This window comes from Actinomycetospora sp. 2LY8.5 (genome assembly GCF_057180585.1).
The window spans coordinates 57672-106504 of record NZ_JBXUHE010000023.1 but is presented as its reverse complement, the minus strand read 5'-3'; the positions used below and the strand labels follow the sequence as shown (position 1 = coordinate 106504).

Below are 48833 nucleotides of genomic sequence, written 5' to 3'. Positions count from 1 at the left end.
GGCGGCGTCGTCCAAGGCTGGAAACCAGCCCTCGGCGCCCTCGCGCTGGCCTACCCCGACCGCATCGGCCCCTACCTCACCTGACCACCGACAGATCAACTTACACAGACAGATTGACAGGCTCCCGACGGTGATCGCGGTCCAGCACCGAGCATCCAGCGCGGCCACGGCGTCGTCGATGCGACCTTCACCGCCGGTGACGGGGTGGACCCGCTGGTTCGAGGCGACGGCGAGCACGTAGGACATCCCGCGCTCGTCGAGCCTGCGGCGCAGGGCGCTGACCTGGCCGTAGGCCTCGTCGCCGGTCACCCACGCCGCGGGCACGCCCGCGTCCAGGGCGCGGTGCAGCATCGTCTCGGCCAGCTCGGGTTTGGTCGCGAACCCGACCTCGCCGCAGCGATCGTCGGGGATGCCGGCCTCGCGGCAGCGTTCGCGATCGTCGGTCCAGGACTTCGGTAGGTAGAGCTCGCGGTCGAGCAGCGTGCGCCCGGCCGGGGTGGCATAGGCCAGGAACACCCCGAGCTGGCAGTTCTCGATCCGACCGGCGGTGCCGGTGTACTGGCGCTGCACCCCCGCGGACTTGGTGCCCTTCTTCAGGAACCCCGTGTCATCGACCACCAGCACCCCACCCGGATCTCCGAGCTCCTCGGCGACCCAGCGCCGTAGATCGTCGCGCAGCAGCTCCGAGTCCCAGTCCGCGCCGGTGAGCAGCCACTGCACCGAGTCCGGCGAGCGCGCCCCGGTGGCCTCGGAGATCGTCCAGCCGTTCTTGCGCTCCAACGGCGCCATCAACGACTGGACATAGCCCACCGCTCGAGCTCGCGGTTCCCGGCGCCCGAATCGCGGCCACAGCAGCGCCTCGACCTGCGAGAACTGCCCGGCCCACGCCTCGACCTCGGCCACGCCGACATCATCGCTCACCCACCAGACAAGATCTCATCCAGAGGCTCACACCAAGCCGACACGCCGCACCTCAGCATCAAAATCCGGCTGTAGTACTACCGGGGCTTCGCCCCAGCCCGACCAGGCATGCCGTGGTTTGGGCTGGTCAGCGGGCTCCGGCCGGGCGGGCAGAACGTCCTGGGCAGGACGGTTATGGGCCGCGCTTCGGCGGTGGTTGGCTCGAGTGAGCCGCCCGCCTGACCGGAGCCCACGATGACGCTACCGCGCAGTGTCGCCGACGTCCTTGCTGATCATGTGCTGTTCGAACTGGAGTGCGTGGACCGGATGTACTGCAATGTCTACGTACCCCACCTGCAGCACGCCGGCGGGCTGCTGGGCTACATCCAACGCCAGCTTGAACTGCCGATCGCCTCGACCGCTCCGCTGTCGAAGGTCACTGATCGGTTCGTCGACGCGGTGCGCCGCTTCGCCCGCGACCAGCAGGTGCCGTGGGTGGACTTCGCCAAGGGGCAGCGCAAGGACGACGTCATGCACGAGCATCTTTCCCGGTTCAGCGGCGACGAGGGGGTGCTGTTCATCGGCCGGGCCCAGGAAAAGACCACGTTGTTCCGCACCGAGCGTCGCCGTGACGTCCACGGCGACGCCTACCCGTGGATCGTGAAGACCACCGGGGTGGTCAACCAGTTCTACGTCTACGCCGTGGACTCTGACTTCGGCCCGTTCTTCTTGAAGTTCTGCTCCTACTTCCCCTACAACGCCAAGCTGTGCCTCAACGGCCACGAGTGGGCCAAGCGCCAGGCCGCGAAGGCCGGGATCGCGTTCACCGCGCTGGACAACGGGTTCGCCACCTGCGCCGACCCGGCCGCGTTGCAGGCGATCTGCGATCGGTTCGGCCCCGCCCAGATCGATGCGCTGCTGCGCAAGTGGCTGGCGATCCTGCCCCACCCGTTCACCGCCGCCGATCGAGCCGCCGGCTACCGGTACGACATCGCGGTCTGGCAGGCCGAGTTCTCCCTGACCCAGGTGCTGGACCGCCCGGTGTCCGGGCGTGTGTTCTTCGAACAGGTCATCCGCGACAACCTCGACCTGGGCCGCCCGGACCACGTCTCGCTGGTGTTCGCCCGTCGCGTCCGCCGCGACACCCCAGGACGCTTCCGCACCCGAGTGATCACCGAGGGTGTCACGCCGAGCCTGCACATCGACTACAAGCACACCGCGATCAAGCAGTACCACAAGGAGGGACGCGCCCTACGGACCGAGACCACGATCAACGACCCCCGCGACTTCGGGATCGGGAAGCGACTGACCAACCTGCCCGCGCTGCGGGAGGTCGGCTTCTCCGCCAACCAGCGCCTGCTCGGCGCCCAACGACTCAGCCACAACCCGATCCGCGCCGCAGAAGCCTTCACCGCCGTCCACGACCCCGTCATCACCGAGCGCGGCCACCGCATCGCCGGGCTACGCCTCGGCGACCAGCGCGCCCAGGCCCTGCTGCAGGCGCTGCTGGTGTTCCGGCTCCTGCCGCGCGGGTTCCGCAACCGCGACCTGCGGACCTTGCTCGCCGAGCTCCTCGGCTGGGCCGAGGTCACCCCCGGCCAGATGACCTACGACCTCGGCCGGCTACGGGCCCACGGACTGATCACCCGCATCCCCGGCAGCCACCGCTACCGCGTCAGCGACACCGGCCTACACCACGCCACGCTGCTCACCCACATCCAGACCCGACTCCTCCAGCCCGGCCTGGCCCAGCTCACCGACCCCGACCCCCCGGTCGCCAGCAAGCTGCGCAGCGCCGCACGCCACTACCAGCACGCCCTCGAGCACTTCACCCAGGAGGCCGAACTCGCCGCATGACCACGAACTCAACTCGATCTTCACGGCTTTCGCCGTCATAGCCTGGCTAGAGGCTCGGTCGCACTGTCTCTGGCAGCGCCGCCGCCCTCTGGCACTCTGGCGATCGGTGCGAACCGCATGCCGTTCCACCGGGACTCGTGCTCGACCTTGATCACCTCGGCGCCGAGCGCGGCTACGAACCGACCAGCCCCACGCTCGCTAGCTGTCAGCTGAGGTCCACCACCCTGACAGCGGAGAACGCGAACGGAAGCCCGAATGGACTCATCGGCACCGCCGGCCCGACAGCCTGCTTCGCTTGCCGCCGCTCCAGGAATTGCACCCGGCCCATATGGCACCACGGTCGCGGACGAGGACGCAGTCACCGGCTTGACCCACTCCTCAATGACTTGGGCGGTGTGTTCGCCCCGGAGCCGGGGACGTGGCCGGGTACGCCATGACAGCTCGGGGGCATACCACTTGGCGCCTACGTAGGTGAAGGCCTGGTCCAGCTCGGCGTGGTAGACGTCAATAAAGGTCTCCCTGGCTCGCCAGTTCTCGTCGAAGGTGTTTTTTTCGGGACGGTGGACCGGCGCCCAGGGGAGTCCCTCGGCCTGGGCCTCCCGCCACAGATCACGGTCGAACATGATGGTGCCCACCAGTTTCGTCGATCGCATCCGCAATTCGCAGGCGACCAGTCTGCGTGGTGCGGAATGCCGCGCCGGTAGACCGGTCGTCCTCCGTCAGGTCGGCCTCCATCCCATACCGCCTCAACATGGGGATGGTTTCCACAGCGTCGGGGAATCCGATCGCTCCGACGAGCAGCCAGGGGTAGAGCCAGCGGCCGTCTTTGGTGTGGGAAATCGCAGGAGATTCAAATCGAGTCGGGTTAGTCGTAGAGTGACGAAAGGTGCGGCGATGTGGGTTGGCGGAGGAAGGTCCAGTCGGGCACGTCGGTTTCGGTGTTGACCGAGACGGCCTGGTGGACATTGGTGGAGACCTGCTGCCCTCGGCCACTGCGCGGCCGGTGGACCAAAGCGGCGATGATCGACATCACGGTCATCTCTCCGGTGATGTGGTGGGCGTGCCATATCTGCGGCGCGATTGGTGGAGCCGCGTAAGCCCGGCGGCGACCCTCCCGGTCCACCCCTGCGCCCCGAGGGACATCCCCGCCCCGGCCAGCCTCTGCGTGTTCGCCGAGCCGATCGTCACCGACGACCTCGAGGCCGGCTCCGGCCACATCGAGCCCACCACCGTCGCCTCCTCCGCCTCGCATCAGACTGCGCGGACGACGTCGTCCGCGTAGCGCCGGAGGGAGTCGCGGATCGCCACGATGCCCGGGTCGGACATCGACGGGCCCCGGGCCTGCCAGGGCGAGGCCCAGACGGCGGTCACACCGACCTCCTCCAGACGCTTGACGTCGTCGCGGGTCGGCGGGTGGTCTAAGCCGATCAGGATCTCGTAGTCGTCGCGCGCATCGGTCCCGGCCGCCCGGCGTGCCTCCTGCACTGCAGCGACCTTGATGAGCGCGGTGTCGAGGTCGTAGTAGTCGGCGCCGACGTAACCGTCCAGCCTCGCGGCGCGTCGAAGGGCCGCGGGCGCCTCGCCTCCTCCGAACAGCGGGATGGGGCCCTTCGGGGCAGGCGGCACGACGAACGGTGCGTAGTCGAAGAACTCACCACGGTGCTCCACCGACGCGCCGGACCAGATCTTCGGCAGGAGCTCGAGGATCTCGTCCATCCGCCGACCACGCGTGGCGAAGTCCTGCCCGGTGTAGTCGTGCTCCTCGGCCATCCACCCGGCGCCGACGCCGAGCTGGACTCGATAATCAGTGTAGATGGCCGCGCTGGCCACGGCCTTCGCCGTGATGACGGGCGGGCGCGCCGACAGCAGGTAGATCGCCGTGACGAACTGCAGGGTCGTGGTCGCTGCCCCCATCGCCGTGATTGTCACCATGGGGTCGGGAAACGGCGCCTCGGGGCCCCAGCTTCCCAGGTAGGGATACGTCGAGGCGAGATTCATCGGATACATGACGTGATCGGCGACGGTGCAGCCGTAATAGCCCTCCGCCTCGGCCACTCGGGCACATTCAACGTAATGCTCGGGTTCGAGAAACGTGGTGATGACGTAGACCTTCACCGGTCCTCCTCGGGCGAGCGACAGGCGCGTTCGATCTCGTCGTACACGGTGGCGGGCATTCTCGTGATCGGCGAGGGCCGCGTGACCTCGGTGCTCACGCCAGGCCTTCCTCGATCGCCTTGATCCTGAGTGCGAGGAATTTGGAGTAGAAGCGACTGAAGAGCACCCCAGAGGATGTGGCGAACCACAACCCGTCCTTCCCGGAGTGCCGCCATTCTCCAGCGATCTCCCGGTCGCTCCCGACCACGCCGATCTCGTCCAGCTCGTCCGCGACGTCTCCGATGAGCCGCCTGCTTGCTTCCCGGGGCGACTCGTAGCCGGTGGCGAACACGACGAGATCGGCTGGGAGCTCGCTGCCGTCCTCGAGTTCTACTTCCCCCTGCTTGAACCCAACGATGTTCCCTTTACGGATCGCGATCGATCCGTCGGCGATCAGGTCGCTCGCGCCGACGTTGTAGTAGTAGCTGAACTTGTTGAGCTTGAAGAGCAGGCCGAGAAGGCCTTGCTCGTCCGGACCCCACTCCAGCTCGAAGCCGACTGCCTGCAAGGACCGGTGGAGATCCTCGTCCATCTCCCTCATGCTCGCTGCCATCGCGGGCCCCAACAAATCGGGCTGCAACCCGAACGGGATCGCGGCCGACATCAGATCGGCATCCTCGGTGCGCTGTTTCTTCCACGGTGCGTGGAACGCCTTCTCGAGCGTCTTTATGTCGATGACCAGGGTTGCCGAGCGCTGCACCATCGTGACCTCGGCGCCGCTCTCCCACAGTTCCTGCGCCGCGTCGTGGCCGCTCGTACCGGCGCCGACCACGACTGCACGCCTGCCGCCCCAGCCGTCGCCACCGCGGAACTGACTGCTGTGCAGGACACTCCCACCGAAACCCTCGATCCCGGGGACGTCGGGCATCCGTGGCAGATCGTTGCGTCCGGTCGCGAGCACGACATGCCTGGGTCGCAGCTTGCGGACGGTGCCGTCGTTTCCTCGGACCTCGACCGTCCACGCCCCGTCCGAACCGTTGTCCTCCACGGATGTGACCTCGACACCGGTCCACACCGGGATCTCAAGCATCGTCGCGTAGGATTCGAGATAATTCGCGAAGTTGTCCTTAGTCTGCCACCGCGGCCACGAGTCCGGCAACGGCATGAACGGCAGGGAGTCGGTCTCCACGGGGTCGTGCAGGGCCAAGCCGCTGTATCGCTTGCGCCAGTTGTCACCCACGCGATCGTTTCGCTCAAGAATGAGTGTCGGCACGCCGAGACGCGTGAGCCGGGCCCCCATCAGCAACCCGCTGTGGCCGCCGCCGATCACCACGACAGTCGGGTCCTCGTCCTGGAACCGGTCTGCCGGAGACTCCGGGGACATGACGCGCTCCCGAGATGCCCCGTGCGTACGGCCGGAGCGCCGATGCGACCCGGCCGCTTCGGGGAAATCCCGTAGAGAGTTCAGCTGCAGCACGAGGGAGTCGGCGCTCAGTGCTCCGTCGTCGCCTTGCGAGAGCGTGAGGAAACCTTCCCCGGCGCCGATCTGGGTCTCGAACTTGATGAAGGCACTCACACGGCCGCCGTCGGGCGTCTCCTCGAATCCGACGACGCCGGGCGAACGAAGGCAGAAGTCTGTCGCCAGCTTCCGCCCGTGGTTCCGCGCGAGTTCCGCAGCGATCGAGGAGGCGCCGGTGAAGTTGCGGAACTCCCACGAGAGCACCAGCAGTTCTCTCAGGATCGCACCGTCGGAGAAGAGTCGCTCGATCTCCTCGGCGTCTCTGCGGCGAAAACCGGTGCTCAGGCGGTGCAGCCAGTGCTCCAGACCGGCCCGAATTCTCTCGTTCGAAGCGGCGTTGTTCGTGGCGCTCTCCGTCACGGCCGTCATGGTTGTCGACTCCTTCGACCATCGTGATTGTGGACGCACGAGCAGGTCACGCCCATGCGGAGAAGTCCGGCTCACGCTTCGCCGAGCGAGCGGTGACCGCCTCGACGTGCTCGGGGCTGCCGATCAGTGCGGAGATCTCGTTCTCCTCGGCCCGGAGCTGTTCGGCGTACGAGCGGTTCGCCGCGATGTCGAACAGCCGCTTGGAAGCCTTGACCGCCGAGGGGCTCAGCGCCGCGTAACGGGTCGCGAGCTCCATCGCCCGTGTGAGGGGGTCGAGGCTGGACTCCAGGGCCAATCCGAGCCCGACGGCCTGCTCACCGGAGACGATGCGAGCGCTCCACACCAGCTCCTTGGCGCGCTCGACACCGATCAGGCGAGGCAGCAGGTAGGTGCCGCCCATGTCGGGGACGACCCCCCAAGCGACTTCCAGGAGGCCGAGCTTGGCATCGGGGGTGACGATTCGGATGTCCGCCCCGAGGGCGACCTGCATCCCCCCGCCGAGCGCGGCTCCGTGCAGGGCGGCGAGGACCGGAACGTCCAGTTCGGACCACACCATCGCCGAATGCTGTACGCCGTTGTCGACTCGACCCTCCGGGCGATCGAACGCCGGGCCGTAGCCGCCGTCGAGCATCGTCTGGAAGCTCGACATGTCCAGCCCGGCGCAGAACGCGCGGCCCTCACCGGACAGGACGACCGCGCGCAGCCCGTTCCGCCCCTTCAGGGAGTCACCCACGTCCCGGAGGGCCGCGAACATGTCCGGGTCAATGGCGTTGAGGCTCTCGGGGCGGTTCAGGCGCACGTCCGCGATTCCGTGGTCGATGTGGCAGGTGACGCGTTCCACGGTGGTCACGCTCCCTTCGAATGGAGTGACTGGTGGTCATCAGCGCCGAGAGCGTGCGACTCGGTCGCCTCGATGTTGTGCGGGGCCGGCGGCATCCCGCGGGCGACCAGGAAACCCAGCACCATGAGACCGACGAGGTAGGCGGAGATCGACCATGACGATCCCGACCAGCCCAGCAGGGCCGTCGCGAGGAACGGCGCTGTCCCGCCACCGATCATCGCGCCGAGCTGGTAAGCGGTGGCCTGACCCGAGTAGCGGATGTTCGCGGGGAAGAGCTCGGCCAGCCAGGGCGCGAGCGCTCCGGAGATCAACGCCGTGGGTACGGCCGACAATGCCATCGCCAGGTACACCAGGCCCGTGACGCCGCTGCTCAGCAGAACGAAGAAGGGGCCGACACAGACGACGACAGCGACGAATCCCGCGAGTACCACCGGTCTGCGTCCGATGCGGTCCGCGAGCACACCGGCGAGCAGAATCAACGGCAGTTGGAGCAGGGAGAAGATCGCGAGACCGACGAAGGTGACGTCCGCCTGCACGTGCACGTGCTGGGTCAGATAGGTCACGGAGAAGGCCGCGGGTGTGTAGTTCCAGGCGAGGTAAACCCCCGCCAGCACTATGCCTCGGAGGGTCAGCGCTCGGTGGTCGCGCAGCACCGTGCGAACAGGCACCCGTTCACGCCGACCGCCGGCCTCGACCGCCGCACGGAACACGGGCGTCTCCCCGATCGCCGCGCGGACCCACAGGCCCAGGGCGACGAGCACGATGCTCAACAAGAACGGCAGCCGCCACCCCCACTGAACGAACTGCTCATCGGTCAGGAGCGCGGTGACCAGCGCGAAGACAACCGATCCGAGGACGACACCGATGGCGCCGCCAGCGGTGGCCCAGGCCGCGGTACGCGCTCGGGTGCCCTCTCGCGCGTACTCCAGCAGCGTGATGACCGCCCCGCCCTGCTCACCGCCCACCGATGCACCTTGCAGCAACCGCATCACGACCAGCAGGACCGGCGCGAGCACACCGACCTGCTCGTAGGTGGGAAGACACCCGATCAGGACTGTGGTCACCCCCATCAACATCAGGCTGATCTGGAGCATCCGGGTGCGGCCCACCCGGTCGCCGAAGTGGGCGAACACCACCGCTCCGACCGGGCGCGCGAAGAAGCCGATGCCGAAGGTGGCGAACGCGGCCAGGGTCCCGACGAGCTGATCCCCGGACGGGAAGAACAGCTCACCGAACACCAGGGCGGCCGTGGAGGCGTAGATGCTGAAGTCGTAGAACTCCAGCGCCCCACCCACGGTCCCCGCCACGATGACCCGGCGCGGCGCGGGGGCTCCGGGCCCCGGCGGGACCGACGACGGAACCGCGACCATGGCGGCACATTCCTCTCCTAAGGGAGCGGGCCGGGTCCAGCTCAGACGAACGCGGGAACGACCTGCTCGGCGAGAGGCCGGAGAACCCGGTCTCGCGCGTCGGGCGGAACGGTGCCCAGGGCGACGGCGGGATGGTGCCCTGAGCGAAGCGGTACAGCGTCGGCCATGCGGAGCCGGCTGACGCTCTCCGCCTCGGCCCGCCGTTCAAGGCAGCGCCCCGGGACGGAGATGCGCACCCAGCCCTCAGGCGGCGAGCCGTGATGAGCATAAGCAATACGCCCGGTCTCTGGGAAGGGTAGCGAGTGAGGTCCTGCTCAGGGGCGTGGTAGCACTCCTGAGCGAGCCCTAAGCGAGAAATCCTTATGAGGAACCGCGCTCGGCGTGTAGCGTGCGGTGACGGCGGTCGGCGATGACGCCCACCGCTCGAGCCACCTGTCGACGACGAGGGAGCAGCACCATGACCGGCGCCTCCACAGGCCCTGCGGCGTTCGACGGACTTCCTCGTCTCGATCTCTTCTCCGAGGGTTGGGCCACCGATCCGTGGGCCGAGATCCGGAGGGTCCGACGAGCAGGAGGCGCCCTCGCCGTCAGCGATCGCGGCGTCGAGGTCCTCGATTACGCCACCTTCGTCCGCCTCGTCACCGACGACCGGCTGACCAGCGTGCACGTCGACCTACCTGGCGCCGGGCCGAAGACCACCGATTTCATGACCCACGGCCACCTGCTCACGTTCGATCCTGAGCGTCACCGGAGGGTCCGGCGGATCATGGTGGCGGCGTTCTCCCGCCGCCGGGTCGACGCACACCTCGACTGGTACTCCGCCCTCGCAGAGGAGCTCTGCGAGAGCTGGCGAGACCTCGGTCGGTGTGACCTGGTCAGCGACTTCTCCCACCGATACTCGATCGAGATCCTGTGTCGGCTCATCGGCGTGCCGCGCGAGGACATCCCCCTCGTCGAGCACGCGACGCTCGAGATGGCGAAGATCAACGGGCGTCCGTTCGAACCGGGTGCCGAGGCACTCGAGTCCGCCATGAACACGATGTACGACTACTCGCGCGACATCGTCGCGCGCCGCGCCGCCCATCCCGAGGACGACTTCATCAGCAACCTCGTCGCCGTGCACGAGCAGTCGGGAACCCTGAGCGATGCCGAGCTGGTGTGGAGCGTGGCGAACCTGCTCTTCGCCGGACACGACACCACCAGGTACCAGCTCGCCGCGATCGTGCACGCCGTCCTGCAGGCCGGGTGTTGGGAGACGCTCGCGGAGCGACCCGACCTCGTACCGGCGGCCGTCGACGAGGGCATGCGGCTGCATCCGGTCGTCCAGCTCACGACCCGCAAGGTGGTGGGCGACGGTGTGTCCGTCGACGGGTTAGTCCTCCCGCCCGGGACCGTGGTGCGCTTCAACTGGTTCGCCCTCAACCGCGACCCGGTACGGTTCCCGAACCCCGACTCCTTCGACCTCCACCGCAGCGAGGCCGACCTCGCCACCCGCCTGCCGTTCGGCAAAGGGGCGCACGCCTGCATCGGACGGACGCTCGCCCGCGCCGACCTCGAGGCTGGCGTCGTCGCCCTGACCCGCATGATCACCGACGTCAGCGAGACCGCCGAACCGACCTTCCATCGGTATACCGGCGGGATGGGCGGTCCGACATCACTCCCCTTGGCTTTCCGAGCCCGTCGAGTGCCAGCCTTGTCGTGATCGGCTCGACGTCGTGATCGGCTCGACACGACGATCTCCTGCTCGCAGTCGGAGAGAGACACTATGACCCCGTCATCCTCGAGCCCCTCGGACACTCCTGAGGACCCCCGAGCAACCATCGCGCTCCCGGCCAACGCTCCGTTGGCCGAGCGGGTCGCGGCCCAGATCGAGGACGACGTCTTCACCATGGGCCTGCCCGTCGGAGAGCTCCTCGGCTCGGAGAGCGACCTGGCCGGACGCTACGGCGTCAGCCGGGGTGTCCTCCGGGAGGCCGTCCGGATCGTCGAGCACCACAACGTGGCCAAGATGCGGCGCGGGCCGGGGGGCGGGTTGATCGTGGCCGAACCCGACCCGTCGGCGGTGCAGCGCTCCATCGCGGTGTACCTCCGCTCGCAACACACCCGACGCGAGGACCTCCATCAGCCGAGGATGTCGCTCGAGCTGGCGGCCGTCGCCGCGACCGCCGAGCGGATCGATGAGGACGGCGTGCAGCGTCTGCGCGAGGCGCTCAAGGTCGAGGAGGAGCTCGGAGCCGACGCCGTCCGCCTCGGACACACCCACGATCTGCACGTCGTCATCGCCGAGCTGTGCGGCAATCCGGTCATGACGCTCTTCATGCGCCTGTTGGGTCAGCTCGACGAGTCCATGACCTACTCCGAGGACCGGTACCCCCTCGACCACGGCATCGCCGCCGCAGAGTCCCATCGCGCGCACGACGCGATCGTCGAGGCGATCACCGCCGGCGACGTCTCCCTGGCGGTGCACCGCATGCGGCGACACCTGCTCGCGATCCGCGACTTCCTGGGCGGCCCGCCCGACCCCGACCCGACGGACGGACCCCGATGAGATTCGACTGGACCACCGAACAGGAGACGTTCCGGCGCGAGCTGGGGGCCTACGCGGACACGACCGGGGCAATCGGCGACGACGCACGATCCGACCTGCGCGACATCGCTTCGGAGGAAGGGCTCGCGCGGTCCCGCGACTTCGTGCGTGGACTCGCCCAGCGTGGCTGGCTCGCTCCGCACTGGCCGAAGGAGTTCGGCGGTCAGGACGACTCGTGGCACCACATCATCCTCGGCGAAGAGCTGTGGGCGCGCGGAGAGCCGCGCGGTCCGCAGTACATGAACGTCAACTGGGTGGCCCCGCTGTTGATGATGGCCGGTACCGAGAGCCAGCGCCGGGAGCACCTGGACCGGATCCGCGAGGGATCGGTCATCTGGTGTCAAGGCTTCTCCGAGCCCGGAGCCGGCACGGACCTGGCGTCGCTCACGACCACAGCGGTCCTCGACGGCGATCACTACGTCGTGAACGGTCAAAAGATCTGGACCTCCTACGCGCACGTCGCGGAGTTCTGCTTCCTCCTCGTGCGAACGGGCCCGGACCAGGGGCCCGGCGGGCGGGGCATCACCATCCTCCTCACGGCGATGGACACCCCGGGCATCGACGTGCGCGAGATCCCGAGCGTCGCGGGCCCACACCAGTTCCACGAACTGTTCCTCACCGACGTCCGGGTCCCGGTCTCCGCCCGCCTCGGCGAGCAGAACTGCGGCTGGGAACTCGTCCGTCGCGGGTTGGACTACGAACGGGTGGGATCCCCGCGGTACGCCTCCGCCCAGGTCGAGCTCGACCGCCTGGCCGCATGGTCGGCCGCCCAGGGGCTCGGCGACGACCCGCGGGTCCTCGCCGCGCTCGGTCGAGGGCAGGCCGCGTGCGATGCGGCCCGCCTGCTCACCTACCTCGCGATCGACGAACGGGAGAAGGGCGTCCACAGCGCGAACGCGAACGTCGCCCGTGCCGCGATGGTGCGCGCCGAACGCACGGTGGGCGAGGTCGCCCAGGAGGTGATGGGGTCGCACGGGCTGGTCTCCGGGTCGGTCGCCGAGCGGCAGCAGCTCAACGGGCTGGTCTCCGGGATCGCGTCCGGCACCTACGAGGTGCAGCTCAACCTGATCGCCGGGCAAGGCCTCGGCCTCCCGTCGGGGAGGCGTTGACGTGGACTTCTCCCTCGACCCGGACCAGCGGGAGCTGCTCTCCGCCGTGCGCACCCTCCTCGACCGGCATGCGGGCGCGGCACGCGCACGCGAGGTGCACGGCAAGGAGACCCACGACGACGCCCTCCTCGACGCGATGGTCGACGCGGGCTTCTGCGACCTCGCCCTCGAGGGCGCGGGGCCCCTCGAGTCCGTCCTGGTGACCGAGCTCACGAGCGCGCAGGCCGGCTGTGCGGCGATCGGGGCCAGGGCCGTGGTCGCCCCGGCCGTGCTCGGCGGCCCGCTTCCCCTCGTCGTCGCCCTCCAGGGTCCCGACGAGTCGGTGCCGCTCCGCTACGGCGCGCAGGCCGAGCTGGTGATCGGGCACGACGGTGCCGGTGTCTACACCCTCGACCCCGCGACGGCGGACGTCGTGTCGGTCCCCTCGGCCGTAGGCGTGCCGCTGGCGACCGTCCGTGGCGGCGTGCGGGCTCGGCTCGCCGTCCCCGCGGCCAGGTTCACGGCGTGGTGGCAGGTGGCCCTGGCCGCCGAGATGGTCGGCGCCATGACCACGGCCCTGGACCTGACCGCACGGCACCTGTCGGACCGTCGCCAGTTCGGCAGGCCGCTCTCGGCCTTCCAGGCGCTGCGCCACCGGCTCGCCGAGCTGCACATCAGCATCGAGGGCGCGCGCTGGGTGACCCGCCACGCCGCGTTCCACGACGCCCCGGCGGCCGCCGCCGCGTCGGCGGTGACCACCGCGGCGCTCGCCGCGGCGGACGTCGTCCGGGAGACCCACCAGCTCTCCGGCGCCATCGGCCTGACGCGTGAGTACGACCTGCAGCTCGCCACGACCCGGTTGACCGCGCTGCGCGCCGAGTGCGGCGGGGCCGACCAACAGGCAGTGGGGCTGGCGCTCGCGCGGTGGCCGAAGCAGCACGCTGCGCGAGACGCGGTGCCACGACGAGGACGGTCGGCGACCGAGGAGGAGACAAGATCATGAGCAGCACCGGGACGGCCGATGAGACCGTGCGCGCGGACAACTGGGGCCGGTGGGGGGGCGACGACGAACGAGGGACCCTCAACCTGGTCGGTCCCGCGGCCGTGCTCGCCGCTCTCCGCCTGTGCCGGTCGGGACAGGTGTTCTCGCTCGGGATCCCGATCGGCCGGGACGCGCACGTGCCGAACGTCTCCTACCGGCCGACCCCGCAGCGGCTCACACTGAACAGCCGCACCGACGAGGCCATGCTGGTGGAGTTCGGGGGGACACCGGGGAGGGGCAGCGTCGAGGACGTCCTCATGCTCGGGTCGCACACCGCCACCCACGTCGACGCTCTGAGCCACATCTACTCCGAGGGTCGGATCTACAACGGTTTCCCGGCCGACGAGCACACCTCACTGGGCGGCGCCCCGCGGTGCGGGGTCGAGGGGATCGGACCGGTCGTGACGCGCGGGATCCTGGTCGACGTCGCGGGCCACCGGGGGATCGACCGGCTGGCGCCGGGTGAGGTGATCGATGCCGCGGAGATCGAGTCGATCCTGGTGCGCCAGGACACCCCGCTGCTCCCCGGCGACGCGGTGCTCGTGCGCACCGGCTGGCTGAAGGGCTTCGTCGACGGCGCAGGATCGGTCGCACCGGAGCAGCCGGGCATCGGGCTGTCGGCCGCGAGGCTCTTCGGCGAGGCCGACGTCGCCCTCGTCGGTGCGGACAACACGGCCGTCGAGGCGATGCCGTTCGACGGGGGCGAGTTCCTCGGTGCGCACGTCGAGCTGCTGGTCCGACGGGGGATCCACCTGCTGGAGCACGTCTGGGTGGAGGAACTGGCCGCGGCGGACCGCCACGAGTTCCTGTTCGCCCTCGCCCCCCTCCCGATGACGGGCGCCACGGCGAGCCCCGTCAATCCTTTCGCCATCGCCTGAACGAGGTTCCATGTCGACGATCACGGACCAGGACGTCCGCCTCCGTCGGTCGTGGCTCGCCCTCCCGGACGACGGCACCTTCCGCCGCGCCCTCGCCGAGTGGATCGACGAGCGGGTCCCTCGCGACTGGCGCGCCCGGATGCGCGGCGCGTCGGAGGCGGACTACGTCGGGCTACAGCGCGACTGGCTCGCGACACTGCGGTCGGCGGGCCTGCACGCTCCCGGCTGGCCCGACCGCTGGGGCGGCGCGGCATTGCCGCTGATCAGACAGGCCGTCGTCGCGCAGGAGCTAGCGCGCGCGGACGCGCCACAGGTGACGATCAGCTCGGTCGCGCTGCACCAGGTCGCCGCCACCCTGATGGCGGCCGGGTCCGCCGAGCAGCAGGAGCGCTTCCTGCCCGCGATCTCCGCCGGTCAGGTGTGGAGCCAGGGCTTCAGCGAGCCGTCCGCGGGATCGGACCTGTCGTCGCTGCGGACCACCGCCGTGCCGACGAGGGACGGCTACCGGATCCACGGGCAGAAGGTGTGGTCGAGCTATGCACGGCACGCGGAGTTCTGCCTGCTCCTGGCCCGGACCGACCCGGAGCGGCCGCAACGGCGCGGGCTCTCCCTGCTGATCGTGGACCTCTCGACGCCCGGGGTCGAGGTGCGTCCGATCGTACAGAGCACCGGTGACGACGAGTTCTGCGAGATCTTCTTCGACGACGTTGCGGTCGGGCCGGACGCCCTGGTCGGCGCCGAGAACGACGGCTGGCGGATCTCCCAGGGGGCGCTGGCCGCCGAGCGCGGCGTCCACGCCCTGGACCAGGTCGAGCGACTGTGCACCACCACCGGCCGGCTCGCCGCGCTGATCGCCGAGCGGCTCCCGGTGCTCGACGCCGAGGGCACCGGCGACCTCGCCCGTCACGAGCTGGGCGCGCTCGTCGGCGAGACGACCGTCCTGCGCGAGCTGTGCTGGCAGGCTCTTGGTGAGCTGGAGCGTCCGGAGAGCAACGGAGCACGCGCGTCGATCATCAAGCTCATGTACAGCGAGTGCCTCCAGCGTGTCGCCGACGCCGGGGTCCGCTGGTCGGGTCCCGCGGCCCAGGTCGAGCAGCCACTGGTCCGCGGCGCGGACTGGGAGTCCGGAGACTGGCTGATCGACTACGTCGGCTCGTGGGCCTGGACGGTAGGCGGCGGCACCAGCGAGATCCTCCGCACCGTGATCGCCGACCAGCTCGTCGGACTGCCCAGGGAACTGCGATGACGGCCACGACGGACTCCGCCGCGGAGGCGACGGCACTTCGTGCGGAGCTGGTCGGATCGGTGCGGGAGTACCTGGCCAGGCTCGGCAGCGGGCCTGCCCGCGCGGCCTACGCGGGCGGACCGGCGAGAATGCTGGACGCCGAGCTCGCCGGCCTCGGCTGGTGGGGCGTGGAAGTCCCCGAGGAGCACGGCGGACTCGGGCTCGGTTTCGCCGAGACCGTCGCGGTGCTGCAGGAGCTCGGCCGCTTCGCCACTCCGGGAGCGTCGTTCAGCTCGCTCGTGTTCGGCGTCGGCGCGCTGCTCGACTCGACCTCGGAGGCCCACCGTGCGCTGCTGCCCGGGCTCGCCGAGGGCACGACCCGGATCACCGCGGCACTGACCGACGCTCAGGGTGGCCTCGCGCGCACCGGCGTGACCGCCACCGCCGCGGCGGACAGGAGCTGGCTGCTCAGCGGGGAGGTCGGGTACGTGCCGGACCTCGCCGACAGCGATCGAGTCGTGGTCGCCGCGGACCATCCCGAGGGTGGCACCAGTCTCCTCCTCATCCCCGTCGACAGCCCGGGGCTGACCGTCCGACCGGTCCCGACCGTCGATCGGACGCGTCGACTGGCCACGCTCGTCGCGGACGCCGTCCGGGTGCACCCCGAGGACGCCGTCGGGCCGCCGCGGGGCGGAGCGGGGACCCGGCAGTCGCTCCTGGACCGGGCCGCCGTCGCCGTGGCAGCAGACGCGGTCGGCGGGGCCGACCGGGCGTTGGAGCTCACCGTCGCGCACCTGCGCGAGCGGGAGCAGTTCGGCCGGGCCATCGGCACGTTCCAGGCGCTGCGTCACCGGTGCACGGACATGTACCTGGCCATTGAGGCGAGCCGGGTGGCTGTGGCGTCCGCGGCCGAGCGGCCCGACAGCGAGCTCGCCTCCATCACCAAGGCGATCGCCACGGACGCCTACATGCACGTCGCCGCCGAGGCGGTCCAGATGCACGGCGGGATCGGCTTCACCTGGGAGCACGACATGCACCTCTACCTCAAACGAGCCCGCCTCGACCAGGCGCTGCTCGGCAGTCCGGCCCACCACCGCGCGCGCACCGGACGCCTCGCCCTGGAGCGGACGTGACCGCCGCGACCGGTCTCGCCGCCAGTCTCCCCGCGACCCTCCCGGCATGGCTCGCCGCCCACGCCCGGCACCGGGGCGAGATGCTCGCCCTGGTCGACGATCTCGACCGGCTCACCTACGCCGAACTCGACGACCTCATATGCCGGGTCGCGATCGGGCTGTTGGCCCGCGGGATACGACCGGGTGAGCTGGTTGCGACCGCCATGAGACCGTCGATCGCCCATCTCGCCGTCATCCTCGGCGCCCTGCGAGCCGGCATCGTTGTCACGCCCCTCAACACCCGGCTCAGCCCCACCGAGACCGAGGAGTTCCTGACCCCGCTGACGCCGGTGCTCATCGTCACCGACCCCACCCATGCGGGGGCCGTCAGGCACCTGCCCCGACCACAGCTGATCCTTTCCGAGGCCGACAGCCTCGTTGGCGTCCGCGGGCGGCTGGTCCCGCTTTCGGCGGCCCCGCCGGTCGAGTTGCCCGTTGTCCGTGGGGACCAGCGTGCCCTGGTCTTCCCCACCGGCGGCACCACTGGGCTGCCCAAGGGAGCCTGCTACAACCACACCGGGACCTGGATGTGGCTGACCTCGGTGCTGCGGGCCGACCCGCACGTGCACGGCGACGTCGAGCTCTACTTCTCGCCGTTCTTCCACGTGACGCTGGGCGTCGGTCTGTTGTCCCGGCTCCTCGGCGGTGGCACCGTCCGGATCCAGCCACGATTCGATCCTGGGGCGGCCCTGCGTGCGGTCCGCGAGGGGGCGACGCGGCTCACCGGGGCTCCCACGATGTTCACCGCGCTGCGCGAGCACCCCGACTTCGCGGCCACCCCGCGCGAGGGCATCCGCTCGGTGACCTTCGGGTCCAGCCCCGCCTCGCTACCACTCGTCACGTCCCTGCTCCGTGACTACCCGAGCGCCCGGATCCGCACGGCGTACGGGGCCACCGAGATCGGCCCCGTCACCGGGGTCGAGCACGAGGACCTCATCGCGGGACGCGTCGACGGGGTCGGCCGTCCCTTACCCGGCGTTCGGATCCTGATCGTCGATCCCACCGGACGGGAGGTCCCCGACGGCGAGGTCGGCGAGATCGTCGTGGACAGCCCCTGGCGCACGCTCGGATACCTCGCCGAACCAGAGGAGACGGCGCGCACGTTCCAGCCCGACGGCGTGCACATCGGTGACCTGGGCATGCTCACCGATGGGTGGCTGCACGTCATCGGCCGGATCAAGGAGATGATCGTCTCGGGTGGGGAGAACGTCTTCCCCGCCGAGGTCGAACGCGTCCTCGCCGACCATCCCGCCGTGGCGCAGATCGTTGTCTACGGGGTACCGGACGTGCACTGGGGCGAGCGCGTCGAGGCAACAGTGGTGCCTGCCGGGACCGCGGTCATCGACCTCGAGGACCTGCGTGAGTTCGGCCGGGCTCGATTGGCGGGCTACAAGCTCCCCCGCGGCCTGAACACCGCGGCGGAGCTGCCTCTGACACCCAACAACAAACCCGATAGGCATGCATCGCGTACCGCGGCCCTGCACGCCCGATCGCCCGTCGCGAGCGGGCTACGAGAGGAGACAACGTGAGCACTGCCGCCGCGTGGTACGAGATCGACCTCGACGGACCCCTGGATGGCGTGCAGTATCGGAAGGAGGACGGGATCGCGATCATCACCCTCGACCGTCCGGACCGGGGCAACGCCTGGCACGACGGGATGGTCGCGACGATCCGCGCGATCTGGGAGGACGTCCGGGCCGACCGCGACATCCGGGTCGCCGTGGTCACCGGCGCCGGGGACCGGCACTTCTGCACGGGACAAGACGTCGGCGTCGCAGCCGACGCGGGATCGGTCTCGGCCAACGGACCGCTCGCCGAGACCGTCTTCTGGTCCGCCCGGCACAACAAGGTGTGGAAGCCCGTGATCGCAGCTGTCAACGGCACGGTCGCCGGCGGCGGGCTACACCTCGTCGTCGACGCCGACATCGTCGTGGCGGCCGAGAACGCACGGTTCGTCGACACCCACGTCAACATCGGCATGGTCGGCGGGCTCGAGAACATCGGCCTGGCCAAGCGCCTGCCCCTCGGTACAGCGCTGCGGATGAGTCTGCAGGGTCGGGACTTCAAGCTGGGCGCGGAGCGCGCCTACCAGCTCGGGCTGGTCGACGAACTGACCCCACGCGGCGAGGCGCTGAACGTCGCCCTGGAGATCGCACGGTCCATCGCCGCCAACTCCCCACAGGCCGTGACGCTGACCCAGCAGGCGATCTGGAACTCGCTGGAAGCACCCTACGCACAGGCGCTCGAGCAGGCGTGGGCACTGATCCGCCTGCACTGGTCACACCCCGACTTCGTCGAGGGACCGAAGGCGTTCGCCGAGGGACGCACGCCGGTCTGGAACGCCGACCCGGACGCGAGCATCAGGTGAGCGGGGTCCTGGACGGTCGCTCCGTCGTCGTCACCGGAGGAGCGGGTGGACTCGGTCGGGCCTACGCCATCGCCGCCGCAGCGGCAGGAGCCGCGATCACGGTCGGGGACATCGATGCCGCTGCGGTCGACTCCGCCGTCACCGAGATCACCGACGCCGGCGGCCGAGCCGTCGGCGTCACCGGAACGGTGACCGACTGGGACCACACCGCCACACTCCTACAGACCGCGGTAGATCGTTACGGCTCGCTCGATGGCCTGGTGAACAACGCCGGGGTGTTCCACGCGGTCCCGCCCTGGAACGAGAGCGAGGCCGGCATCCGGCGGCTCGTCGAGGTCAACGTCGTCGGCGCGCTCTTCTGCGGCACCCACGCCCTACGCATCATGAGGCAGCAGGGCCACGGGTCGATCGTCAACGTCACCTCCGGCAGCCACCTCGGCATCCCCGAAATGGGGACCTACGGCGCATCGAAGGGAGCCACGGCGTCCATGACCTACTCGTGGGCACTCGACGCCGCCGCGAGCGGCATCCGAGTCAACGCGATCTCCCCGATCGCCCGCACCGGCCAATCCCTGCTGTGGGACAACCGAGACGCCACCCACGTCGACGAACCGCCGCCCGAGCGGATCGCCCCGCTCGTCGTCCACCTGCTCAGCGACGCCGCCCGGCACCTCACGGGCCAGACCATCCGCCTCGACGCACGAGGCCTGTCCCTCCTCGAGCCGCCGCGCATCGGCCAGATGCGCACCCGCGACGCGCCCTGGGACGTCGAGTCGATCGCCGACGCCCTGCGCGACCTCGGCGCCGCGGACCGCCCCGTCGGCCTCGCAGGCACGGTGCTGGACGCCGCGCCGTCCACGGCGGGCGAGTGAGGCCACGACCACGACCGGCGCCAGAGCACGCGGCGCGCTAGCCTAAACTAACGTAGCGAGGTATTCCTCGGCGAGTTGATGCTCTCGCTCGCCGCGCTTGCACTCGGTCACCGGGACGGACTGCACGGGGGCGAACCCGCGGACCCGTCGGGCGAAGCGCCCCGCCATGCGCATCAAGTGGGTGTTGTCGAGCTGCTCGTCGCTGCCCTCGTGCAGGCGCCGCCACCAGGTCCGGAACCCACCCGGCGCGTGACACATCGAGTGGTAGGCGTTGAGAACCACCCGATCCACGCATTCGTAGCTGCCGAACAGCAGATCTCCGTAACGTTCGCTGAACCCGTCGACTACCTCGAAAGGCTCCCACCAGCGAAGGCGGCGGTCAGCTGCCCGAAGGGCCACCCGTCCCGGGCGGAGACCCGGAACGGGACTGGAGGGCTTGAGTCGGCGAAGCCGGCGAGATCGGGTCAAGTTTCATGCGGCGAGTCCGGAGTCGCGGGTCGAGGAGCGAGCTGACCCGGATGGCTCGACCAGCGGACGAACGCGCCATACACCGGTCTCAGCCCGACGGAGGTCCGTAGAACCTCGTCCATGGCGAGCGAGGGCCGGCGACACGGGTCTCTTCGTGATCACGACCCGATTCGGAGGTTCATGACACGGTCGAGATTGCCGCCCAGTACGGCGCGTTCGGCCTCGTCGCTGAGCCGGAGGGCGTGTACCGCGGCGACCTCCGCGGCGGGATCGCTCATCGGCCAGTCGGAGCCGAACACGATTCGTTCGGAGCCGTGCTTGCTGACGATCCGCCGCACGATCTCGGGAGCGATGGTCGCCAGGGAGGGCGGCCACGATGTCTCGAGGACGACGGGGAGCCCGCGCAGCTGCTCCTCGGCCTCGGCGAGCATGTGGTACCCACCGAAGTGACAGGCGACGAGGCGCAGGTCGGGGAAGGTCGAGACGATCTCCCGGATCATGGTGGGGTTGCTCAACTCGTTGACCTCGTTGCTGCCACCGGCCCCGACGTGGGTGATGACGGAGAACTCCGAGCCGAACGCCTCGAAGAGTTCCCAGAGCCGCTCGTGCATGAGGCCGAAGCCTTGGAACAGCGGGTGGATCTTGACGCCGTGCACACCGTGCCGACGAAGGATCGCGAGATTCTCCTCCACGCTGAGATCCACGTGCACGGTGCCGATCGGGGTGAGGTGGTCACCGCGCAGCGAGTTCACGAAGCGGTTCGTGGCGTCCACGTGCCGGGCCGTCCCGGCGACGCCCAGCGCGAGGGAGTGGTCGATCCCGTTGCGCGCCATGCGTTCGACCAGCGTGCCTGCGCGCCCATCGTCGACCGCGGTCAGACCGGGCAACCGGTTGCCGGCCAGCGCTCGCTCGGCGATCTCATCGGGCCAGACGTGGGTGTGAGCGTCGATGATCATTGAGCGTCCTCGGGAGTCGCCGTCCGGCCAGACGCGTCCACGTCGGGCTCTGGTCAGTTAAACATGCACATGATAAACCTTCTTTCACTGCGACGAGGACGGTCCTTCAGGTGGGAGTGCTGGCGGTGGGCTTGCGGTTCGGTCTCGCGATCATGAACGACTTCCCGCCCGAGGTCGTGCCGGCGTCCAGGGTGGGTCAGCTCCGGGAGCAGGTGGAGCTCGCCGCCCGCAGTGGCTTCGACTCCGTGTGGGCGCTGCAGCACTACTTGGGGGGGATGCCGACCCTGCAGCCGGTGCCGCTGCTGGGCGCGCTGACCCCGTACGCCGGCGCGATGTCGCTGGGGACGAACATGTTCATCCTGCCGCTGCGCCACCCGGTCGCGGTGGCTGAGGAGTTCTCGACCCTGGACCACCTCTCGGGCGGCCGCGTCGTCGCCGGCTTCGGCATGGGTTATCGCGAGAACGAGTTCGCCGCGTTCGGTGTGCCAATGGCGGAGCGACTCGGCCGGTTCACCGAGAGCGTCGAGCTCATCCGGAGGCTCTGGTCCGGCGAGCGGGTCGACCACGAGGGCCGGTACTTCCGGCTGGAGGGCGACCGGCTCAGTCTGCTCCCGGTCCAGGTGGGCGGGCCGCCGATCTGGGTCGGCGCGGGCGGGAGGCCGCAGGCGGTCGAGAGAGCGGCCCGTGTCGGCGACGCGTGGATCATCCCTCCCCACGTCACCGGGGAGCGGCTCATCGAGCTGCTCGGGATTTACCGGCGCGCTCGTGAACAGCACGGCGCGGGCATGCCGGGCGATCTCGTCGTCCGCCGCGACATCCTGCTCGACGAGGACGCCGACCGGGCGTGGTCGCTCGGCTCCGCGGCGCGCGAGGAGCTCACCCGCGCCTACGCCCGCTACAACCGGCCCGACGACTCGGTCGACTACCAGCACCTGGGCGGGGGAGAGGCTGTCGAGGCGCACGCCCGCGAGGTCCGGCTGTTCACCGACCCGGAGACCGCCGTCGACCGGCTCCGGGCGATCGAGGCTATGGGTATCACCACCGTCGTCCTGCGGATGCAGTGGTACGGCCTGAGCCAGGAGCGGGTGCTGCACTCGCTCGATCTGTTCGCACGACGGGTCCTGCCCGCCTTCCGCGAGGGGAGCACGACGGTATGACGCGCACCTACACCGACCTCGTCCCGGTGTTCGCCGACCCTCAGGACTGGACGATCGCCCGCGTCCTCGGGCACCGGGTCGCGACGGCTCCGGAAGCGACCTTCCTCATCGCCCCGGAGGAAGGGGTGGAGCTCACCTACGGAGACACCTACGACCGGGCGCGGCGGGTGCTTGGCGGCTTCCTGGCGGTCGGCGCGCGGCGGGGGGACCGCGTGGTGGTGATGGCCGCCAACTCGTCCCGGTTCGTTCTCACGTGGCTCGGCACCGGTATCGGAGGCCTGGTCGAGGCGCCGATCAACACCGCGTACGAGGGTGAGTTCCTGCGCCACCAGGTCGCCCTGGCCGACGCGCGGTTCGTGGTGACCGACGACGTCCACGTCGAACGCTTCGTAGAGATCGCCCAGCAGATCCCGTCCGTCGAGGCCTTCTTCGTGATCGACACCGGTCGAGGGGAAGCAGCCCTGGACGTCCTGCGCGGTGCGGGCTGGGCCGCCCACCCGTGGGACGACCTCGAGGCTGCGGACGCTGCCGACCCCGTGGAGCTCGCCCCCGCTGACTTGGCGTCGATCTTCTACACCTCCGGCACGACCGGCCCCAGCAAAGGGGTCGCCATGCCGCACGGGCAGATGCTGTTCTTCGCCCAGGAGGTGGTGAGCCTGCAGCGCGTCACCTCGGCCGACACCTATCTCACGACGACTCCGCTCTTCCACGGCAACGCGCAGTTCATGGCCGCCTATCCCGCGCTGCTCGCCGGGGCGCGCCTGGTCGTCCGTCCGAGGTTCTCCGCGAGCCGCTGGGTGGATCAGCTCCGGGAGAACCAGGTCACCGTGACGAATCTGATCGGGGTGATGATGGACTTCATCTGGAAGCAGCCGGCGCGGGCCGACGACGCCGACAACCCGCTCAGGTCGGTGTACGCGGCCCCGACCGCGTCCTCGATCCTGACGGCCTTCCGGGAGAGGTTCGGCATCGAGACCGTCGTCGACGCCTTCGGGCTGACGGAGACCTGCGCCCCGATCCTTTCCCCGTACGGCGAGGAACGTCCAGCCGGTGCCGCGGGTCTCGTGGCGTCGGACTACTTCGAGGTCAGACTGGTGGATCCGGAGACGGACATCGAGGTGCCGGTCGGTGACATCGGCGAGCTCGTGGTGCGGTACAAGGTCCCGTGGACCTGCAGCCTGGGGTACTACGGAATGCCGGAAAAGACGGTGGAGGCGTGGCGCAATCTGTGGTTCCACACCGGCGACGCCCTCCGCCGCGACGAGGAGGGCTGGTACTACTTCGTCGACCGGTACAAGGATGCCCTCCGGCGCCGTGGTGAGAATATCAGCTCCTACGAGGTGGAACAGGTCGTCCTCGCGCACCCCGCTGTCGTCGAGTGCACGGTGATCGGTGTACCCGCTGAGCAGGAGGCCGGCGAGGACGAGGTGCTCGCGGTCGTCGTCGCCGGAGAACCGGTGACGCCGGACGAACTGTGGCAGTGGTGCGACGGTAAGATTCCGGCGTTCGCTGTGCCGCGGTTCGTACGATTCGTCGAGTCCATTCCGCGGACGCCGTCGGAGAAGGTGCGGAAGGCAGAACTGCGCGCGGACGGCATCACGGTGGATATGCACGACCGGCTTCGAACGGTTCCGTCGGAACGATGAACGCGGATCACCGCGAGCTGCGTCGCTGTGTGTACCATCGCGGAACTCGGGGATCGACGGTCGGTCTTGGGCACGAGGGGCGGGCGATCGAAGTGCTGGCAGGGAGCGCGGCCGACGTCGTCGGTCGCGCCCGAGGCGAGCGCCGTGCGCCGGTCGTGGGCGACGGCTGATGTCTCTGCCCGAGCGAGACCAGCCCACGTCCCGCCGTCGGATCAAACGCGGGGCGAAGGTCGCCGAAGCCCTGGCTCAGGAGATCGTCCACGACATCGTCGCGCGGGGGATCTCGCCGGGGACGTTGCTGCCCGCCGAGGCCGAGATGCTGGAGGACTACGGGGTCGGCCGCAGCTCGCTCCGCGAGGCGCTTCGCATCCTCGAGGTGCACGGGATCATCGTCATGAAGCCGGGCCGCAACGGTGGCCCGATGGTCGTCGACGTGGACACCCGGAGCTTCGGGCGCATGTCGACGCTGTTCTTCCACCTCGGTGGGATGACGTTCCAACAGCTGATGGACGCCAGGCTGGTTCTGGAGCCGATGATGGCTCGACTCGCCGCGGAACGCCGGGGCCAGGAGCTCGCCGGCACGCTTCCGGACCCCGACACCACGAAGTCCGACGACGATCACGTCTATTTCAACGCGACCAAGGACTTCCACCGCACCGTGGCGGCCATGTCGGGCAACCCCATGCTCAACCTGATGAGCGTATCCCTCGAGGACATCTTTCGAGACCAGGTCAGCAAGGCCCTCTCCCCGCGAGACGAGCGACGGCACGTGCTCGAGGTGCACGTCGCGATCGCCGAGGCGATCAGCGAAGGCCGGGCCGACGACGCAGAGCGCCTCATGCGGGACCACATGCTGCAGTACGCCGAGTGGGTGCGTCGCCGTCGGCCCGAGTTGAGCGGCGAGGTCATCGACTGGCAATGACCACCCACCGGGGGTCTTCCCCCGGGGACCGGAGAGCTCTTGCCGCGAAAATATGATTATGTTTACCCTGGTATCAGGGCGGCAGTGATGTCGGCACGGACCGGGAGGGCCCATGGCGTTCGAACTCTCCGAGAGACACCACGAGCTCCTGACGCGGGCACGCGACGTCGCCGAGAAGGTGCGCTGGCGTGCGGCGGAGGCCGACGAGGCCATGGACGTCGACCCGGTGATGCGCGACGCGCTCTGCGAGAGCGGGCTGCTGGGTGTCACCGTCCCGGCGGCCCACGGCGGATCCGAGGAGGTCGTCGACCCACTCGCCGTCACCGTGGTGCGCGAGGCGTTCGGCGGTGTGTCCGCCCACCTGGACTCGCTGTTCGCGATGCAGGGCATCGGGAGCTACGCCCTCACTGTCGCGGCGGCGCCGCGGGTGCAGGAACAGTGGTTGCCGCGTGTGTTGTCGCTGGAAGCGGTGGCTGCGCTCGCTCTGACGGAGCCGGCGGTCGGGTCGGACCTGAGGGCCGTCGCGACGACCGTCGAGGAATCGGCCGGTGAACTGGTCCTCAACGGGCACAAGTCGTTCATCACCAACGCCCCGGCGGCCGCGTTCGCGACAGTGCTCGCGAAGGAGGGTGCCGGTTACTCCCTCGTGCACGTCCCGGTCGACGCCCCCGGGGTCCGGATCGACGGGGGTCCGGAGCTCATCGCCCCGCACGTGATCGGCGACGTCGTGCTGGAGGACGTCCGGGTCCCCGCCGACGCACGGGTCGGAGAGCCGGGCCAGGCGTTCCCTCTCGCCCTGCAGACCCTCGCCACCTTCCGCGTATCGGTGGCGGGCTCTGCTGTCGGCCTGGCTGCGGCGGCGCTGGACGAGGCCCTCGCCCACGTCACCTCCCGTGAGCAGTTCGGGACGTCGCTGGCGCGCCTCGGGCCGATCCCCCAGATGCTCGGGACCTGCTGGACCGAGATCGAGCAGGCGCGCCTTCTGACCTACCGCGCCGCGAGCCGGGCCGCCTCCGACCCCCTGGGATCGCTCCACTGGTCGTCCATGGCCAAGGTCGCGGCGACCGAGACAGCGGGCCGCGTCGTCGATCGCTGCGTGCAGATGATGGGCCGCTTCGGGCTGATCCGAGGATCAACCATCGAGCGCCTCTACCGGAACGCCCGACCGATGCGGGTCTACGAGGGCGGCACCGAGGTGCTGCTCGGGCAGCTCGCGAAGACCCTCACCCGCCCCCACAGCTGACCCGGACCGTACCGGTCCGAGGGAAGGAGTCCGAACGTGGACTTCACGGACGACACCGTCCATGCCGATTTCCGTTCGGCGGTCCGCGCCCTGTGCGCCAGATTCCCGGACGACTACTGGATGGAGCACGACGAATCACACGTATTCCCGTGGGAGTTCTACGACGCGGTGCGTGACGCCGGCTGGCTCGGCCTGACCATCCCGGAGGAGTACGGGGGCGGCGGGCTCGGCGTCACCGAGGCCGCCATCGTCGAGCAGGAGATCGCGGCATCCGGCGCGGGAATGGGTGGCTGCAGTGCCGTGCACATCGGGGTCTTCGGCTTCCATCCGATCATCGAGCACGGCTCGGAGGAGCTCCGGAAGCGCTTCCTGCCCGAGGCCGTGACCGGGGACCTGCACGTGTCCTTCGCGGTGACCGAACCCGATGCCGGCACGGACACCACCAACATCTCCACCGTCGCCGAGAAGGTCGACGGCGGCTACCTCGTGAACGGTAAGAAGGTCTGGATCACCAAGGCCCAGGAGTCGCAACGGATGCTGCTCCTGTCTCGGACGAGTCCACGCGAACCCGGAGGGAAGCGGACGGCGGGCCTGACCCTGATGTTCGCCCCGATCGATCGCGATCGCGTGACGATCCGCCCCATCCCGAAGATGGGGCGCAACGCCGTCGACACCAACGAGCTGTTCATCGACGACCTGTTCGTTCCCGACGAGGACGTCGTCGGGGAGGTCGGCCACGGCTTCCGCGCGATCCTCGGTGGGCTCAACGCCGAGCGCGTCATCAGCGCCAACGCCGCCCTCGGGATCGGGAAGGCAGCGCTGCGCCGGGGAACGCAGTATGCGAAGCAACGCGAGGTCTTCGGTCGTCCGATCGGTCGAAACCAGGGCATCGGATTCCAGTTGGCCGACGCGCAGATCCGGCTCGACGCGGCCGAGCAGATGGCGATGAAGGCCGCGTGGCTCGTTGATCGGGGTTCGGCCTGCGGGCGGGAAGCCAATGCGGCGAAGTTCCTCTGCGCGGAGGCGGGGTTCCACGCCGCCGACGTTGCGGTGCAGGTGCACGGCGGATTCGGCTACGGCCGGGAGTACCACGTGGAGCGCTACTTCCGCGAGGCGCGGCTCATGCGCATCGCACCGATCAGCCAGGAGATGGTGCTCAACTACACGGCCGAGCACGTGCTCGGACTGCCGCGGAGCTACTGATGAAGCCCTTTCGTTCGCTGCTGTTCGTCCCCGGCCACAAGCCCGGCTGGATCGACAAGGCCATCGCCGCGGGCGCCGACGCCATCGTGCTCGACGTCGAGGACTCCGTTCCCGCGGACCTCAAAGACGGGGCACGCGCCACCGTCGCCGAGTCGATCGCCCGTGTGCGCGAGATCGACGACCGGGTCGGGCTCCTCGTGCGCGTCAACCCGTTGGAGACGCGGATGACCGGCGCCGACCTCGAGGCCGTGGTCGTCCCGGGGCTCGACGGGGTGTTCGCGCCGAAGATTCGCCGGGCGACCGACGTCCTGCGCTACGACGCGCTGCTGGACCACTTCGAAGCCCGCAACGGGGTGACCGGGCTGGAGTACATCGTTCCGGTCGAGATGGTCGACGCGATCCAGAACGCACCCGAGATCGCCGCGGCCTCGCCCCGGGTCGGCGCGATGATCGGTCCCACCGCCGAGCACGCGGACATCGCTCGTGCCGTCGGGTACCGGTGGACGCCGGGCGGCGAGGAGACGCTCTACCTGCGCAGCCGGATCCTTCTCGCGTGCCGGCAGGCGGGCATCCACCCGCTGACCGGTCTCTGGGAGCGGCTCGACGACCTCGACGGGCTGCGCGCGTTCGCCGAGCACGGCCGCCAGCTCGGGTTCCGGGGGATGGTGGCGATCCATCCCGCACACGTTCCGGTGGTGAACGAGGCTTTCACCCCCACGACGGCGGAGATCGAGTTCCACGAGGGGCTGCTGCGCGCCTACGACGCGGCGGCGGCCTCCGGCGACGGCGCGGTGCGATATCGGGGCGTGCACATCGACAAGGCACATGTGGACACGGCGAGGGACTGGCTCGCTCACGCCCACAGCCTGACGGCGGGAGGGAGCTGAGCCGTGAGAGGTCTGTATTTCGAGGAGTTCGAGGTGGACCGGACGTACCGACACCCGTTCACCCGGACCGTGACCGAGAGCGACAACGTGCTCTTCACGTCGTTGACGATGAACACACAGCCGCTGCACCTGGACCACGAGTTCGCGAAGGGCACGGTCCACGGACGGCCGTTGTTCAACAGCCTGTTCACCCTGGCCCTTGTCGGTGGCTTCCACGTTCTGGAGCTGACGTTCGGGACGACGCTGGGCAACCTCGGCTACGAGTCGGTGACGTTTCCGAACCCGGTCTTCCACGGCGACACCCTGCGCGGGGAGACGACGATCCTGCGCAAGCGTGAGAGTGAGAGCCGGACCGACAGCGGCGTCGTCTGGTTCGAGCACCGCGGCTACAACCAGCACGATCAGTTGATCATGAGATGCACGCGCGTCGGGCTCATGGCCAAGCGACCCGAGAACGGCGGCAGCAATCCCGAGGTCGGGGCCTCGACCGGGCGCGAGCGACGGGAAGGGGCGTCGACGGCGTGAACGATAACCCGGAACCGGCGCCGCTCGCCGGAGTCACGGTCCTGGAGCTGGGCACCATGTACGCCGCGCCGACGGCGGGCCGCATGCTGCGGGACTTTGGAACTCGAGTGATCAAGGTCGAGGCCCCCGGAGACGGGGACTTCGCCCGGCAGTGGACCCCACAGCACGAGGGTCTGTCCGTCGGGTTCGCCCGGATCAACGCGGGCAAGGAGTCCGTGGCGATCGATCTCCGCCGGAACGAAGGGCGCGACCTCGTGCGTCGTCTGGCCGCGCGCGTCGATGTCGTCGTGGAGTCCTTCCGGCCCGGCCGCATGGAGGAGTGGGGGTTGGGCTACGAGGTCCTCGCGGCCGAGAACCCCGGTCTCGTGATGACGCGGGTCTCCGGCTTCGGGCAGACCGGACCGTACCGCCGGCGTCCGGGGTTCGGCACGGTCGCCGAGACGGCCAGCGGCTATGCCTACATCAATGGCTGGCCGGAGACACCACCGACGTCGCCGCCGTTCGGTTTCGCCGACTCGATCGCCGGGATGGCGGCTGCTCTCGGCACGGTGACCGCGCTGTACGGCCGCACGGTGCGCGGGCGCGGCACCGTCGTCGATGTGGCCCTCTACGAGCCGTTGATGTTCATCCTCGGCGACATCATCGTGAACTACACCGCCTCCGGACGAATCCAGCAGCGCATCGGGAACGGCTCCGGGTCGGCCTCGCCACGCGGGATCTACCAGGCGGCGGACGGTCGGTGGCTGTCGATCGCGGCGTCCAACCAGACGGTCGCGATGCGCCTGTTCGGCGCGATGGGGCGTCCGGACTTCGCGGAGGACGCGCGCTTCGCGACCAACACGGCCCGCATCAGCAACAACGATGCACTGCAGGAGCACGTCAGCTCATGGGTGGCGCAGCGCCCCCGGGCCGACGTCCTCGCCGACCTGGAGGCGCACGAGGTCGTGGCCGCACCGGTGAACGACGCCGGCGACATCGTCGCGGACCCTCATTTCCGTGAGCGCACGCTCGTCGGGCTAACGAACACGGTGCTCGGGAACGCGCTCGTCCCGGGCCCCGTCGCCCACGTCGGTGACCACGCGGGTCCGGGCTACGACGGGGTGCCTGCGGTGGGAGAGCACACCAACGGCGTGCTCAGCGCCCTTCTCGGTCTGTCTGCCGACGAGGTCGGTGCGCTCGACACGGCGTCCGTCGTCGGAACGACGACCGTTGATGCCGCATGAGCCCGCCGGACGTGGACCTCGCGGGCAGGACCGCGCTGGTCACCGGAGGCAGTCGCGGGCTCGGCCGGGAGATCGTCCTCGGTTTCGCGGCGGCCGGCGCGAACGTGGTGATCGCGAGCCGTTCGCTGACGAGCTGCGAGGAGGTGGCGACCGAGGTGCGCGAGCGCACCGGCCGGGCCGCCCTCCCGGTCGCCGCGCACGTGGGGCGCTGGGTCGAGCTCGACGCCCTCGTCGACCGGGCCTGCGCCGAGTTCGGATCGATCGACGTCCTGGTCAACAACGCCGGGATGTCCCCGCGCTACGACGCCGTGGTCGAGGTCTCCGAGGCGTTGTTCGACAAGGTCGTCGACGTCAACCTCAAAGGTCCGTTCCGGTTGGCGTCCGTGGTCGGCACGCGGATGGCGGAGGGCGCCGGCGGTTCGATCATCAATGTGACCAGCACGGGGGCGGTCCGGCCCCGGGCCGACATCGTCCCCTACGCGGCGGCGAAGGCCGGGCTCAACGCGGTGACCGGAGGGCTGGCACACGCCTTCGGGCCGTCGGTGCGCGTCAATGCGATCATGTGCGGGACGTTCCTCACCGACGTGAGCAAGGCGTGGGACCAGGAGGCGTTCGCGCGTCGAGCGGCGACCTTCGCGCTGGGACGTGGCGGCGAGCCCGCCGAGGTGGTCGGCACCGCCCTCTATCTGGCCAGCGACTGGGCGTCCTTCACGACCGGCGCCGTGATCACCGTCGACGGAGGCCAGCCGTGACCGGCGGCCCCGAGCGCGCCGCCGGCGACGTGCTCGTCGAGCGGCGCGGGGACGCCATGTGGATCACGTTGAACAGGCCGGACCGGCGTAACGCCTACGACCCGGCCATGGCGCAGGCGATCGTCACCGCACTCGACGGGGCCACCAGCAGCCGAGCCGTGGTGATCACGGGAGTGCCGGGTTCGTTCTGCGCGGGCGGAGCACTCGACAACCTGTCGGAGCCCGACGTGACCGCGATGCGGGGCCTCTACCGAGGATCCCTCCGGCTCTTCGACGCGATCCGCGCCTGCCCCCGACCGGTGATCGCAGCCGTCAACGGCCCCGCGGCCGGCGGCGGGAACGAGCTCGTCGTGGCCTGCGATCTCGCCATCGCCTCGTCGACCGCGACGTTCGGACAGACCGGGCCCCGGGTCGGCAGTGCACCGGTGACGGGTGCGACGAACGTGATGGGCATCCAGATCGGGGAGAAGCGCGCCAAGGAGCTCGCGCTGCTGTGCCGTCGGTACACGGCCGAGCAGGCGCTCGCCATGGGGCTGGTGAACGCGGTGGTCCCCGGCGACGAGCTCGTCGCGGCCGTCGATGAGACGGTCGCCGAACTCGCGGCGCTGTCGCCGCGCTATCTCGAGATTGCCAAGATCAGTTCCAACATCTGGTGGAGCGCCGCGCGGGACTCCTTCAGCTCGGGCGTCGGCATGCTGGTGCAGGCCATTGGCAGCGCGGACATGCTGGAGGGCGCACGCGCCTTTCTCGAGAAGCGCGCGCCGGATTTCCCGCCACCACAGTGACCTGGCGCGAATCGGAGCGGATGTCTTGAGTCACACCCAAATTCTAGTTATTATGAACATAGTTTGTCTGACTCGACGACCGGACGGTGACCGTGAGGAACGAAGGTTCGAGAGCCGCAGACGCAGACGCAGACGTCGTCGTGGTCGGCAGCGGGATCGCGGGACTGTGCGCCACCTACGAGGCGGCGCAGGCCGGAGCATCTGTCCTGCTGGTGGAGGGCGCTGACCGTATCGGTGGGTCCAGCCGGCTGTCGTCGGGACTGATCATGGCCTCGGGGACGCGCCAGCAACGACGGTTGGGCATCGAGGGCACGCCCGAGGAGCTGCGGGACTACTACGCGGCGGTGAATCACTGGCTCCTCGAGCCCGCGGTCGTCGAGCGCCTGTGCTTGGAGGCGGGCCCGGCTGTCGACTGGCTCGCGGATCTCGGCGTGCGCTTTCACGAGGAGGTGTTCTACTCCGGAGGGGAGGCCGTACCGCGGGGGCACATGCCCGTGGGAGAAGCCGCCGAGATCGTCGAGGTCCTGACGTCGGCCGTGCGCCGGTTGCCGGGTGTCGAGATCGCCCTGGGTCGCTCCGTCGACCGGCTCTGCGCTGAGCGCGGACGGGTCACGGGGGTGGCTGAGGGGGACGAGGAGGTCCGGGCGGGCGCGGTCGTGCTCGCGACCGGTGGCTTCGGGGCGAACCGGGAGCTCCTGCGGACACTCCTGCCCCAGGCGTGGGAGCGCGAGGGTGACTGGATCTGGTACGTCGGCGGTGACACCGCGCAGGGCGCGGTGTTCGACCTGGTCGCGCCGCTTGACGCGCAGATCGTCGGGCACGGGCGCTGCCAGCTCACGGTCCGCCCCCGCTTCTCCACCGAGCTCGAGCCGTACCTGCCCGGCTGGCTCGTGGCAGTGAACGCGGAAGGCCGCCGGTTCTGTGACGAGACCTCGGCCTACAACGTCATGGAGCTCCTCATGCGGGCCCAGCCGCGACCGGTGTGGGCGTTGTTCGACGAGGCGAGCAAGCGCGCGGCGCAGCCGAGATCCACCGGTGCCGCCAAGAAGGTGGACCTGCCGGGGATCTCCTGGGAGGACTGGGTGGAGCCGGTGATCGACGACATGGTCGCCGTCGGCCGGATCTGCCGGGCGGACACGGTGGGGGGCCTCGCCGAGGAGATCGGGCTCCCTCCCGATGTCCTCGAGAGCACCATCGAGCGCTACAACGCCGACGCCGCCGGGGGCGCGGACACGCAGTACCGCAAGCCCGGCCACCTGATGAGGCCGATCTCCAGCGGGCCCTTCTACGCCACGGAGCTACGGCTCATCCAGCTCGGCGTGACCGCCGTCGGTCCCCGCACCGATGCCGACGCGCGGGTCGTCGATACCGCCGGGCGGGCCGTGCCCGGGCTCTTCGCAGCGGGGGAGTGCGTCGGCGGTGTCCTCGGCGACGCCTACCTCGGCAGCGGCAACTCGCTCGCGAACTGCCTGGTCTTCGGGCGGCACGCGGGCCGTGTCGCGGCATCCGCGCCGTCCCTGCAGGGCGCCTCGGTCTGATCCGAGCTCGCTCCGGCCACCGCCGGCCCGACCAGACGAGGAGGTCTGCGATGAAGTCAGCGCCGTTCGACCACGCTACCCCCGGCACCGTGGCGGAGGCGGTCCGGCTCGGTCACGACCGGGGGCCGGGCGCCCGCTACCTCGCCGGTGGTCAGAGCCTGCTCGCCGACCTCGCCCGCCGCGCAGTGCGGGTCGACCTCCTCATCGATCTCGCCGGTGTGTCCGGGCTCCGGATGTGCGCCGCACCCGGAGGACGGGCCGTGCTCGGTGCCGGGGTGCGGTTCTGCGACGTCCTGCGCTCCGGCGACCTGGGGCGCAGCCACCCGCTGCTCCTGGAGGCCGTGAGCCATGTCGGCAACGTGGCCGTCCGCAATCGCGGCACGGTCGCGGGCTCCCTCGCGCACGCCGACCCCAACGCCGAGGTACCGACCGCGGCCCTGGCCTACGGCGGCGAGGTCGTCGTGAGCGGCGTCGAGGGTGACCGGACGATCAAGCTCCAGGACCTCGCCGTCGAGCCCTTCCGCACCGCGCTCGAGCCCGGTGAACTCCTGCGTGAGGTGAGGCTCGACGCGTGGCCGGCGTCCACGGTCCACGGCTTCCACGAGGTCAGTCATCACGGCGACCCGATCGTCACCGCCGCCGTCCTCGTGGACGCCCCGCAGGGGGTCGTCGAGCGCGCCGCGGTCACCCTCGGCGGGGTCGGCCCGCGCCCGGTGAGGGCCGCCGGGCTGGAGGAGTCACTCATCGGCCGGCGGGTGACCGACACTGCCGGGGCCTGGGTCACCCGGGAATCCCTGGGGCCGCTGGACCCCGCGCCGTCGCTGCTCGCCCCCGCGGACTACCGCGAGCACGTCGCCCTCCACGCCGTTAAGCGCGCCGTCGATGCGGCGCTCACCCGCGCACACGCCCAGGACCTCGTCGAAGCAGGAGCACGGCCATGAGCCCCGAGAGACGGACGATCTCGTTCACGGTGAACGGCAGCCCCGCCGAGGCCCGGGTGAGCCCCCGCCAGACCCTCGGCGAGGTGCTGCGCGAGGAACTGGGTCTGACCGGTACGCACCTCGGCTGCGAGCAGGGCCAGTGCGGCGCATGCACCGTCCTCGTGGACGGTGACACGGTCCGGTCCTGCCTGACGCTGGGCGTGCAGGTCGCAGGCTCGCGGGTCGACACCGTCGAGGGTATGGCCGACCGGGACGGGGGGCTGGGGGACATCCAGGCCGCTTTCCGCTCCTGTCACGCGTTGCAGTGCGGTTTCTGCACCCCGGGCTACCTCTGCTTGACCCGGGAGATGGTCGAGAAGAACGACCGCGTCGACGACGCGATGATCGACCGCACGCTCGCGTCGGCCCGGTGCCGGTGCACCGGATACGCGGGCATCCGTGCCGCCATGACCGAGGTGGCACGCCGGAGGGGGCGCTACGTCGACGAGCCCGCCGCCCCCGCCGAGGACGGCAGCGGGCTCCTCGACGCGGACCGCCCCGACACCGTCGAGGTGATGTCATGAGCCCCGGACGCCCGGCGCGGACGTGGATCGGGAAGGACACGCCGCGACTGGAAGATCCGGAACTCCTATCCGGCGACGCGGTCTTCGTCGCCGACGTCGTCCGTCCCCGGATGGCGCACGCGGCCGTGCACCGGAGCCCGCATGCGCACGCGCGCATCGTCTCGATCGACACCACCCGGGCCGAGTCGGCACCGGGCGTGTACGGCGTCGTGGTGGGCCGGGAGCTCGCCGAGCTGGTCGGGCCGATGCCGAGCTTCGCCAGCCGCCCTGTCGTCCAGCACGCGCTGGCCGTCGACACCGTGCGCTACCACGGCGAGGCGGTCGCCGCGGTGGCCGCGCGCACGCGCGCCGAGGCCGAGGACGCCTGCGAGCTGGTCGAGGTCGAGTACGAGGTCCTGACGGCGATCACGGACCCGTTTTCCGCGCAGGACCCGGGGGCGCCGCGACTGCACGACGACTTCCCGCACAACGTCGCCTGGTCGCTGGACCGCAGCTTCGGGCCGGTGGCGGACGACTTCGCCCGCGCCGCCCACGTCGTGCGCCGCCGGATCCGGTGGAACCGGATGTCCGCGCAGCCTCTCGACACCGCGGGTGCCGTGGTCGACGTGCGGCGCGGCACCGGCGAGACGACGGTGTGGTCGAACGCCAACATGACCAATCAGTTCGCGGCGACGTTCGCGGCGATGCTGGGCACCGAGTCGCGGCTGCTGAAGCTGGTGCAGTGCCCCAACGGCGGCAACTTCGGCAGCAAGGTCGTCATCGCCAAGAACATCTGCGTCGCCGGAGGACTGAGCAAGATCACCGGTCGGCCGGTGAAGTACATCGACGACCGGGACGAGTCGATGGCCTCCTCGGACAACCACGCCTGTGACCGGTACTACGACGCGGCGTTGGCGCTCGACGCCGAGGGGAGGTTCCTGTCCCTCGACATCGACGTCACCGACGACTTCGGCGCCTACTGCTTCTGGGGGACCTTGACCCACGCCAACGCGCTGGCCTGCCCGACCGGGCCCTACGACATCCGCAGCCTTCGTTATGCGGCCCAGGCGGTGCTCACCACCAAGGTGACCCAGTCGTCGTTTCGCGGAGCGGGCTCCGAGCCGGCCAACTTCCTGCTGGAACGCCTCGTCGACGCCGCGGCCGCCGAACTCGCCATCGACCCGGTGGAGTTGCGACGGCGCAACCTCATCCAGCCCGAGCAGTTCCCGTACCGGACCCCGCAAGGCAACCTCTACGACAGCGGCGCCTACCCCGCGGTGCTCGAGCTCGCCGTGAGCCACGAACGGACACGCTGGTGGCGCGAGCGTGTGGCGACGCTGCGCGAGGCGGGCCGCGCGATCGGTTTCGGTCTCGTCACCACGAACGAGCGCTCGGTGTACGCCAACACCGAGGTGTGGATGCTCGACAAGGATCCGGCGTTCCCCATGACCAGCACCCCCGAGGCCGTCGAGCTCTCCGTCGACGCCGCGGCCGACGTCTACCTCACCCTCGGGGCGAACGTCGTGGGCAACAGTCCACGCACGGTCGCGGCCCAGGTCGTGGCCGAGGAGCTCGGCGTGGACCCTGAGCAGGTCGTGTTCCAGCAGGCGGACTCGACCAGCGGCGTGGTCAGTCCCGGCGCGTCCGGGAGCAGGCTCACCGTGATGATCGCCGGTGCCGTGGCGGGCGCCGCGGGCGTGGTCAAGGAGAAGGCCGTCGCGATCGCCGCACACATCCTCGGCGTCGACGAGGGCGAGCTCGAGTACCGCGACGGTGCGGTCGTCGTGCGCGACGACGAGTCGGTCGCCGTCCCCCTGGCCCAGATCGCGGCGACGGCCAATCTCTTCGGCCTCGACCTGCCCGAGGGCATGCGCACAGGGCTGAAGGCGAGCTATGTCTACGACCACCCCTACAGCGAGAAACCGTCTCCGGACGGCAGCAGTCTCGGTGCCTTCTACCCGATCGTCGGACACGGATGTCACATCTGCGTGGTCGAGGTCGACGAGGCCACCGGGGGAGTGCGGATCCCGTTCTACCTCGCGGTGAACGACAGCGGCACCGTCGTGAACCCGACACTGCTCGACGGGCAGCTGCGCGGTGGGATCGTGCAGGGCATCGGGGCGGCGCTCTCCGAGGAGATCACCTTCGACCCCGACGGTCGCTGCCTGACGCGGAGCTATGGGGATTACCCCATCCCCACGCCGGGTCTCGTGCCGGAGGAGATGCACCTCCTGCACCACGAGACCCCCTCCCCGTTCACCCATTACGGGATCAAGGGTGCCGGTGAGGGAGGCCGCCTTGCGGCACCCGCGGCCGTGGCCTGCGCCCTCGAGGACGCGCTGCGTCCCTGGGGCGCGGTCGTCGACCAGGCGCCCATGACGCCGGTCCGCATCCTCTCGGCCATCCGGGCGGGTGCACCCGCCTGACCTCGTCGGCGTCCTCCGGGAGGAGGACCGCGACACGATTGGAGTACACATCATGACTGAGCACGACTGGGACCTGACCGTGGACTTCGTGTCCGTCGGCTCCGGAGCGGGCGGCCTGGCCGCCGCGATCAGCGCCGTAGAGCAGGGCATGTCCGCTGTGGTCCTCGAGAAGGCGCCGCAGCTCGGCGGTGTGACCGCCTACTCCTGGGGCGAGGTGTGGGTCGCGGGCAACCACCTCGAGGACGCGGCGGGCATCGCCGACGACATCGAGAGCGGTCTGCGCTACGTCACCTGGCTCGGTGCCGGGTACACCGATCCCGAGCTCTCCCGCGTCTACGCCGAGCAGGCCCCGGCGATCCTGCGATGGTTCCAGGACACGGTCGGCGTCCCGTGGAAGATCGTCAAGGACTTCGCCGACTACTACTACCCGGCGGCGGGCGACTCCCTGCGTGAGGGCCGCTTCCTCGAGGTCGAGCCCTTCCGGGCCGAGAAGCTGGGGGAGTGGCAGGACAAGGTGCGGATGTCGCCGCACACACCGGCCGGGGTCACCCACGACGACCTGTTCGGGCAGGGTGGGGCGGCCAACATGGCGAACTGGGACCTGTCGGTCATGACCGAGCGGATCCAGAACGACGAGCGATGCCTCGGCAACGGGCTGGCTGGGTGGCTGGTCAAGGCGGCCGTGGACCGCGGGGTGGACCTCCGGGTGGAGACGCCGGTGACGGGCGCGATCATGGAGGACGGCCGGGTCGTCGGCGTGCGGGCCGAGCACGATGGCCGCGAGGTGCTCGTCGGCGCGCAGCGGGGGGTGCTGCTCGCGACCAGTGGCTACGAGTGGTCACCGGAGTTCGTCGAGCGGTTCGACCGCCGCCCCGACTACGTCTCCGCCACGCCGCCCTCGGTCACCGGGGACCATTTACGCATCGCCGGCCGTCTGGGCGCTCGCGTGATCCAGGTGCCCCAGGTCCCGAATCTCGGGTTTCACGTCCCGGGTGAGGAGCACGACGGGGAGCCGTTGTGGCGGATCGGGCTCACCGAGGCCGGGTTCCCGCACGCGATCCTGGTGAACCGGCAGGGAAAGCGGTTTGCCGACGAGGCGTTCTACCCCGCGGTCGGGGCCGCGGTCGAGATCGTGGATGCGATCAACAAGCGGCCGCTGAACCTGCCGTGCTGGATCATCCAGGATTCGCAGTTCGGCCGGAAGTATCCGTTCGGCTCGTTCATGCCGGGCCAGGAGCTGCCCGAGGAGATCGCCTTCCGTGCCGACACACTGGAGGAGCTCGCGGAGAAGGCGGGCATCGACCCGTCGGGTCTGGCCGCGGAAGTGGCCCGCTTCAACACGTTCGTCGACGAGGGCTCCGACCGCGACTTCGGCCGCGGCGACCGGCCGTGGTCGCACCTGATGTGCGGCGACCCCCAGGGCCACCCGACCAACCCGAACCTCGGCCACCTCGTGGCGCCCCCGTTCTACGCGGTGCCCGTGAAGATGATCGGAACCGGGATCTCGTCGTCCGGACTCGAAGCGGACCGCCACGGTGCCGTGCTCGACTACGACGGCCGCCCGATCCCGGGCCTCTACGCCGCCGGGAACTCCGTCGCCCTGCGCGACATCGGCGCCGGGTATCAGAGCGGGCTGGCCAACGGCCGCGGACTGGTCTTCGGTCACCTCGCGGCCCGGCACGCCGTCGGAGCCTCCTCGTGATCTCCGTCGAGCAGGTCGCCACCGTCGACCGCCCGATCACCGATGTCTGGGACTACGTGAGGGACATGTCGGCGTGGGCCGAACAGTTCCCCGGGTTCCACAGCTTCGAGGAACTCAACGAGAACGACTCGGTGTGGACCGTCAAGGTCGGACTGGGCGCACTTGTCCGCACCGTCCGCCTCGAGGTCCACGTGACCGAGTGGATCGGCCCCAAGCGGGTCGCGTTCGAGCTCACCGGCGTCACCGAACCGATCACCGGGAACGGGACCTACGAGGCCGAGGCGATCGACGACGAGCAGACCCGCATGGTGCTGAGCCTGTCGTTGACCGGGAGCGGGCCGATGGCCGAGATGATGGAGGCGATGGCCCGCCCGGTGCTGCCCAAGTTGGGCGAGAAGCTCTGCGCCAACCTCAAGCGCGAGATTGAGTCGACCACCGTCCCGGGTGGCGGGCCGGCGCCCGTCCACGTCCCGGAGCAGCGCCGAGACGGCCTACCGCGGAGGGTCGCGGCGCGGATCCGCGCATTCCTCTCCCGTCTTCGCCGCGGCCGGGGCGAGGGTGGCCGGGAGGTCTCCACCGTCGACCTGGAGCGGATCGCTGCCGAGGACGAGATTCGCCGGTTGATGTCCACCTACTGCTGGAGCATCGACGCCGGTGACTTCGAGGCCACCGCGCGGTTGTTCCGGGACGGAACGTGGCGCCTCGACGACGAGCCCCCGCTGCGCGGCCCCGCCGAGCTTGGGTCCTTTCTCGCCGATGTCGTCCTCTACGACGGCGTGCCCAGAACCCGGCACACGGTGTCCAACGTCGTCGTCGACGTCGACGACGCGGGGACCACGGCCCGAGCCCGGTCCTACATCACCGTCGTCCAGGCCGTGCCGTTCCGGGCCCCGCAGATCATCTACCAGGGGACCTACCAGGACCGGTTCGTGCGCGGTCCGCACGGCTGGTCCTTCCAAGAGCGTCTGATCCGGACCGACGGGACGGGAGACATGTCAGGTCACGTGCGCCCCAGCGCGGAGCGGAAGGAGTGAACCCGACGAGGCCGGGGAGGGACCATGAACATGCCGGAACCGACGAAGGCGCGGTTGATCGAACTGGCCGAGACCGAACGGGTTCACCGGCTACTGTTCGACTACGCGTTCTACTTCGACATGAACCAGCCCGATGCGGTCGCGGCGCTGTTCACCGAGGACTGCCGTGTCGTGTATGGGCCGGCTCTCGGCGCCGAGGGCCGGGCCGCCCTGCGCGAGGCGCTCGGCGGCCTCGACACGGTTTTCGCGGCCACGAGCCACCACCTCTCGAACATCGTCATCGATTTCGGGCCAAGGGCCGCGAGCGCGACAGCTCGGTCGGTCGCCTACGCGTGGCACCGATACACCGACGACCGACCCGACGGGCACTATTTCGGGCAGTACCACGATGAACTGGTGCGCACCGACGAGGGCTGGCGTTTCGCCCGACGGGAGCTTCGCGCGGCCGGGATCGTCAACTTCCATCTGGTGCACCAGACTCCGATCAGGAGGGTCGGCGTATGAGCGCGACGCCCGCGCCGTTTCGAGTGGTCGCGGCGGGTGCCTCCGAGGGTGATCGGCGGTGAACCCGGCTCGTGGCCTGCAGGGGATGCGTGTCGGCATCGTCGGCGGATCCCTGGTCGGCTGCGCGGCAGCGGCCCTGCTGGGCGCCCACGGCGCGGACGTCACGGTGATGGAGCGCTCGTCGCGGACGCTCGCGGGGCGCGGGTCCAGCCTGGGCATGCCCACGGACCTCACGCGCCGGCTCAAGGCTCTCGGGCTCGTCGATTCGACCATGCCGGGCATAAATCTCTGTCGCCGGGTCTGGACGATCCGCGACGGCGAGGCGCCCACGGGCCGCCTGCTGTGGGAGCAGGAGCCCTTCACGATGACCGTGAACAACTGGAGGTCGTTGTTCGCGAACTTCCGGGCGCGGGTCCCCGACGGGAGCTACCGCGCCGGCACGACGGTGGTCGGCATCGATCCCGGTGGGGGGCAGGCCGTCGCACGGTTCGAGGACGCCGGCTCGGAGCGGTTCGATCTCCTGCTCGGCGCCGACGGCTACCTCTCCGAGGTGCGTGCGCTGTGCTTTCCCGAGGCGCGGCGCACCTTCGCGGGTCATGTCGCCTGGCGGGGCTGGGCGCGTGCCCGGGATCTGGGTCTCGACCTGTCGCCGGTACCCGCGGACGCCATCAGCCTGGCGGTCTTCGAGTCCGGACACGGCGGGTTCTGGTGGGCCGAAGGAGTGGACGGCGGGGCGCCCGAGGACCTCGAGATGACGTGGATCCTCTACGACACCCTGCGCCGGTTCGACTACCCGGGTGGTGAGACCGACGAGGACGGTTTCCCGCGGGCGATCCGGTTCGGCGGGCTGAACGGTCCGCAGACCGACTATCTCCGCCGGTACGCGCGCGCGGTCCTGCCGCCCCTGATGGCCGAGATCGTGACGAGGACGCCGACGACGCTGCAGGCGCCCATCGTCGACGTCACCGTGGACACCATGGTCCGGGGCCGGGTCGCGCTCCTCGGCGACGCCGCCACGGTCGCCCGACCGGTCGCGAGCAGCGGGCTCACCAAGGGCCTCGAGGACGTGCTCGCCCTCGTCGAGGCGCTGCGCACGAGCGACTCGATCGAGGCGGCCCTGGCCCGGTTCGACGACCAGCGTGTGCGGGAGAGCGCACGCGTACAGCGCCTGGGCGTCGCGATGGCCGATCAGATGATCAACGAGACGCCGGACTGGGAGGGCCTGTCGCCCGAGGCGATGGCCGACTGGTTCCGGCGGACCAGCGGGACCGGGTGGTATGCCACCAGCCGCGGAGCCTGAGCCAGGCGTACCGATCACCGGAGCAGGAGGACCGACGATGAACTGGTCGATCGACCACGCGGCGATCACCGCGCACGATCTCGATGCCAGCAAGGCCTTCTACGGCGACGTGTTCGGGATGCACCCGACGCCGGTCGTCATTGCCCCGCACCCGGACAATCCGATCAGCCAGGACCGCATCGCCATGCTGTTCGACGCGCGGGGATCGAGCATCCACCTGATCCAGACGATCCGGAACTTCCACGCGACGTTCCCCGGGTTCGAGCACAACCCGACCGCTCCGCACGCGGCGGTGAACGTTGCGGATCTGGACGTGGTCGAGGCACGGCTGCAGCGGCTCGGTTGGGGATACATGCCGCCGCGGGAATGGGGGCCGGCCGGCTTCGCCCGCCTCTACACCCAGGACCCCGACGGCAACCTGATCGAGGTCTGCGGGGTCACCGACCCGGCTCGCTCGACGACCGGGGTCGAGGACGCCGTGTGGTTGCTCGACCACGTGTCGATCCCCGCGCTGAACGTGGCCCAGGTGGCGGCCTGGCTGCGCGACGCCATCGGGCTGCGCACCGACTCCGTGACCGAGGACGAGGCGCTCGCGGCCTTTCCCGAGCAGGGGACCGGACGGCTCGGAGTGCGCGTGACCCGACCCGACCCTGCCGTGCGCGGCCCGGTGAACCCCACGCTCCAGGGTCACTTCGCCATCACCGTTCGGCACTTCGACGAGGTCGCATCCACTCTGGCCGACCAAGACATCCCCTTCACCCTGACGGAGTCGGACACGCACACGGCAGGACGCGCCCTGTACGTGCATGACCCCTCGATGAACCTCATCCAGGTTCGCCCCCACCTCTGACACCCAGCCACGGACCGGGCGGCGCCCTGCCGCTGCGCGGCCGCACCCTTCGACGAGGAGCTCATCCGAGTGAAGATCGGCATCCCCGCCGGCAACATCAGCAGGCCCGTCGGTCGCGACGCCCTCCGGGCCGTCGGCGTCAAGGCTGACGAGATCGGCCTGCACTCGCTCTGGCTCGGGGACCACATCGTCTGGCCGTCCGGCCCCGAGCATCAACGGCCCGGTGAGTCACCAGAGCGGGCCAAATACGCGGGCGACCTCTTCGACCCCTTCGTCAGCGCGGGCTACCTCGCCTCCCTGACCGGCAGCGTGCTCATCGGTTTCGGGATCATCGTCGTGCCCTACCGGCACCCCGTCGTCACGGCGAAGATGCTCAGTACCCTCGACCAGCTCTCGGACGGGCGCGTCCTCGTGGGCGTGGGTCCCGGCTATGTCCGGGGCGAGTTCGAAGCTCTCGGCATCCCACGGGTGGGGACGGGCGCTGCCGTCGACGATCTGATCGACCTGCTGCGCGAGGTCGAACGGACCGACCAGCCGGACTTCGAGGGTCGGCGCTCCCGGTTCTCCGGTGCCTTCTTCCGTCCCCGACCCCGGCAGGACCACCTGCCCGTGTGGATCGGGGGCAACTCCGACGCGGCCGTGGCGCGCGCCGTGCGGCGCGGTGACGCGTGGCAGCCGTCGGCCACCGACGCGGAGGCGATGCGCGGGCACATCCGACGTCTGGAGGCGGCGGCGCAGGACGCCGGGCGGTCGCTGGACGGCTTCACGATGTCGGGTCGTATCCGGGTGCGGCTGGCTCGGGAGGTGCGCGTGCACGAGACCCCGACGGGCCCGGGCGAGTACCAGGACCTCCCCCCGCACATCGAGGGCCCGCCAGAGCACCTGGTGGAGGAACTGCTCCGCTACGCGGACCTCGGCGTCCACCACCTCGTCCTCAACCTTCACGAGGGTGATCCGCTGCCCGACCTGCTGCGAGCACTCGACGTGCTAGGCGAGCGGGTGCTGCCGCACCTGGACCCGGCGGACCGCCGCCGAGCATGTGTCCTCACGGGGGCGTCCGTCGAGGAGGACGGTCGATGAGCCGATCCGGAAGCGCCCCGCTGGAGGGACTCGTCGTCGTGGACCTCGGCCAGCTCGTGGCCGGGCCCATGGTGGCCACCGCGCTCGGCGACTTCGGCGCCACGGTGATCAAAGTCGAGAGCCCCTCGAGGCCGGACCCGTTGCGGGAGATGTTCCCGCACCGGGGCGTCGGGCTCTGGTCCAAGACGAGCGACCGCAACAAGTTGCCGATCAGCATCGACGTCAAGACGCCGGAGGGGAACGACATCCTCCGCAGACTGCTCGAACGGGCCGACGTCCTCGTCGAAAACTTTCTGCCGGGCACGTTGGAGCGGTGGGGTCTCGGCCCCGACGATCTCCTCGGATCGGTCAACCCGGGTCTTGTGATCGTCCGTGTCAGCGGGTGGGGGCAGACGGGCCCGATGGCCGACCGACGCGGTTTCGGGCGGCTCGGGGAGGCGGCGTCGGGGTTCGCTCACCTCAACGGCGCCGCGGACGGCCCCCCGAGCCACAGCTCGGCGTCCCTCGGTGACACGTCCGCGGCCATCTGGGCGGCCTTCGGGGCCATGGTCGCGCTGCGCGCCAAGGACCGGACGGGGAAAGGCCAGGTCGTCGACATGGGGATGCCCGAGGGCCTGATGCGGATGCTCGAGCAGCAGCTGCCCGTCGACGACCAGCTCGACTGGACGCTGGGGCGGGTCGGCAACGAGAACCCGGCCAACGTCACGGTGAACGTCTACCGCACTGCCGACGATCGCTACTTCTCGGTCTCGGCGGCCACTCCCAGGACGCGCCGGGCGCTGTTCGACCTCGTCGGCCTGCCCGAGTCGCATCCGCTCGGCACGACCGAGGGGGCCGCGCGCCACAGCGCCGAATTCCACGCCCACGTGCAGGACTGGATGAGCCGCCACACCCTCGACGAGGTGCAGCGGCTGTTCGACGACGCCGGAACCACCGGCACCCCGGTTCTCACCGCCCGTGACATCGCGGCGCATCCGCACCTGCGCGCGCGGGACATGGTCCTGGAGGTCGAGGACCCCGATCTCGGCACGATGCGGATCGTTGGCGTCGTTCCCCGCCTCTCGGGCACGCCCGGGGAGGTGCGGCACACGGGCAGGCCCCTCGGAAGCGCCACCGACGAGGTCCTCGGGACCGACGGGCTCGGCTTCTCGGCGGCCGAGCTCGAGGAGCTGCGGGATCGCGGCGTCATCAGCTGAGCGGCGCCGCTGTCCCCCGATCCACGACGCAACGGGCCCGGCGGGCCCGGAGGAGGCAGGATGTCACACAGTGCCGTCATCGTGGACGCGATGCGGTCACCGATGGGCAAGGGCAAGCCCCCAAGGGACGGCCGTCCGGGCGGGGCGTTGTTCCCGCTCCACCCCGCCGAGCTGCTGGGGCAGGTGATACGCCAGCTGATCGAGCGGAGCGGGATCGACCCCGCTGCGGTCGACGACGTGGTCACCGGATGCGTCAGCCAGGCCGGTGAGCAGGCCGGCCCCGTCGGGCGCTATGCCTGGCTCGCCGCCGGGTTGCCGGAGACCGTGCCCTCGGTGACGGTGCACCGCGCCTGCGGCTCGAGCCAGCAGGCGGCGGACTTCGCGGCACAGTCGATCATGGCCGGCGCGGCCGACATCGTCGTCGCCTCCGGTGTCGAGTCGATGAGCCGCGTGCCGATGGGGTCGGCCCGAATGGGTCAGGATCCGTTCGGCCCATCGGTCGCCGCGCGCTACGCACCAGGTCTCATCCCGCAGGGCGTGTCCGCCGAGCTGGTCGCGGCCCGTTGGAAACTGGACCGCGAAACCCTGGACGAGTACGCCGCGGCCTCGCACGAGCGGGCCGCCGCGGCCGACTTCACGCGCGAGATCGTCCCCGTCACCCTGCCCGACGGCACGGTCGTCGTCGAGGACGAGACGATTCGGCCCGGCACCACCGCCGACGATCTCGGCTCCCTCCGTCCGTCGTTCCGTCTCGACGCGTACGCCGAGCGGTTCCCCGAGGCGCAGTGGCACATCACGGCCGGGAACTCCTCGCAGCTCTCCGACGGAGCGGCCGCCGTGCTGATCATGAGTGAGGAGAGGGCGGCCCAGCTCGGCCTCCGTCCCCGTGCCCGGTTCCACTCGTTCGGACTGGCCGGCGACGACCCCGTCACGATGCTGACCGGTCCCATCCCGGCGACGCAGAAGGTGCTGGAGAGGTCCGGGTTGGCACTCGACGAGATCGACCACTACGAGGTCAACGAGGCCTTCGCCCCGGTCCCCCTCGCCTGGGCGAGCCGGTTCGACACCGATCCGTCCAAACTCAACCCCCGCGGCGGAGCGATCGCGCTCGGCCATCCCCTCGGCGCCTCGGGGGTTCGACTCCTCACCACCATGCTCCACGCGTTGGAGGACGGCGGCGGCCGCTTCGGCCTGCAGACGATGTGCGAGGCCGGCGGCATGGCCAACGCGACGATTCTCGAGCGGCTCTGACCGAGAGGAAGACGTGGACGTCACAGGAATCTCAGCCGTCGTGACCGGCGGAGCGTCGGGCCTCGGCCTCGCGACCGTCCGGACGTTGAACGCCCGGGGCGCCGGATCGGTCGTGATCGCCGATCTACCGAGCTCGAACGGCGAGGCGATCGCCGAGGAGCTCGGTCACCGGGTCCGGTTCGTGCCCGCTGACGTGCGCAGCGAGGACGACGTGACGGCGGTCCTCGACACGGCCGGCGACGCCGGGCCGCTGCGTGCCGTCGTGCACTGCGCGGGTCGCGGGGGAGCGGTACGGCTGGTCGACAAGAACGGGCAGCCGGGTTCCCTGGAGACCTACTCCGAGATCGTCCAGATCAACCTCATCGGCTCCTTCAACGTGCTCAGGCTCGCGGCGGCGCGCATGGCGAGCAACGAGCCCCTCGACGGCGATCGTGGCGTTCTCATCCTGACGGCCTCGGTCGCGGCGTTCGAGGGCCAGATCGGGCAGATCCCCTACGCCTCGGCGAAGGCAGGGATCGTGGGGATGACGATCGTCGCCGCGCGCGATCTGGCCGGCCGGAAGGTCCGGGTGTGCACGATCGCGCCGGGCACGTTCGACACCCCGCTGCTCGCCCGCCTGTCCGACGACGTGCGTGCCTCGCTGGCGAGCACCGTCCCCCACCCGAGCAGGCTCGGCGAGCCCGACGAGTACGCCAAGCTCGCTCTGTCGATCATCGACAACGGCATGCTCAACGGCGAAACCATCCGCCTCGACGGCGCGATCAGGATGGCTCCGCGATGACCGCCGTGACCCTGAGGGTCGACACCGGGATCGCCGTGGTGACGATCGACCGGCCCGAGGTGCGGAACGCGATCGACAAGCCGACGGCCGAGTCGATCGCCGCCGCGCTCGACGAGATCGACGCGGTGGAGGGCCGGGCGCTGGGGGGTGGGTTCGAGATCGCCATGGCGTGCGATCCATCGCCGCGTCCGAATCAGCGGAGTTCGGGCTGCCCGAGGTCCGCCGCGGCCAGCTCGCCACGGGTCAGGAAGCCAGTCTGCGGGGGGAGATCGCCCTGATGGTGGCTCCGAGAGCGGCGCCTATTCTCTCTTGGTAGCGCGAGGGCGTCCGCGTCCCACGGTGTGTCCACATCGGCATGGCCGAGCAGGCCTCCCCGGACCGTCCGGGTCGTCCGGCCGCGCGAGCCCGCCGAGCAGTGGCAGGATGCTCGGGAGAGGGAATAGCCGCGCCCGGTGTTGCCCGCCCTCGGACGCGACGAGCCGTGAGGGTGGCTATCGCCTCCCACGCGCGCCGATCCACCTTGGACGGCTCGACACGAGAGTGAATCCACCTCGCCAGAGGGGCCTTCCCGGATCAAGCCACCACGCCGTCGCTGGTGTCACCGACGTCGCGGCCGAGTACACCTAGCCGAGTGATGAGGTTGGTGCAGGTCGTGCTGTCGATGGTGTGCTCGTCGATCGCGATGTCCCCCACGATGCCGTCACTGATGATCGCCGCATAGCGGTGGGATCTCATGCCGAGACCGGCCGCGCGGGCGTCGCGGCGCGCGTCCATGGCGTCGGTGAATTCGCCGTTGCCGTCGGCCAGCATGAGGATGCCGGCCTCGTCCGCTCCGTGGGCTGCGCCCCAAGCGTGCATCACGTACACGTCATTGACCGCGACACACGCGATGTGATCGACGCCCCTGTCGCGGAGCTCATCTGCGCGCTCGACGAATCCGGGGAGGTGGACGTTCGAGCACCCGGGGGTGAACGCACCCGGGACCGCGAACAGGACGACGAGGCCGGTACCGAGGACGGCCGACGAGCGAACGAGCACCGGTCCTTCGGGCGTCATGGTGTGCAGTCCGCGGTCGGGCAAGGGGTCGCCGATCGAGATGGCCATCAGGTGACGCCCTCGTCGCGCAGGAGGGCCTGTTCCTGGTCGTCGAGTCCGAGCACGTTGCTGAGCACGTGGTCGTTGTCCTCGGCGTAGTTCGGCCCGTTGCGCTGCGGCAGGCCCCCCATGTCGCTGGGAGTCTCGCTGAAGGCGACGGGCATTCGGCGGACGGGCCAGGTGCCGATCTCGGTCTGGGGGAGTTCGACCATCCAGTCGAGGTGGGCGAGTTGTGGGTCGTGGTCGCAGCGGTCCTGGGCGGTTTGGCAGACGCCGGCGGGGACTCCGGCGTTCTGCAGGGCGGTCATGAGGGGGTAGCCGTCGTGGTCGGCGGTGGCGTGGGCGACGAGGGTGTCGAGGGTGTCTTGGTGGGTGAGGCGGTCGTCGAGGGTGGTGAAGCGGGGGTCGGTGAGCCATTCGGGGTGGTTCACGGTGGTGGCCAGGGCGTGGAAGTGGTCGTCGGTGAAGCAGGCGATGGCGATCCAGCGGTCGTCGCCGGTGGTGGGGTAGATGGCGTGGGGGGCGGCGGGTTTGTAGGGGGAGTGGTTGCCGTAGCGCTGCCAGGTGCGGCCGTTGACCGAGTGGTCGAGGATCGCGGTGCCGGTCAGGTACAGGCCGGTCTCGGCCTGGGACGAGTCAATCCA

Annotated in this window: 46 protein-coding genes (1 of these 46 only partly in view); 35 read left to right on the top strand and 11 right to left on the bottom strand. The window is 70.1% G+C overall.

Annotation, left to right across the window (positions count from 1 at the left end):
• Window positions 1–921, bottom strand: a 921-nt coding sequence (locus AC2A1K_RS22305) for an IS701 family transposase (protein ID WP_483898526.1), incomplete at its 3' end; no start/stop codon positions are given.
• 234 nt (window positions 922–1155) lie between these two features.
• On the opposite strand from AC2A1K_RS22305, the gene AC2A1K_RS22300 reads away from it, so the two are divergent.
• Window positions 1156–2757, top strand: coding sequence for a hypothetical protein (locus tag AC2A1K_RS22300; protein WP_483898525.1), 1602 nt, complete (start codon window positions 1156–1158; stop codon window positions 2755–2757).
• A gap of 35 nt (window positions 2758–2792) precedes the next feature.
• Here AC2A1K_RS22300 and AC2A1K_RS22295 read toward each other — a convergent pair whose 3' ends face one another.
• The 6 genes from AC2A1K_RS22295 to AC2A1K_RS22270 form a co-directional block, all read right to left on the bottom strand.
• Window positions 2793–3392, bottom strand: coding sequence for a hypothetical protein (locus tag AC2A1K_RS22295; RefSeq protein ID WP_483898524.1), 600 nt, complete (start codon window positions 3390–3392; stop codon window positions 2793–2795).
• A 230-nt stretch (window positions 3393–3622) separates the two neighbouring features.
• Entirely contained in the window at window positions 3623–4009 is a 387-nt protein-coding gene (locus tag AC2A1K_RS22290; RefSeq protein WP_483898523.1) for a CoA transferase, read from the bottom strand.
• On the bottom strand, window positions 4009–4872 hold the full coding sequence (locus AC2A1K_RS22285; protein ID WP_483898522.1) for a TIGR03619 family F420-dependent LLM class oxidoreductase: 864 nt from the start codon (window positions 4870–4872) through the stop codon (window positions 4009–4011). The genes AC2A1K_RS22290 and AC2A1K_RS22285 overlap by 1 nt, the downstream gene beginning before the upstream one ends.
• A 94-nt stretch (window positions 4873–4966) precedes the next feature.
• Window positions 4967–6739 (bottom strand): NAD(P)-binding domain-containing protein, encoded by a 1773-nt coding sequence (locus AC2A1K_RS22280; RefSeq protein ID WP_483898521.1) that lies wholly within the window; start codon window positions 6737–6739, stop codon window positions 4967–4969.
• Between the two features lie 46 nt (window positions 6740–6785).
• Window positions 6786–7580, bottom strand: a complete 795-nt coding sequence (locus AC2A1K_RS22275; protein ID WP_483898520.1) for a crotonase/enoyl-CoA hydratase family protein — start codon at window positions 7578–7580, stop codon at window positions 6786–6788.
• Window positions 7581–7585: 5 nt separating this feature from the next.
• On the bottom strand, window positions 7586–8950 hold the full coding sequence (locus AC2A1K_RS22270) for an MFS transporter (protein WP_483898519.1): 1365 nt from the start codon (window positions 8948–8950) through the stop codon (window positions 7586–7588).
• A 457-nt stretch (window positions 8951–9407) separates the two neighbouring features.
• Between AC2A1K_RS22270 and AC2A1K_RS22265 the strand changes: the two genes are divergently transcribed.
• From AC2A1K_RS22265 to AC2A1K_RS22220, 10 genes are all read left to right on the top strand, one after another.
• The gene (locus AC2A1K_RS22265) at window positions 9408–10652 is read left to right on the top strand and encodes a cytochrome P450 (RefSeq protein WP_483898518.1); all 1245 of its coding nucleotides are present in this window, start codon (window positions 9408–9410) and stop codon (window positions 10650–10652) included.
• Between the two features lie 63 nt (window positions 10653–10715).
• Complete coding sequence (locus tag AC2A1K_RS22260) at window positions 10716–11498, top strand: FadR/GntR family transcriptional regulator (RefSeq protein WP_483898517.1); 783 nt, start codon at window positions 10716–10718, stop codon at window positions 11496–11498.
• Window positions 11495–12646 carry an acyl-CoA dehydrogenase family protein gene (locus AC2A1K_RS22255; RefSeq protein ID WP_483898516.1) on the top strand — a complete coding sequence of 384 codons (1152 nt, stop codon included), beginning with the start codon at window positions 11495–11497 and terminating at the stop codon, window positions 12644–12646. Before AC2A1K_RS22260 ends, AC2A1K_RS22255 begins: the two co-directional genes overlap by 4 nt.
• A 1-nt stretch (window position 12647) precedes the next feature.
• Window positions 12648–13628, top strand: a complete 981-nt coding sequence (locus AC2A1K_RS22250) for an acyl-CoA dehydrogenase family protein (RefSeq protein ID WP_483898515.1) — start codon at window positions 12648–12650, stop codon at window positions 13626–13628.
• Window positions 13625–14545, top strand: a complete 921-nt coding sequence (locus AC2A1K_RS22245; RefSeq protein ID WP_483898514.1) for a cyclase family protein — start codon at window positions 13625–13627, stop codon at window positions 14543–14545. Before AC2A1K_RS22250 ends, AC2A1K_RS22245 begins: the two co-directional genes overlap by 4 nt.
• Before the next feature lie 10 nt (window positions 14546–14555).
• On the top strand, window positions 14556–15791 hold the full coding sequence (locus tag AC2A1K_RS22240) for an acyl-CoA dehydrogenase family protein (RefSeq protein ID WP_483898513.1): 1236 nt from the start codon (window positions 14556–14558) through the stop codon (window positions 15789–15791).
• Window positions 15788–16903, top strand: a complete 1116-nt coding sequence (locus AC2A1K_RS22235) for an acyl-CoA dehydrogenase family protein (protein WP_483898512.1) — start codon at window positions 15788–15790, stop codon at window positions 16901–16903. The genes AC2A1K_RS22240 and AC2A1K_RS22235 overlap by 4 nt, the downstream gene beginning before the upstream one ends.
• Window positions 16900–18471, top strand: coding sequence for a class I adenylate-forming enzyme family protein (locus AC2A1K_RS22230; RefSeq protein ID WP_483898511.1), 1572 nt, complete (start codon window positions 16900–16902; stop codon window positions 18469–18471). Before AC2A1K_RS22235 ends, AC2A1K_RS22230 begins: the two co-directional genes overlap by 4 nt.
• Complete coding sequence (locus AC2A1K_RS22225; RefSeq protein WP_483898510.1) at window positions 18468–19310, top strand: enoyl-CoA hydratase/isomerase family protein; 843 nt, start codon at window positions 18468–18470, stop codon at window positions 19308–19310. Before AC2A1K_RS22230 ends, AC2A1K_RS22225 begins: the two co-directional genes overlap by 4 nt.
• Window positions 19307–20182: an SDR family NAD(P)-dependent oxidoreductase gene (locus tag AC2A1K_RS22220; protein WP_483898509.1), complete on the top strand. Its 876-nt coding sequence runs from the start codon at window positions 19307–19309 to the stop codon at window positions 20180–20182. The genes AC2A1K_RS22225 and AC2A1K_RS22220 overlap by 4 nt, the downstream gene beginning before the upstream one ends.
• A 42-nt stretch (window positions 20183–20224) precedes the next feature.
• Here AC2A1K_RS22220 and AC2A1K_RS22215 read toward each other — a convergent pair whose 3' ends face one another.
• Both AC2A1K_RS22215 and AC2A1K_RS22210 read right to left on the bottom strand, forming a co-directional pair.
• Complete coding sequence (locus AC2A1K_RS22215) at window positions 20225–20473, bottom strand: hypothetical protein (protein WP_483898508.1); 249 nt, start codon at window positions 20471–20473, stop codon at window positions 20225–20227.
• 335 nt (window positions 20474–20808) lie between these two features.
• Window positions 20809–21606, bottom strand: coding sequence for an amidohydrolase family protein (locus AC2A1K_RS22210; RefSeq protein WP_483898507.1), 798 nt, complete (start codon window positions 21604–21606; stop codon window positions 20809–20811).
• Window positions 21607–21716: 110 nt separating this feature from the next.
• On the opposite strand from AC2A1K_RS22210, the gene AC2A1K_RS22205 reads away from it, so the two are divergent.
• From AC2A1K_RS22205 to AC2A1K_RS22090, 24 genes are all read left to right on the top strand, one after another.
• Window positions 21717–22763, top strand: coding sequence for an LLM class flavin-dependent oxidoreductase (locus tag AC2A1K_RS22205; RefSeq protein ID WP_483898506.1), 1047 nt, complete (start codon window positions 21717–21719; stop codon window positions 22761–22763).
• Window positions 22667–24409, top strand: coding sequence for an AMP-binding protein (locus AC2A1K_RS22200; RefSeq protein WP_483898505.1), 1743 nt, complete (start codon window positions 22667–22669; stop codon window positions 24407–24409). Before AC2A1K_RS22205 ends, AC2A1K_RS22200 begins: the two co-directional genes overlap by 97 nt.
• A gap of 169 nt (window positions 24410–24578) precedes the next feature.
• A complete protein-coding gene (locus AC2A1K_RS22195; RefSeq protein ID WP_483898504.1) occupies window positions 24579–25331 on the top strand; it encodes a FadR/GntR family transcriptional regulator in 753 nt (250 codons plus the stop codon).
• A gap of 112 nt (window positions 25332–25443) precedes the next feature.
• Window positions 25444–26574 carry an acyl-CoA dehydrogenase family protein gene (locus AC2A1K_RS22190; protein ID WP_483898503.1) on the top strand — a complete coding sequence of 377 codons (1131 nt, stop codon included), beginning with the start codon at window positions 25444–25446 and terminating at the stop codon, window positions 26572–26574.
• A gap of 36 nt (window positions 26575–26610) precedes the next feature.
• Complete coding sequence (locus AC2A1K_RS22185) at window positions 26611–27777, top strand: acyl-CoA dehydrogenase family protein (RefSeq protein WP_483898502.1); 1167 nt, start codon at window positions 26611–26613, stop codon at window positions 27775–27777.
• On the top strand, window positions 27777–28664 hold the full coding sequence (locus AC2A1K_RS22180) for an HpcH/HpaI aldolase/citrate lyase family protein (RefSeq protein WP_483898501.1): 888 nt from the start codon (window positions 27777–27779) through the stop codon (window positions 28662–28664). Before AC2A1K_RS22185 ends, AC2A1K_RS22180 begins: the two co-directional genes overlap by 1 nt.
• Before the next feature lie 3 nt (window positions 28665–28667).
• Entirely contained in the window at window positions 28668–29189 is a 522-nt protein-coding gene (locus AC2A1K_RS22175; protein ID WP_483898500.1) for a MaoC family dehydratase, read from the top strand.
• Window positions 29186–30412, top strand: coding sequence for a CaiB/BaiF CoA transferase family protein (locus tag AC2A1K_RS22170; RefSeq protein WP_483898499.1), 1227 nt, complete (start codon window positions 29186–29188; stop codon window positions 30410–30412). The genes AC2A1K_RS22175 and AC2A1K_RS22170 overlap by 4 nt, the downstream gene beginning before the upstream one ends.
• A complete protein-coding gene (locus AC2A1K_RS22165) occupies window positions 30409–31164 on the top strand; it encodes an SDR family NAD(P)-dependent oxidoreductase (RefSeq protein ID WP_483898498.1) in 756 nt (251 codons plus the stop codon). The genes AC2A1K_RS22170 and AC2A1K_RS22165 overlap by 4 nt, the downstream gene beginning before the upstream one ends.
• Complete coding sequence (locus AC2A1K_RS22160) at window positions 31161–31949, top strand: enoyl-CoA hydratase/isomerase family protein (RefSeq protein ID WP_483898497.1); 789 nt, start codon at window positions 31161–31163, stop codon at window positions 31947–31949. Before AC2A1K_RS22165 ends, AC2A1K_RS22160 begins: the two co-directional genes overlap by 4 nt.
• A gap of 140 nt (window positions 31950–32089) precedes the next feature.
• On the top strand, window positions 32090–33487 hold the full coding sequence (locus AC2A1K_RS22155) for an FAD-dependent oxidoreductase (protein WP_483898496.1): 1398 nt from the start codon (window positions 32090–32092) through the stop codon (window positions 33485–33487).
• 50 nt (window positions 33488–33537) lie between these two features.
• Complete coding sequence (locus AC2A1K_RS22150) at window positions 33538–34428, top strand: FAD binding domain-containing protein (RefSeq protein WP_483898495.1); 891 nt, start codon at window positions 33538–33540, stop codon at window positions 34426–34428.
• On the top strand, window positions 34425–34991 hold the full coding sequence (locus AC2A1K_RS22145) for a (2Fe-2S)-binding protein (protein WP_483898494.1): 567 nt from the start codon (window positions 34425–34427) through the stop codon (window positions 34989–34991). Before AC2A1K_RS22150 ends, AC2A1K_RS22145 begins: the two co-directional genes overlap by 4 nt.
• A complete protein-coding gene (locus AC2A1K_RS22140; protein WP_483898493.1) occupies window positions 34988–37396 on the top strand; it encodes a xanthine dehydrogenase family protein molybdopterin-binding subunit in 2409 nt (802 codons plus the stop codon). Before AC2A1K_RS22145 ends, AC2A1K_RS22140 begins: the two co-directional genes overlap by 4 nt.
• 52 nt (window positions 37397–37448) lie before the next feature.
• Complete coding sequence (locus AC2A1K_RS22135; RefSeq protein WP_483898492.1) at window positions 37449–39098, top strand: FAD-dependent oxidoreductase; 1650 nt, start codon at window positions 37449–37451, stop codon at window positions 39096–39098.
• The gene (locus AC2A1K_RS22130; protein ID WP_483898491.1) at window positions 39095–40132 is read left to right on the top strand and encodes a nuclear transport factor 2 family protein; all 1038 of its coding nucleotides are present in this window, start codon (window positions 39095–39097) and stop codon (window positions 40130–40132) included. The genes AC2A1K_RS22135 and AC2A1K_RS22130 overlap by 4 nt, the downstream gene beginning before the upstream one ends.
• A gap of 30 nt (window positions 40133–40162) precedes the next feature.
• Window positions 40163–40636, top strand: coding sequence for a nuclear transport factor 2 family protein (locus AC2A1K_RS22125; RefSeq protein ID WP_483898490.1), 474 nt, complete (start codon window positions 40163–40165; stop codon window positions 40634–40636).
• Between the two features lie 58 nt (window positions 40637–40694).
• Entirely contained in the window at window positions 40695–41936 is a 1242-nt protein-coding gene (locus tag AC2A1K_RS22120) for an FAD-dependent monooxygenase (RefSeq protein ID WP_483898489.1), read from the top strand.
• A 37-nt stretch (window positions 41937–41973) separates the two neighbouring features.
• Window positions 41974–42786, top strand: coding sequence for a VOC family protein (locus tag AC2A1K_RS22115; RefSeq protein WP_483898488.1), 813 nt, complete (start codon window positions 41974–41976; stop codon window positions 42784–42786).
• Window positions 42787–42855: 69 nt separating this feature from the next.
• A complete protein-coding gene (locus tag AC2A1K_RS22110; protein WP_483898487.1) occupies window positions 42856–43866 on the top strand; it encodes a TIGR03619 family F420-dependent LLM class oxidoreductase in 1011 nt (336 codons plus the stop codon).
• Window positions 43863–45062, top strand: coding sequence for a CaiB/BaiF CoA transferase family protein (locus AC2A1K_RS22105; RefSeq protein ID WP_483898486.1), 1200 nt, complete (start codon window positions 43863–43865; stop codon window positions 45060–45062). Before AC2A1K_RS22110 ends, AC2A1K_RS22105 begins: the two co-directional genes overlap by 4 nt.
• A gap of 60 nt (window positions 45063–45122) precedes the next feature.
• The gene (locus tag AC2A1K_RS22100) at window positions 45123–46313 is read left to right on the top strand and encodes a thiolase family protein (protein ID WP_483898485.1); all 1191 of its coding nucleotides are present in this window, start codon (window positions 45123–45125) and stop codon (window positions 46311–46313) included.
• Between the two features lie 13 nt (window positions 46314–46326).
• Window positions 46327–47094, top strand: a complete 768-nt coding sequence (locus tag AC2A1K_RS22095; protein ID WP_483898484.1) for an SDR family NAD(P)-dependent oxidoreductase — start codon at window positions 46327–46329, stop codon at window positions 47092–47094.
• Window positions 47091–47372 (top strand): hypothetical protein, encoded by a 282-nt coding sequence (locus AC2A1K_RS22090; protein ID WP_483898483.1) that lies wholly within the window; start codon window positions 47091–47093, stop codon window positions 47370–47372. Before AC2A1K_RS22095 ends, AC2A1K_RS22090 begins: the two co-directional genes overlap by 4 nt.
• Window positions 47373–47667: 295 nt before the next feature.
• Here the strand turns inward: AC2A1K_RS22090 and AC2A1K_RS22085 are convergent, their stop codons facing one another.
• Entirely contained in the window at window positions 47668–48198 is a 531-nt protein-coding gene (locus tag AC2A1K_RS22085; RefSeq protein ID WP_483898482.1) for a redoxin family protein, read from the bottom strand.
• Window positions 48198–48833, bottom strand: the 3' end of a protein-coding gene (locus AC2A1K_RS22080; RefSeq protein WP_483898481.1) for a CaiB/BaiF CoA transferase family protein. The gene runs 1920 nt beyond the window's last position; the window shows 636 of its 2556 coding nt (coding positions 1921–2556); its start codon lies off the right edge, out of view; it ends in the stop codon at window positions 48198–48200. The genes AC2A1K_RS22085 and AC2A1K_RS22080 overlap by 1 nt, the downstream gene beginning before the upstream one ends.

Bases quoted from the DNA above. Each gene is read 5' to 3' on its own strand.
- AC2A1K_RS22300 (WP_483898525.1), top strand. From the start codon at position 1,156: ATGACGCTACCGCGCAGTGTCGCCGACGTCCTTGCTGATCATGTGCTG.
- AC2A1K_RS22135 (WP_483898492.1), top strand. From the start codon at position 37,449: ATGACTGAGCACGACTGGGACCTGACCGTGGACTTCGTGTCCGTCGGC.
- AC2A1K_RS22140 (WP_483898493.1), top strand. From the start codon at position 34,988: ATGAGCCCCGGACGCCCGGCGCGGACGTGGATCGGGAAGGACACGCCG.
- AC2A1K_RS22260 (WP_483898517.1), top strand. From the start codon at position 10,716: ATGACCCCGTCATCCTCGAGCCCCTCGGACACTCCTGAGGACCCCCGA.
- AC2A1K_RS22105 (WP_483898486.1), top strand. From the start codon at position 43,863: ATGAGCCGATCCGGAAGCGCCCCGCTGGAGGGACTCGTCGTCGTGGAC.
- AC2A1K_RS22180 (WP_483898501.1), top strand. From the start codon at position 27,777: ATGAAGCCCTTTCGTTCGCTGCTGTTCGTCCCCGGCCACAAGCCCGGC.
- AC2A1K_RS22210 (WP_483898507.1), bottom strand. From the start codon at position 21,606: ATGATCATCGACGCTCACACCCACGTCTGGCCCGATGAGATCGCCGAG.
- AC2A1K_RS22265 (WP_483898518.1), top strand. From the start codon at position 9,408: ATGACCGGCGCCTCCACAGGCCCTGCGGCGTTCGACGGACTTCCTCGT.
- AC2A1K_RS22165 (WP_483898498.1), top strand. From the start codon at position 30,409: ATGAGCCCGCCGGACGTGGACCTCGCGGGCAGGACCGCGCTGGTCACC.
- AC2A1K_RS22195 (WP_483898504.1), top strand. From the start codon at position 24,579: ATGTCTCTGCCCGAGCGAGACCAGCCCACGTCCCGCCGTCGGATCAAA.
- AC2A1K_RS22190 (WP_483898503.1), top strand. From the start codon at position 25,444: ATGGCGTTCGAACTCTCCGAGAGACACCACGAGCTCCTGACGCGGGCA.
- AC2A1K_RS22125 (WP_483898490.1), top strand. From the start codon at position 40,163: ATGCCGGAACCGACGAAGGCGCGGTTGATCGAACTGGCCGAGACCGAA.
- AC2A1K_RS22280 (WP_483898521.1), bottom strand. From the start codon at position 6,739: ATGACGGCCGTGACGGAGAGCGCCACGAACAACGCCGCTTCGAACGAG.
- AC2A1K_RS22150 (WP_483898495.1), top strand. From the start codon at position 33,538: ATGAAGTCAGCGCCGTTCGACCACGCTACCCCCGGCACCGTGGCGGAG.
- AC2A1K_RS22145 (WP_483898494.1), top strand. From the start codon at position 34,425: ATGAGCCCCGAGAGACGGACGATCTCGTTCACGGTGAACGGCAGCCCC.
- AC2A1K_RS22115 (WP_483898488.1), top strand. From the start codon at position 41,974: ATGAACTGGTCGATCGACCACGCGGCGATCACCGCGCACGATCTCGAT.
- AC2A1K_RS22255 (WP_483898516.1), top strand. From the start codon at position 11,495: ATGAGATTCGACTGGACCACCGAACAGGAGACGTTCCGGCGCGAGCTG.
- AC2A1K_RS22085 (WP_483898482.1), bottom strand. From the start codon at position 48,198: ATGGCCATCTCGATCGGCGACCCCTTGCCCGACCGCGGACTGCACACC.
- AC2A1K_RS22240 (WP_483898513.1), top strand. From the start codon at position 14,556: ATGTCGACGATCACGGACCAGGACGTCCGCCTCCGTCGGTCGTGGCTC.
- AC2A1K_RS22290 (WP_483898523.1), bottom strand. From the start codon at position 4,009: ATGCGAGGCGGAGGAGGCGACGGTGGTGGGCTCGATGTGGCCGGAGCC.
- AC2A1K_RS22100 (WP_483898485.1), top strand. From the start codon at position 45,123: ATGTCACACAGTGCCGTCATCGTGGACGCGATGCGGTCACCGATGGGC.
- AC2A1K_RS22245 (WP_483898514.1), top strand. From the start codon at position 13,625: ATGAGCAGCACCGGGACGGCCGATGAGACCGTGCGCGCGGACAACTGG.
- AC2A1K_RS22270 (WP_483898519.1), bottom strand. From the start codon at position 8,950: ATGGTCGCGGTTCCGTCGTCGGTCCCGCCGGGGCCCGGAGCCCCCGCG.
- AC2A1K_RS22090 (WP_483898483.1), top strand. From the start codon at position 47,091: ATGACCGCCGTGACCCTGAGGGTCGACACCGGGATCGCCGTGGTGACG.
- AC2A1K_RS22235 (WP_483898512.1), top strand. From the start codon at position 15,788: ATGACGGCCACGACGGACTCCGCCGCGGAGGCGACGGCACTTCGTGCG.